At 51.9% G+C, this 57,671-nt stretch carries 57 protein-coding genes and 1 tRNA gene (2 of these 58 cut by a window edge); 20 read left to right on the top strand and 38 right to left on the bottom strand.

Going from position 1 to position 57,671, the window contains the following annotated elements:
* A protein-coding gene (gene pta / locus WCT94_RS04580) for a phosphate acetyltransferase (RefSeq protein WP_319848309.1) crosses the window boundary here: on the top strand, positions 1-755 show its 3' end. It extends 1,384 nt beyond the left edge of the window; only the last 755 of its 2,139 coding nucleotides appear in the window; its start codon lies off the left edge, out of view; the stop codon is at positions 753-755.
* 110 nt (positions 756-865) lie between these two features.
* On the opposite strand, the gene yfcD is transcribed toward pta, so the two are convergent.
* Together yfcD and yfcE are read right to left on the bottom strand one after the other, a co-directional pair.
* The gene (yfcD, locus tag WCT94_RS04575) at positions 866-1,516 is read right to left on the bottom strand and encodes an NUDIX hydrolase YfcD (protein WP_336868207.1); all 651 of its coding nucleotides are present in this window, start codon (positions 1,514-1,516) and stop codon (positions 866-868) included.
* Between the two features lie 121 nt (positions 1,517-1,637).
* Positions 1,638-2,189: a phosphodiesterase gene (gene yfcE / locus WCT94_RS04570; protein ID WP_336868206.1), complete on the bottom strand. Its 552-nt coding sequence runs from the start codon at positions 2,187-2,189 to the stop codon at positions 1,638-1,640.
* A gap of 248 nt (positions 2,190-2,437) precedes the next feature.
* Here yfcE and yfcG point away from each other — a divergent pair, with 248 nt between their 5' ends.
* The 3 genes from yfcG (at position 2,438) to WCT94_RS04555 (ending at position 4,486) form a co-directional block, all read left to right on the top strand.
* Positions 2,438-3,064 (top strand): GSH-dependent disulfide bond oxidoreductase, encoded by a 627-nt coding sequence (gene yfcG / locus WCT94_RS04565; RefSeq protein WP_336868205.1) that lies wholly within the window; start codon positions 2,438-2,440, stop codon positions 3,062-3,064.
* Between the two features lie 124 nt (positions 3,065-3,188).
* Complete coding sequence (gene folX / locus WCT94_RS04560) at positions 3,189-3,560, top strand: dihydroneopterin triphosphate 2'-epimerase (protein WP_271873625.1); 372 nt, start codon at positions 3,189-3,191, stop codon at positions 3,558-3,560.
* Between the two features lie 20 nt (positions 3,561-3,580).
* The gene (locus WCT94_RS04555) at positions 3,581-4,486 is read left to right on the top strand and encodes a TIGR01777 family oxidoreductase (RefSeq protein WP_336868203.1); all 906 of its coding nucleotides are present in this window, start codon (positions 3,581-3,583) and stop codon (positions 4,484-4,486) included.
* A 49-nt stretch (positions 4,487-4,535) separates the two neighbouring features.
* Here the strand turns inward: WCT94_RS04555 and hisP are convergent, their stop codons facing one another.
* The 14 genes from hisP to pdxB form a co-directional block, all read right to left on the bottom strand.
* Positions 4,536-5,309 carry a histidine ABC transporter ATP-binding protein HisP gene (gene hisP / locus WCT94_RS04550; protein ID WP_015840979.1) on the bottom strand — a complete coding sequence of 258 codons (774 nt, stop codon included), beginning with the start codon at positions 5,307-5,309 and terminating at the stop codon, positions 4,536-4,538.
* Positions 5,310-5,324: 15 nt separating this feature from the next.
* Positions 5,325-6,041: an ABC transporter permease gene (locus tag WCT94_RS04545; RefSeq protein ID WP_225085265.1), complete on the bottom strand. Its 717-nt coding sequence runs from the start codon at positions 6,039-6,041 to the stop codon at positions 5,325-5,327.
* Complete coding sequence (locus tag WCT94_RS04540) at positions 6,034-6,723, bottom strand: histidine ABC transporter permease HisQ (RefSeq protein ID WP_336868201.1); 690 nt, start codon at positions 6,721-6,723, stop codon at positions 6,034-6,036. Before WCT94_RS04540 ends, WCT94_RS04545 begins: the two co-directional genes overlap by 8 nt.
* 126 nt (positions 6,724-6,849) lie before the next feature.
* Positions 6,850-7,629, bottom strand: coding sequence for a lysine/arginine/ornithine ABC transporter substrate-binding protein (locus WCT94_RS04535; RefSeq protein WP_336868199.1), 780 nt, complete (start codon positions 7,627-7,629; stop codon positions 6,850-6,852).
* Positions 7,630-8,048: 419 nt separating this feature from the next.
* Complete coding sequence (locus WCT94_RS04530; protein ID WP_180741933.1) at positions 8,049-8,621, bottom strand: UbiX family flavin prenyltransferase; 573 nt, start codon at positions 8,619-8,621, stop codon at positions 8,049-8,051.
* A gap of 212 nt (positions 8,622-8,833) precedes the next feature.
* On the bottom strand, positions 8,834-10,351 hold the full coding sequence (purF, locus tag WCT94_RS04525) for an amidophosphoribosyltransferase (RefSeq protein WP_015840985.1): 1,518 nt from the start codon (positions 10,349-10,351) through the stop codon (positions 8,834-8,836).
* Between the two features lie 21 nt (positions 10,352-10,372).
* On the bottom strand, positions 10,373-10,873 hold the full coding sequence (cvpA, locus tag WCT94_RS04520) for a colicin V production protein (RefSeq protein ID WP_180741931.1): 501 nt from the start codon (positions 10,871-10,873) through the stop codon (positions 10,373-10,375).
* A gap of 317 nt (positions 10,874-11,190) precedes the next feature.
* Positions 11,191-11,952 carry a cell division protein DedD gene (dedD, locus tag WCT94_RS04515; protein ID WP_336868195.1) on the bottom strand — a complete coding sequence of 254 codons (762 nt, stop codon included), beginning with the start codon at positions 11,950-11,952 and terminating at the stop codon, positions 11,191-11,193.
* Complete coding sequence (folC, locus tag WCT94_RS04510) at positions 11,942-13,210, bottom strand: bifunctional tetrahydrofolate synthase/dihydrofolate synthase (protein WP_336868194.1); 1,269 nt, start codon at positions 13,208-13,210, stop codon at positions 11,942-11,944. The genes dedD and folC overlap by 11 nt, the downstream gene beginning before the upstream one ends.
* A 105-nt stretch (positions 13,211-13,315) precedes the next feature.
* Positions 13,316-14,233: an acetyl-CoA carboxylase, carboxyltransferase subunit beta gene (gene accD, locus WCT94_RS04505; RefSeq protein ID WP_336868192.1), complete on the bottom strand. Its 918-nt coding sequence runs from the start codon at positions 14,231-14,233 to the stop codon at positions 13,316-13,318.
* Positions 14,234-14,457: 224 nt separating this feature from the next.
* Entirely contained in the window at positions 14,458-15,120 is a 663-nt protein-coding gene (locus tag WCT94_RS04500; protein ID WP_015840991.1) for a DedA family protein, read from the bottom strand.
* Between the two features lie 196 nt (positions 15,121-15,316).
* A complete protein-coding gene (gene truA / locus WCT94_RS04495; protein ID WP_336868190.1) occupies positions 15,317-16,168 on the bottom strand; it encodes a tRNA pseudouridine(38-40) synthase TruA in 852 nt (283 codons plus the stop codon).
* The gene (locus tag WCT94_RS04490) at positions 16,168-17,178 is read right to left on the bottom strand and encodes an aspartate-semialdehyde dehydrogenase (protein WP_336868189.1); all 1,011 of its coding nucleotides are present in this window, start codon (positions 17,176-17,178) and stop codon (positions 16,168-16,170) included. The genes truA and WCT94_RS04490 overlap by 1 nt, the downstream gene beginning before the upstream one ends.
* A gap of 114 nt (positions 17,179-17,292) precedes the next feature.
* Complete coding sequence (gene pdxB / locus WCT94_RS04485; protein WP_336868188.1) at positions 17,293-18,429, bottom strand: 4-phosphoerythronate dehydrogenase PdxB; 1,137 nt, start codon at positions 18,427-18,429, stop codon at positions 17,293-17,295.
* A gap of 190 nt (positions 18,430-18,619) precedes the next feature.
* Here pdxB and WCT94_RS04480 point away from each other — a divergent pair, with 190 nt between their 5' ends.
* Positions 18,620-19,591 carry a DMT family transporter gene (locus WCT94_RS04480; RefSeq protein WP_336868186.1) on the top strand — a complete coding sequence of 324 codons (972 nt, stop codon included), beginning with the start codon at positions 18,620-18,622 and terminating at the stop codon, positions 19,589-19,591.
* A 104-nt stretch (positions 19,592-19,695) separates the two neighbouring features.
* Positions 19,696-20,949: a flagella biosynthesis regulator Flk gene (gene flk / locus WCT94_RS04475; protein ID WP_336868184.1), complete on the top strand. Its 1,254-nt coding sequence runs from the start codon at positions 19,696-19,698 to the stop codon at positions 20,947-20,949.
* A gap of 128 nt (positions 20,950-21,077) precedes the next feature.
* Here flk and fabB read toward each other — a convergent pair whose 3' ends face one another.
* Positions 21,078-22,295 carry a beta-ketoacyl-ACP synthase I gene (fabB, locus tag WCT94_RS04470; protein ID WP_336868182.1) on the bottom strand — a complete coding sequence of 406 codons (1,218 nt, stop codon included), beginning with the start codon at positions 22,293-22,295 and terminating at the stop codon, positions 21,078-21,080.
* Positions 22,296-22,467: 172 nt separating this feature from the next.
* On the opposite strand from fabB, the gene mnmC reads away from it, so the two are divergent.
* Positions 22,468-24,495, top strand: a complete 2,028-nt coding sequence (mnmC, locus tag WCT94_RS04465) for a bifunctional tRNA (5-methylaminomethyl-2-thiouridine)(34)-methyltransferase MnmD/FAD-dependent 5-carboxymethylaminomethyl-2-thiouridine(34) oxidoreductase MnmC (RefSeq protein ID WP_336868181.1) — start codon at positions 22,468-22,470, stop codon at positions 24,493-24,495.
* Between the two features lie 478 nt (positions 24,496-24,973).
* Here mnmC and WCT94_RS04460 read toward each other — a convergent pair whose 3' ends face one another.
* The 6 genes from WCT94_RS04460 to prmB all read right to left on the bottom strand — a co-directional run bounded on the left by WCT94_RS04460 (position 24,974) and on the right by prmB (position 29,654).
* Positions 24,974-25,258, bottom strand: a complete 285-nt coding sequence (locus WCT94_RS04460) for a YfcL family protein (protein WP_336868180.1) — start codon at positions 25,256-25,258, stop codon at positions 24,974-24,976.
* 34 nt (positions 25,259-25,292) lie between these two features.
* Positions 25,293-25,838, bottom strand: coding sequence for an elongation factor P hydroxylase (locus tag WCT94_RS04455; protein ID WP_336868480.1), 546 nt, complete (start codon positions 25,836-25,838; stop codon positions 25,293-25,295).
* 28 nt (positions 25,839-25,866) lie between these two features.
* Entirely contained in the window at positions 25,867-26,667 is an 801-nt protein-coding gene (locus WCT94_RS04450) for a sulfite exporter TauE/SafE family protein (protein ID WP_336868179.1), read from the bottom strand.
* Positions 26,668-26,699: 32 nt separating this feature from the next.
* On the bottom strand, positions 26,700-27,545 hold the full coding sequence (mepA, locus tag WCT94_RS04445; protein WP_336868177.1) for a penicillin-insensitive murein endopeptidase: 846 nt from the start codon (positions 27,543-27,545) through the stop codon (positions 26,700-26,702).
* 7 nt (positions 27,546-27,552) lie between these two features.
* Positions 27,553-28,638, bottom strand: a complete 1,086-nt coding sequence (gene aroC / locus WCT94_RS04440; RefSeq protein WP_320703703.1) for a chorismate synthase — start codon at positions 28,636-28,638, stop codon at positions 27,553-27,555.
* Positions 28,639-28,721: 83 nt separating this feature from the next.
* Positions 28,722-29,654 carry a 50S ribosomal protein L3 N(5)-glutamine methyltransferase gene (gene prmB, locus WCT94_RS04435; RefSeq protein ID WP_336868176.1) on the bottom strand — a complete coding sequence of 311 codons (933 nt, stop codon included), beginning with the start codon at positions 29,652-29,654 and terminating at the stop codon, positions 28,722-28,724.
* Positions 29,655-29,825: 171 nt separating this feature from the next.
* Here prmB and smrB point away from each other — a divergent pair, with 171 nt between their 5' ends.
* Complete coding sequence (gene smrB, locus WCT94_RS04430; RefSeq protein ID WP_319848331.1) at positions 29,826-30,368, top strand: endonuclease SmrB; 543 nt, start codon at positions 29,826-29,828, stop codon at positions 30,366-30,368.
* 87 nt (positions 30,369-30,455) lie between these two features.
* Here the strand turns inward: smrB and sixA are convergent, their stop codons facing one another.
* Entirely contained in the window at positions 30,456-30,938 is a 483-nt protein-coding gene (gene sixA, locus WCT94_RS04425; RefSeq protein WP_336868174.1) for a phosphohistidine phosphatase SixA, read from the bottom strand.
* Between the two features lie 1,090 nt (positions 30,939-32,028).
* Here sixA and WCT94_RS04420 point away from each other — a divergent pair.
* A complete protein-coding gene (locus WCT94_RS04420; RefSeq protein WP_336868173.1) occupies positions 32,029-32,580 on the top strand; it encodes a Csu type fimbrial protein in 552 nt (183 codons plus the stop codon).
* Positions 32,581-32,651: 71 nt separating this feature from the next.
* Here WCT94_RS04420 and WCT94_RS04415 read toward each other — a convergent pair whose 3' ends face one another.
* Complete coding sequence (locus WCT94_RS04415; protein WP_336868488.1) at positions 32,652-32,780, bottom strand: hypothetical protein; 129 nt, start codon at positions 32,778-32,780, stop codon at positions 32,652-32,654.
* On the opposite strand from WCT94_RS04415, the gene WCT94_RS04410 reads away from it, so the two are divergent.
* From WCT94_RS04410 to WCT94_RS04395, 4 genes are read left to right on the top strand one after another with little or no spacing between them, the layout of a single operon-like run.
* Positions 32,750-33,286, top strand: a complete 537-nt coding sequence (locus WCT94_RS04410) for a Csu type fimbrial protein (protein ID WP_336868171.1) — start codon at positions 32,750-32,752, stop codon at positions 33,284-33,286. The two genes, WCT94_RS04415 and WCT94_RS04410, sit on opposite strands and share 31 nt — an antisense overlap.
* Positions 33,287-33,321: 35 nt before the next feature.
* Complete coding sequence (locus WCT94_RS04405) at positions 33,322-34,095, top strand: fimbrial biogenesis chaperone (RefSeq protein ID WP_336868169.1); 774 nt, start codon at positions 33,322-33,324, stop codon at positions 34,093-34,095.
* Between the two features lie 60 nt (positions 34,096-34,155).
* A complete protein-coding gene (locus WCT94_RS04400; RefSeq protein WP_336868167.1) occupies positions 34,156-36,525 on the top strand; it encodes a fimbria/pilus outer membrane usher protein in 2,370 nt (789 codons plus the stop codon).
* A 4-nt stretch (positions 36,526-36,529) separates the two neighbouring features.
* Positions 36,530-37,552 carry a Csu type fimbrial protein gene (locus tag WCT94_RS04395; RefSeq protein WP_336868165.1) on the top strand — a complete coding sequence of 341 codons (1,023 nt, stop codon included), beginning with the start codon at positions 36,530-36,532 and terminating at the stop codon, positions 37,550-37,552.
* Here WCT94_RS04395 and fadJ read toward each other — a convergent pair.
* The 3 genes from fadJ to WCT94_RS04380 all read right to left on the bottom strand — a co-directional run bounded on the left by fadJ (position 37,545) and on the right by WCT94_RS04380 (position 41,591).
* On the bottom strand, positions 37,545-39,728 hold the full coding sequence (gene fadJ / locus WCT94_RS04390) for a fatty acid oxidation complex subunit alpha FadJ (RefSeq protein WP_336868163.1): 2,184 nt from the start codon (positions 39,726-39,728) through the stop codon (positions 37,545-37,547). The genes WCT94_RS04395 and fadJ overlap by 8 nt on opposite strands.
* Positions 39,725-41,038, bottom strand: a complete 1,314-nt coding sequence (gene fadI, locus WCT94_RS04385; RefSeq protein ID WP_319848339.1) for an acetyl-CoA C-acyltransferase FadI — start codon at positions 41,036-41,038, stop codon at positions 39,725-39,727. Before fadI ends, fadJ begins: the two co-directional genes overlap by 4 nt.
* Positions 41,039-41,294: 256 nt before the next feature.
* Positions 41,295-41,591, bottom strand: a complete 297-nt coding sequence (locus WCT94_RS04380) for a YfcZ/YiiS family protein (RefSeq protein ID WP_336868162.1) — start codon at positions 41,589-41,591, stop codon at positions 41,295-41,297.
* A gap of 382 nt (positions 41,592-41,973) precedes the next feature.
* On the opposite strand from WCT94_RS04380, the gene fadL reads away from it, so the two are divergent.
* Entirely contained in the window at positions 41,974-43,284 is a 1,311-nt protein-coding gene (gene fadL / locus WCT94_RS04375; RefSeq protein WP_336868161.1) for a long-chain fatty acid transporter FadL, read from the top strand.
* A gap of 150 nt (positions 43,285-43,434) precedes the next feature.
* On the opposite strand, the gene mqo is transcribed toward fadL, so the two are convergent.
* Together mqo and mlaA are read right to left on the bottom strand one after the other, a co-directional pair.
* Positions 43,435-45,018 carry a malate dehydrogenase (quinone) gene (gene mqo / locus WCT94_RS04370; protein WP_336868159.1) on the bottom strand — a complete coding sequence of 528 codons (1,584 nt, stop codon included), beginning with the start codon at positions 45,016-45,018 and terminating at the stop codon, positions 43,435-43,437.
* 362 nt (positions 45,019-45,380) lie between these two features.
* Positions 45,381-46,142: a phospholipid-binding lipoprotein MlaA gene (gene mlaA / locus WCT94_RS04365; protein ID WP_336868157.1), complete on the bottom strand. Its 762-nt coding sequence runs from the start codon at positions 46,140-46,142 to the stop codon at positions 45,381-45,383.
* A 523-nt stretch (positions 46,143-46,665) separates the two neighbouring features.
* Here mlaA and WCT94_RS04360 point away from each other — a divergent pair.
* Positions 46,666-46,740 (top strand) — tRNA-Arg (locus tag WCT94_RS04360).
* A gap of 83 nt (positions 46,741-46,823) precedes the next feature.
* Here WCT94_RS04360 and WCT94_RS04355 read toward each other — a convergent pair.
* Positions 46,824-47,264, bottom strand: coding sequence for a GNAT family N-acetyltransferase (locus WCT94_RS04355; protein ID WP_336868155.1), 441 nt, complete (start codon positions 47,262-47,264; stop codon positions 46,824-46,826).
* A gap of 470 nt (positions 47,265-47,734) precedes the next feature.
* Here WCT94_RS04355 and WCT94_RS04350 point away from each other — a divergent pair, with 470 nt between their 5' ends.
* The 3 genes from WCT94_RS04350 to WCT94_RS04340 are packed head-to-tail and all read left to right on the top strand — an operon-like array spanning position 47,735 to position 49,981.
* Entirely contained in the window at positions 47,735-48,361 is a 627-nt protein-coding gene (locus WCT94_RS04350) for a hypothetical protein (protein WP_336868154.1), read from the top strand.
* A 22-nt stretch (positions 48,362-48,383) separates the two neighbouring features.
* Positions 48,384-49,181, top strand: a complete 798-nt coding sequence (locus WCT94_RS04345; RefSeq protein WP_336868152.1) for a lysozyme inhibitor LprI family protein — start codon at positions 48,384-48,386, stop codon at positions 49,179-49,181.
* Positions 49,178-49,981: a hypothetical protein gene (locus WCT94_RS04340; protein WP_336868151.1), complete on the top strand. Its 804-nt coding sequence runs from the start codon at positions 49,178-49,180 to the stop codon at positions 49,979-49,981. Before WCT94_RS04345 ends, WCT94_RS04340 begins: the two co-directional genes overlap by 4 nt.
* Before the next feature lie 108 nt (positions 49,982-50,089).
* On the opposite strand, the gene WCT94_RS04335 is transcribed toward WCT94_RS04340, so the two are convergent.
* Positions 50,090-50,587, bottom strand: coding sequence for an Lrp/AsnC family transcriptional regulator (locus WCT94_RS04335; protein WP_336868150.1), 498 nt, complete (start codon positions 50,585-50,587; stop codon positions 50,090-50,092).
* A gap of 82 nt (positions 50,588-50,669) precedes the next feature.
* Between WCT94_RS04335 and WCT94_RS04330 the strand changes: the two genes are divergently transcribed.
* Positions 50,670-51,866: an MFS transporter gene (locus tag WCT94_RS04330; RefSeq protein ID WP_336868148.1), complete on the top strand. Its 1,197-nt coding sequence runs from the start codon at positions 50,670-50,672 to the stop codon at positions 51,864-51,866.
* Positions 51,867-51,971: 105 nt separating this feature from the next.
* Here WCT94_RS04330 and WCT94_RS04325 read toward each other — a convergent pair whose 3' ends face one another.
* The 3 genes from WCT94_RS04325 to WCT94_RS04315 all read right to left on the bottom strand — a co-directional run bounded on the left by WCT94_RS04325 (position 51,972) and on the right by WCT94_RS04315 (position 54,124).
* A complete protein-coding gene (locus WCT94_RS04325) occupies positions 51,972-52,763 on the bottom strand; it encodes an NPP1 family protein (protein WP_319848639.1) in 792 nt (263 codons plus the stop codon).
* Positions 52,764-52,976: 213 nt separating this feature from the next.
* Entirely contained in the window at positions 52,977-53,732 is a 756-nt protein-coding gene (locus WCT94_RS04320) for a hypothetical protein (RefSeq protein WP_336868146.1), read from the bottom strand.
* Between the two features lie 125 nt (positions 53,733-53,857).
* Positions 53,858-54,124 (bottom strand): hypothetical protein, encoded by a 267-nt coding sequence (locus tag WCT94_RS04315; RefSeq protein ID WP_336868145.1) that lies wholly within the window; start codon positions 54,122-54,124, stop codon positions 53,858-53,860.
* A gap of 526 nt (positions 54,125-54,650) precedes the next feature.
* On the opposite strand from WCT94_RS04315, the gene WCT94_RS04310 reads away from it, so the two are divergent.
* The gene (locus WCT94_RS04310; RefSeq protein WP_336868143.1) at positions 54,651-55,190 is read left to right on the top strand and encodes a hypothetical protein; all 540 of its coding nucleotides are present in this window, start codon (positions 54,651-54,653) and stop codon (positions 55,188-55,190) included.
* A 106-nt stretch (positions 55,191-55,296) separates the two neighbouring features.
* Here WCT94_RS04310 and WCT94_RS04305 read toward each other — a convergent pair whose 3' ends face one another.
* The 3 genes from WCT94_RS04305 to WCT94_RS04295 all read right to left on the bottom strand — a co-directional run.
* On the bottom strand, positions 55,297-55,869 hold the full coding sequence (locus WCT94_RS04305; RefSeq protein WP_336868141.1) for an alpha/beta hydrolase: 573 nt from the start codon (positions 55,867-55,869) through the stop codon (positions 55,297-55,299).
* 66 nt (positions 55,870-55,935) lie between these two features.
* Positions 55,936-57,318 carry an ATP-dependent RNA helicase DbpA gene (gene dbpA, locus WCT94_RS04300; RefSeq protein ID WP_336868140.1) on the bottom strand — a complete coding sequence of 461 codons (1,383 nt, stop codon included), beginning with the start codon at positions 57,316-57,318 and terminating at the stop codon, positions 55,936-55,938.
* Between the two features lie 120 nt (positions 57,319-57,438).
* Positions 57,439-57,671: the 3' portion of a molybdate ABC transporter substrate-binding protein gene (locus WCT94_RS04295; RefSeq protein WP_336868139.1), read on the bottom strand. It continues 502 nt past the right edge of the window; the window shows 233 of its 735 coding nt (coding positions 503-735); its start codon lies beyond the right edge, outside the window; it ends in the stop codon at positions 57,439-57,441.

Raw genomic sequence — 57,671 nt, 5'->3', positions numbered from 1 at the left:
TCGTACGTGAGCGCTATGTTGCGCGTCTGGTTGAACTGCGTAAGAGCAAGGGCATGACCGAAGTGGTTGCGCGCGAACAGCTCGAAGACAACGTGGTTCTGGGTACGCTGATGCTGGAACAGGGTGAAGTTGACGGTCTGGTGTCTGGTGCCGTTCACACCACGGCTAACACCATCCGTCCGCCGTTGCAGCTGATCAAAACTGCACCGGGCAGCTCTCTGGTGTCTTCAGTGTTCTTCATGCTGCTGCCTGAGCAGGTTCTGGTTTACGGCGACTGCGCCATCAACCCAGATCCAACCGCAGAGCAATTGGCTGAAATCGCTATCCAGTCCGCTGATTCCGCGACAGCATTCGGCATCGACCCACGCGTTGCAATGATCTCTTACTCCACCGGTAACTCCGGCGCGGGTAGCGATGTAGAGAAAGTGCGTGAAGCAACCCGTCTGGCACAGGAAAAACGCCCGGATCTGGTTATCGATGGTCCACTGCAATACGACGCCGCTATCATGGCTGACGTTGCACAGTCCAAAGCGCCGAACTCACCAGTTGCGGGTAAAGCGACTGTGTTCATCTTCCCTGACCTGAACACCGGTAACACCACGTACAAAGCGGTACAGCGTTCTGCCGACCTGATCTCCATCGGGCCAATGCTGCAAGGCATGCGCAAACCGGTTAACGACCTGTCTCGTGGCGCACTGGTAGACGACATCGTTTACACCGTCGCTCTGACCGCCATTCAGGCTACACAGCTCTAATCATCTTCATGATGACGTAAATGCCAGCCTTCGGGCTGGCATTTTTATTTGGAAGGAGAGCAAGGAAAAATGCCGCAGTGGAGAAAAGGCCGCGGCGAGGCGGGCACAGATTATTTCTGCGAATCCGTTTCCGATGGAGCAACGTTGCTGTCGTTCTCATCATCAACATTGTCATGATTAACGACAGATGTCTCGGCAGCTTCTACTACCTCATTCAGCTTGCGTGAAATCGGCTTGCCATATTCCCGATCGCTGTAGCGCGTCAGCCACAGCGACAGGGCTTTTAGCGAGTCTGGCGTAAATTCATCGCAGCGCGCAGTGATCTCTTGCGGCGTCAGCCAACTCACTTCATCCACTTCTTCTTCCTGTAACGCGAATGGCCCATGGGTGACGCAGCTGAACAGCCCGCCCCACACCCGGCAATTTTCGCCTTCGTAATAGAACAAGCCGTGTTCTGCAAATGGCACGCCAGCAATACCAAGTTCTTCTTCCGCTTCACGACGAGCGGATTCCAGCATTTGCTCACCACTTTGCACCACACCACCTGCGGTCGCGTCCAGCCAGCCTGGATAGAAGTCTTTAATCTTGGTCCGGCGTTGCACCAGAATTTTACCCATTCCATCATGCACAACAATGTAAGTGGCACGATGACGAAGACTCTGCGCACGCATCTGCTGACGACTTGACTGAGCAATTACCTCGTTGTTTTCATTGACGATATCAACCCACTCTGTGCCTGCTGCCTGACTTTGTTCCGCCATCCTCTGAAACCCTTTAGTATTGGCACGTTGCTACGCGCGTCTGTTTTAAATGATCGATTTTGCTGTAAATATTCCCTGCTACCTTGCCGTGATTCAAGGTCAAAAACAGGGTATAGCTAAATTAGTGTCTAATTGAGAGCTGTGCAATAGGCTCGCCGCCGTGTAACGGCAGAACCCGCAACGCGTCTTGTTCAAGCAAGCCATAGCTCGCAGGGAATCCCCCTTTCGGCAAGCTTACTGAGCCGGGATTGAAGAAATAATATTCTCCGCGTCGCTCGGCAACCGGGATATGGGTATGACCATACACCAGCACATCCCCCGCGCGTAACGGCGGCAGATTATCTGGATGATAAAGATGACCGTGCGTCAGGAAAAGGCGATTCTGCGGTAATAGCACATGTTGCCACGGTGCCGTGATCGGAAAGGTCAACAGCATCTGATCCACCTCGCTGTCGCAATTCCCGCGTACGGCGATGATGCGTGACGCATAGGCATTCAGTCGGGCAGCCACTTCCGCAGGCTGATATTTTTCCGGCAGCGGATTGCGCGGACCATGATTGAGAAAATCACCCAATAAAATAAGCCAGTCAGCACGACTCTGCTCAAAAATCGTCAGCACGCGCTCCGTCGCGCTGAGAGAACCGTGTATATCGGACGCAAACATCAACTTCATCGTCATCTCCACAACGTTTATATCCACAATACGCGTACCTTTCACCAGAAGTAGTCTACCAAAGTTGACCAACCGCTTCCGGTAAAGATCGCACAACGATGTGCGCCATCGCTTATTTTTCACCCGTAGAAGTGGTAGGGTAAGGACCCGTTCCCCAATACGCTATTCTGACAGCGCATCGCTCTCTGAAGCGATCAACTGCCATACAGTCCATGATGTTTTTCTGAATTAAAACGGAGACTTGATTCATGATTGACCTGTATTACGCACCAACCCCTAACGGACACAAAATCACTCTGTTTCTGGAAGAAGCAAATATCCCCTATCAGCTCCACCGCGTAAATATCAGCAAAGGTGAACAGTTCAGACCGGAGTTTCTGGCAATCTCGCCTAACAACAAAATTCCCGCGATTGTCGATACGCAGCCCGCGGAAGGCGACACGTCTATCAGCCTGTTTGAATCTGGCGCGATCCTGCTTTATCTGGCGGAAAAGCACGGCGTGCTGTTGAGCTCGTCGCTACGTGAGCGTACGGCCACGCTACAGTGGCTGTTCTGGCAGGTCGCCGGTTTTGGGCCGATGCTGGGACAGAATCACCATTTTAACCACTATGCGCCTCAGCCAGTCCCTTACGCTATTGAACGTTATCAGCAGGAGACACAGCGCCTGTATCGCGTGCTAGATAAACACCTGCAAGACAGTCCGTGGCTCGCAGGGGAGCATTACAGCATCGCCGATATCGCAACCTACCCGTGGGTGGTTTCTTATGCCCGCCAGCGTGTCGATCTTGATGATTATCCGGCGGTAAAAGCATGGTATACGCGTATTAGCGAACGCCCGGCAACACAACGAGCCTATCAACTCGCCGAGCAATAAAATTCTGGCATCATCTCATTCGGCCTTTGGGTATCTTCTGCTATGGTAATCAACATATTGTCGTTAACGATACCCCTGACGCTGCGGTGTTATCGCAGTCACAGAAGCAACCGAGGGCCGAGCAATGCCACATCACTATTCTGACGCCGTTATTCGTATAAAAAATCTGCGTTTGCGCACCTTCATCGGTATCAAAGAAGAGGAAATTACGAATAAGCAGGATGTGATCATCAACGTTGTGATTCACTACCCAGCAGAGCAGGCGCGCAACAGCGAGAATATCGCCGATGCGCTGAATTACCGCACCATCACCAAAAGCATTATTCGCCACGTGGAAGATAACCGCTTCGCTTTGCTGGAAAAATTAACGCAGGATGTGCTCAACATCGCCAGCGATCACGAATGGATCACCTATGCTGAAGTAGAAGTCGATAAACCGTTTGCCCTGCGATACGCCGATTCAGTTTCTATGACCCTGCGTTATCACAAGGCATAAAGATAGGGAGAGGGGGAGCGATGCAACTACTCATAACAGGCGGGACCGGCCTTATTGGCCGCCATCTTATCCAACGATTACAGCTGCTTTCCCATCACATTACGGTACTGACACGCGATCCTGAACGCGCCCGAGGCGTTCTCGGCAATCAGGTGGAATATTGGTCAACGTTGAGTAATATCACCTCACTGAACGACTTTGATGGCGTTATCAATCTAGCCGGCGAGCCTATCGCTGACAAACGGTGGACGCCACAGCAAAAACAGCTGCTGGCAAAGAGTCGCTGGAACATCACCGAGCAGCTCGCCACGCTGATAAAAGCCAGCAGTGAACCACCAACCGTTTTTATCTCAGGTTCTGCTGTCGGGTATTATGGCGATCAGGGTGAAGCGCTGGTTACGGAAGATGAATCTCCGGTCGATGAATTCACGCATCATCTCTGCGCCCGCTGGGAAGCGCTGGCGCAATCCGCCGAAAGCGATAAAACCCGCGTCTGCCTGCTGCGCACTGGCATTGTACTTTCAGCACAGGGCGGCGCGCTGGCAAAAATGCTGCCGATTTTCCGGCTCGGACTTGGCGGACCGATGGGTTCTGGCAAGCAATATATGCCGTGGATTCATATTGATGACATGGTTAACGGTATCATTTACCTGCTAGACCAGCCGATATTGAGTGGCCCCTTCAACATGGTTGCGCCCTATCCGGTTCACAATGAACAATTTTCCGCCACGCTGGCACACGTTCTGGATCGCCCCGGTTTTCTGCGAGCACCCGCTTTTGCGATCAAACTGCTGATGGGAGAAGCTTCGACGCTGGTACTGGGCGGGCAACGTGCCATCCCGCAGCGGTTAGAAGCCGCAGGCTTTGGTTTCCGTTTCTTTGAGCTGGAAGAAGCCCTACAGGACGTCGTCAAAAAACCGGGCTGACTCAGTGCTGAGAGAAACGTATGGGGCTGATCACCATCAGCCCCAAAACCTACTTCAATGCACCTGATAAAAACTGCTGTAAACGCGCACTTTTCGGACTACCGAAAAGCTGATCCGGTGGGCCTTCTTCTTCAATTACCCCCTGATGCAGGAAAATAACGTGGCTGGAAACATGGCGGGCAAACTCCATTTCATGCGTCACCACTACCATCGTTTTTCCTTCCTCCGCAAGCTGCTGCATGATGCGCAACACCTCGCCGACCAGTTCGGGATCGAGCGCTGACGTAGGCTCATCAAATAATAACACTTCCGGTTCCATCGCCAGCGCCCGCGCAATCGACACGCGCTGCTGCTGACCACCAGAGAGATCAGATGGATACTTCTGCTGGGCAGAATCGGTGATCCCGACCTTGTTCAGATAGAATACCGCCCGCTCGCGCGCTTCCGCTTTGCTAAGTCCTAATACCTGAATCGGTGCTTCCATCACGTTTTCCAACGCGGTCATGAAGCTCCACAGGTTGAAATGCTGAAACACCATCGTCAGGCGCGTGCGCAGCATTTGAAGCTGTTTTTTATCAAACACCTTCAGCTGTCCGTCAGTATCACGCACCATGCGAATTTCCTGATCGCTGACGTAAATCGCCCCTTCACAGGGTTTTTCCAGAAAATTAATACAGCGCAGTAAGGTGCTTTTTCCCGAACCGGACGAGCCAATAATTGAAATAACGTCACCCGCTTTCGCCTGTAATGAGATCCCTTTTAGCACCTCATGCTGGCCATAGCGTTTACGCAGTTCCGTCACCATCAGTTTGTTATTCGACATGCTTTTTTCCTGCGCTTAATGAGATGAACGGGTATAAAGATGACGTAACCAGCGCCGTTCCGCCCTTCTGAACAGCCCGATTAACACAAATGAAATCGCCAAATAGATGACCGCAGCAATACCAAATGCATAAAACGGCTGGTAGGTTGCGGCGTTGATATCTCGGGCAATCTTCAGAATATCCGGTACGGTTACGGTGAAGGCCAGCGCCGTCGAATGCAGCATCAGAATCACTTCGTTGCTGTAGGCAGGCAGCGCAATACGCAGCGCTCCCGGCAAAATAATGCAACGATACTGCTTAAAACGGGAGAATCCGTATGCTCTGGCCGCTTCAATTTCCCCATGCGGCACCGCGCGGATAGCGCCTGCAAAAATTTCTGTCGTATACGCACAGGTATTGAGCGCCAGCGCCAAGATGGCACAGTTTAGCCCGCTGCGAAAAAAGGCATTCAGCAGATCGGTGCCGCGCACAATCTCCAGGCTATACACGCCGGAATAGAACACCAGAAGCTGCACATAGAGCGGCGTACCGCGGAACACGTAAGTAAATAACCACACAGGAAAGCTGAATCGGCGTCGCGGCGACACGCGGGCAATCGCCAGCGGCAGCGCCATCAGCCCACCGATAATCACCGACGAAATAAGTAGCCAGAGCGTCATCGCCAGCCCGGTCAGTCGGTAGCCATCGCTCCACAGTAGCGGCTGCCAATATTGTTGCAGGATCTCACTCATAGTTTACTTTCTTGACTCCCTGCGAATAGTGCCTTTCCAGCCACCACAGCACGCCGTTAGAAATGGTGGTAAAAATCAGGTACATCGCCCCAGCGACCAGCGCAAAATAAAACGGTTCATGTGCGCCCTTTCCCGCCAGTTGCGTCGCCTTAATCACATCATTCAGGCCAAGCAGTGACACCAGCGCCGTGGCTTTCAGGATCACCTGCCAGTTATTGCCAATGCCAGGCAGCGCAAAACGCATCATGGAAGGAAACAGAATACGGCGGAACACCTTCATAGGAGAGAAGCCAAATGCCACAGCCGCTTCGATTTGCCCACGCGGCACGGCAAGATAGGCACCGCGAAAGGTTTCCGTAAAATACGCGCCGTAAATAAAGCCCAACGTAATAATCCCGGCGGTCAAAGGATCGATGTCAATCTGCGCCATCCCCATCGACTCCGTCACGCCGTTTAAGACGATTTGCAGACCATAGAAAATCAGCAGCATCAGCACCAGATCGGGAATGCCACGAATCAGCGTGGTATAGCAGGAAAAACACCCTGCCAGCAGCCGGTTGGAAGACAGCTTCGCCGATGCGCCAATCAGGCCGATAACCAGCGCCAACAGTAGCGAACTGGCTGCCAGCTCCAGCGTCATGATGGCACCGTCCAGAATTAGCTGGGAATAGCCATAGAGCATCAATGATATCCGTTGAAATAGCGGTTAATGGCACAGTGCGTCATCATCAGGAATACGACACGGGAGGAACGGTCCCATGTCGTAGGCCCTGCGATTCCGCTACAGAGTGTGAATCGTTAGGAGAAATTAGCCGCCGTAGACGTCAAAATCGAAGTATTTTTTCGCGAAGGTATCGTAGGTACCGTCTTTACGCATCTCTTCAAAGGCTTTATCCAGCGCGGCTTTCAGCTCGGTATCCGCTTTACGCAGACCCATCCCCGTCCCCACACCGAAGAATTTGTCATCTTTCACCGCCGGGCCAGCAAACGCGTAGCCTTTACCCATATCAAGCTTCAGGAAACCTTCGCTTCCCGCCACTTCATCCTGAAAAGCGGCATCGATACGGCCTGCGGTCAGGTCTGCATAAATCAGATCCTGATTTTGGTAAGCCACAACCTCAACGCCTTTTGGCTGCCAGTTCGCGTTAGCAAATGCCTCCTGCGTTGATGCCTGCAACACGCCGACACGCTTGCCGCCCAGAGACACCAGCGTTGGCTCGATGCTCGCGCCCTTCTTCGCAATCAGACGCGCATTGGCAGCATACAGCTTCTCGGTGAAGGCAATTTCCTGCTGGCGTTTTTCGGTGATGGACAGAGAAGAGATGATGGCATCAATTTTTTTAGCTTTAAGGGAAGGAATTAATGCGTCAAAGTCACTTTCCACAAACGTACAGTTAGCCTGAATGCGTTTACACAGCTCTTTCGCCAGATCGATATCAAACCCAACCAGTTCGCCGCTGGCGTTTTTGGACTCAAAGGGGGCATAGGTCGGATCGGTGCCGATTTTAATATTCTTAGGAATCTCCGCCATCGCGCTGCCCGCAGCCAGAATGAGTGCCAACGGCAAAACTTTGATCAGTTTCTTCATATTGCTACCCTTATCATGAGTGATTGATGTCATGTGTCGTCAACGTCGGAACAGATATCGATTTATTGCTTTAAAAATGAACGATGTGAGTGCTATTTGTTTTTTAATGCCGACGATTACCGTTTTCATTAGCAAGCAGTTTTCATGCCACAATGAACGCAGGGACACCGTAAAAGTCTCATAGGCAATTCATGCAGAAACTAATGAATAACTGTTTGATTATGAAATATTTTCCGTAGAATTTTTCGGCGCGTAATAATAAGAATAGATAACATTGCCATGAATACAAAAACTCAAGCGCACCATTTAGGTGCTCTTGCGCGCAAAATTGGTGCAATGTGATAAAAAAGCACAAAAAAAGGGCAGTAATACTTTACTGCCCGGAGAGAAGAAAACGGCACGCGTTAGCGTCTAGCCTGCTACGACGCACCTTGCCAGCGGATAAAGAGATCTTTCGGCAGCTCGATATCAAACTGGTCCAGAATACGATTCACCGTCTGATCGACAATATCCTGCACACTTTCTGGGCGATGATAGAACGCAGGCACAGGCGGCATGATTATCGCCCCCAGCTCAACGGCAGTGGTCATCAGCCGTAAATGCCCTAAATGCAGCGGTGTTTCACGAACCCCCAGCACCAAAGGACGACGCTCCTTCAGCACCACATCGGCCGCGCGGGTTAATAGGTTGTCGCTGTAGCTGTGCACAATGCCGGACAGGGTTTTTATCGAACAGGGTAAAATCACCATCCCCGCCGTTTTAAACGACCCCGAAGAGACGCTGGCAGCGATATCACGCGTGTCATGCACTACATCAGCCAGCGCCTGCACATCACGCAGACTAAAATCGGTTTCTAACGCCAGCGTCTGCCGGGCAGCCTGACTCATGATCAAATGTGTTTCGATACCTTCCAGCGTCTGTAAAACCTGTAGCAGCCGGACGCCGTAAATAACACCGCTGGCGCCGGAAATTCCTACAATGAGTCGCTTCATTCGTACTGCCTCTGGCTGACTGCGTAAGCAAAAACGCGGAAAAATCATCTGCGCAAACTTTGCCGCATTGACTGGCGATAAGCAAGGAGAAGCGCTGAAGCAATGTTTTTATATACAACGATTTTCTATACCACTGTGTTCTATATATAGAAAAGGGGGAAGACACTTTCGCGTCCTCCCCCTTCGATGAAGCCTTAACGTGCAACTAGCCGTTAGCCTTCGTTGTGTAATTCCAGATCTTCAACTTCATTCTGGCTACGCAACGCTTTGGCGTCGTCATTACGCAAGACTTCCAGATAATCCAGATAGCCTTGATCAACATCCTTCGTCACGTAAATCCCGTTGAATACCGAGCATTCAAACTGAGCGATATCCGGGTTATCTTCACGCGCAGCGTCGATCAGATCGTCGAGATCTTGGAAAATAAGCGCATCGGCACCAATAATCTTACAGATCTCATCCACTTCACGACCGTGAGCAATCAGCTCGTTGACGCTCGGCATGTCGATGCCATACACGTTAGGGAAGCGAATTTCCGGTGCCGCCGAGGCCAGATACACACGCTTGGCTCCCGCTTCACGCGCCATCTCCACAATCTGCTCCGACGTTGTACCACGCACGATGGAGTCATCCACCAGCAGCACGTTTTTGTCACGGAATTCAGCACGGTTGGCGTTCAGTTTACGGCGTACCGATTTCTTACGCGCCTGCTGCCCCGGCATGATAAAGGTACGGCCCACATAGCGGTTTTTCACAAACCCCTGACGGTATGGTTTGTTAATGATACGCGCGATTTCCAGCGCGATATCACAAGAGGTCTCAGGAATCGGGATCACGACGTCTATATCGAGATCTTCCCACTGACGCGCAATTTTTTCACCGAGCTTCTGACCCATGCGAACGCGTGCGCTGTAGACCGAGATTTTATCGATGAAAGAGTCTGGGCGAGCGAAGTAGACATATTCGAACAGACACGGGTTGCTCTTTGGATTCTCCGCACACTGGCGGGTAAACAGCTGCCCTTTTTCCGTAATGTAGATCGCTTCTCCCGGCGCCACATCGCGTAAAAATTCAAAGCCCAGCGTATCCAGCGCAACACTTTCTGACGCCACCATGTATTCGCTACGGCCATCTTCCAGATCGCGCTTACCAATCACCAGCGGGCGAATCCCGTTAGGATCGCGGAAAGCCACCATACCGTGACCGATAATCATGCCAACACAGGCGTAGGCACCGCGAATTTGCTGGTGCGTCGCGGCAACGGCCGCAAAAATATTATCGGCTTCCAGCGGGTAATGTTGGAAACGGTCCAGCTCTCTGGCAAAAATATTCAGCAGAATTTCAGAATCAGACGTGGTGTTAACGTGACGGCGCTCCTGCTCGAACAGCTTTTTACGCAGTTCATGGGCGTTAGTCAGGTTACCGTTGTGAGCCAACGTGATACCGAACGGAGAGTTAACATAGAAAGGCTGTGCTTCCGAGGCGCTGGAACTGCCCGCGGTTGGATAACGCACATGACCAAGCCCCATGTTTCCCTGTAAGCGTTGCATGTGCCGCGCTTCAAACACATCTTTCACCAGGCCATTGGCCTTACGCAGGCGAAAACAATTAAAGGCATCGATGGTCACAATACCCGCTGCATCCTGCCCACGGTGTTGCAACACCGTTAACGCGTCATAAATCGACTGGTTGACCGGTGTAAAACCGGCGATACCGACAATACCGCACATGGTGTCTTTTCCTCATCAGCGCTACCGCAGCGGTAAATGCTGCGGCAAGAAACTTGACGTGCTTTGCAGGTAGTCAAAAAACCACCTGATAATATAACTGAACTGCGGGATTAACTGGGACTGCTTCCAGTCATCACTTTGTGAAAAACCGGTGAAAGTATCCAGAAAGAATAGCAGTGCGGAAACGATCAGCACCCCGCGCAGCGCACCAAAACAGATGCCCAGAACGCGATCGGTGCCGGATAATCCGGTACGTTCAACCAGCGAACTAATCGCATAGTTGACGATAGCCCCCACAATCAACGTTGCAACAAACAGAATGGCAATCGCGATACCGTTACGCACCAGCTCATCATCAAAACGGGTGAAGTAGACCGCGAGGTACGCGTAGTAATGGCTGGCGACAAAAAAAGCACATCCCCAGGTTACTAACGACAGCGCTTCACGAACAAACCCCCGGATCAGGCTAACCAGAGCCGAAAAACCGATGATGCCAATAATGACGTAATCAACCCAAACCATGAACGATCCTAATAATGAACGATGCTACCGATAAGCCGCTACGTCATCCTGTTCGCGGCGCATTCTAACAGAAAAAGAAAACGTTTGCGTAGCGTATTTCCGCCGATTTCATCAATAGATAATCAGGCGAAAAAACCAGCAACTCGCTATGCCTGATTCTATTCACTGTCGGCATAACAAAATCAACAACAGGCCACTCAAAACGAGTGCGGGGCGAAGCACCACGCCTATGAGCCCCATCCCCGCAGCCTGCCTCTTCTACTTATTACGCGGCAGACAACAAACAATCCACCCCGTTATTTTCACGTTTAACAGCCTTAACGAACGGAATGTGCACGCACCTGCCCACTGAGTCCGCTGAGCTGTTTCAGCTCACCCAGTGAAGACTCAAGCTTCTGCTTCGACGCATCAGGCCCCACGTAAATACGGGTGATTTCTCCTGAAACCGGCGTTGACGGCACGGTATACGCGCGATAGCCGGAAAGACGCAATTTGGCGACAATCTCGTTCACCTTATCTGCATTTTTCAGCGCACCAAGCTGCACAATGTAGGCCTGTCCGACAGGGGCTTGCTGCGCCGGCTGTGTTTCAGGCTTCACTTCCGGTTTGGGTTCCGGTTTGGGTTCCGGTTTAGGCTCAGGCTTCGGTTTTACTTCCGGTTTCACCTCAGGTTTTGGCTGAGGCTTCGGCGTCACTGGCGCTGGGGTCTGAACCGGCGGACGCTCAACCACAACCGGCGGTGCCGTCATCGCTGGTGTATTCGTGCCAGAATGGGATGATGGCGGTGTCTGCGTTGTGGTTTCAGGTGCTGTCGCTGCCCTCGCCTCAGGCGCTTCGGCTTCCGGGCTGTTCTGCATCGCCGCCTCCGCCCCTTCCGGTGGTTGACTCGGCAGCGACGGGTTCAGAGCAGGCAGCGATTCCATCTCATTGCTATCACCCGGTTTAGGGATCAGCGGAATCGACGCAAACTCGTCCTCATAGTGCTTTTTCTTACCATCCAGCAGTCCGGGTAAGACGATCACACCCAGCGCGACCAGAATGACTGTACCCACCAGGCGATTCTGAAATTTACTCGCCATTCGCCTTCTCCTCATCCAGCGCTTCCATCACATGCGCTACCGTATGAAAAGATCCACACACAATGACGACATCCTGCTCCGCAGCCTCGGACATCGCCTGCTGCCAGGCCGCCACGACATCAGGGAACGATTGGCTGCGCGTCAGGTGCTCGGCAATCTGCTGCGCGGTGGCACCACGCGGCCCTTCCAACGGGGCGCAATACCACTCATCCACCAACGGCGTTAAGTGGGCCAGCGTACCGGCAATATCTTTATCCGACAACATGCCGACGACGGCCCGTATTTTTCCGGTGGTCGGCAACGCGGCCAAACGGTTTGCCAGATACGCCGCCGCATGGGGATTGTGTGCAACATCAAGAATCAATCGCGGTGATTCCTGCACCGTCTGAAAACGACCGGGCAATATCGCGTGCCGTAAACCCTGTCGAATCGCGTCTTCGCTCACATTGAGTGACGAATAGTGCAGCGCAGCCAGCGCCGTGGCAGCATTGGCCAACGGGACATTGGGCAATGGCAGCCGTGATAACTCACGCTGCTTATCCTGCCAGCTCCATGTCTCTCGCTGAACGGAATAGTCCCAGTCGCGACCACGACGGCGCAACAGCGCCCCTTTCTCAGCGGCAACATCGGCAATCGTTCCCGGCATATCCGGCTCGCCGACAACGGCAGGTCTACCCTGTCGGAATATCCCGGCTTTCTCACGACCGATGCTTTCCCGATCGTTACCTAGCCAGTCGGTATGGTCGATAGCAATGCTGGTAACGACGGAGACATCCGCATCCACGATATTGGTGGCATCCAGACGCCCACCAAGCCCCACTTCCAGAATGACGACATCCAGATTCGCCTGCTTAAAGAGTTGCAGCGCCGACAGCGTACCGAATTCAAAATAGGTGAGCGATACCGCACCTCTTCCCGCTTCGATATCCGCAAATGCCTGAGTGTGTTGCGCTTCAGGCAATTCTTTGCCCTGAATACGCACCCGCTCGGTATAGCGAACAAGATGGGGAGAACTGTACACGCCAACCCGCAGCCCGGCGGCCAGCAGAATGGATTCCAGCGTACAGCAGGTGGTTCCTTTGCCGTTCGTCCCCGCGACGGTGAAAACCGTTGGGGCAGGCTGTAGCAAATGGAGATGTTCAGCAACCTGCTTAACGCGCTCCAGACCTAAATCAATGGCCTGAGCATGCAGGTGCTCAAGATAATGAAGCCACGTGACCAAAGGTGACGTGGCTTGAGGTGTTTGAAGTGTATCCATGAGTCCCGTTCACTGGCTTACGGTTCATTGCGGGCAGAGCGTGCGCATTACTACTCGGTCGAGAACGACGTGGTCGAGTACCACACGCCCAGCCCATCATGTCAATTATGCGTCATCCTGTGATGATTCAGACGGCGCATCGCTGCGGATTTCCACGTCATCGTTGCCCGGTTCTGGATGATTCGTCAGTTTGGCAAGAATAGTGGCCAGCTTATAGCGCATTTCCGGACGACGAACGATCATATCGATCGCTCCTTTCTCAATCAGGAATTCGCTGCGCTGGAAGCCCGGCGGCAGCTTTTCACGCACGGTTTGTTCGATAACGCGTGGACCGGCAAAACCGATCAGCGCTTTCGGCTCAGCAATGTTCAGATCGCCCAGCATCGCCAGACTCGCGGAAACACCGCCCATCGTCGGGTCAGTCAGCACGGAGATATAAGGCAAGCCACGCTCACGCATTTTTGCCAACGCCGCACTGGTTTTCGCCATTTGCATCAGCGACATCAGCGCTTCCTGCATACGCGCACCGCCACTGGCAGAGAAGCAGACCAGCGGGCAACCGTCTTCCAATGCCTGCTCAACGGCACGCACAAAACGCGCGCCCACAACAGACGCCATTGAGCCGCCCATGAAAGAGAACTCAAACGATGCCGCCACAACCGGCATGCCGTGTAGCGTGCCTTTCATGACGATCAGCGCATCTTTCTCATCGGACTGTTTCTGCGCAGAAACCAGACGATCTTTATATTTTTTGGAGTCCCGGAATTTCAGGACATCCTTCGGCTCCAGTTCGCTTCCCAGCTCAACAGTGCTTTCTTTATCCAGAAACGCCTGTAGACGGTTACGTGCGGAAAGACGCATATGGTGATCGCACTTCGGGCAGACCCCCAAATTACGCTCCAGCTCGGCACGATAAAGAACCTGACCGCAGCTATCACATTTTGTCCAGACCCCTTCAGGGATGTTCGCTTTACGGGTCGGTGTGATGTTGCTTTTGTTAAGAATTCGTTCAATCCAGCTCATTGATAACCTTTCTGCTTGAACCTGGCAAATGCCAGTCCGCTGTTCATGTTATTCCCTGACAACATTGCCAATGAAAAAATGCCTGAGACGCACGACGATCGCGGTACAAAGGCATCGGCACCCAGGGTGTTCCCAAGAACAGACCATAAATGCTGCCCATTAAACCATAACGTTCCGGTACTGTGGATAAAAAACTGGTCAAACCGGATGTTAAAATACTTCACTTATTTCACATTGCCGCGCGCGGCCGCTCTACGATGACGGACAATCTCAATAACGCCCGGCAGGATAGAGAGGAAAATAATCGCGACAATCAGTAATTTCAAATTTTCCTGCACGACCGGCAAATCGCCAAACAGGTAGCCCGCATAGGTGAATGACAGCACCCACAGCAGCGCACCAATGACATTATAGGCAGCAAAATGCCGATAGCTCATGTGCCCCATTCCGGCGACAAACGGCGCAAATGTTCTCACAATCGGGACAAAGCGCGCCAGAATTATCGTCTTACCGCCGTGACGCTCGTAAAACGCATGCGTTTTATCCAAATAGCTGCGGCGGAAAATCTTCGAGTTCGGGTTGCTAAACAACTTTTCACCGAATAGCCGTCCAATCGTGTAGTTCACTGCATCGCCCGTAATCGCGGCAACAATCATCAGGAACACCATCGTGTGTACATTCAGATCGTTCGACGGCAGCGCCGCCAGCGCCCCTGCAACAAACAGCAGCGAATCGCCCGGCAGAAACGGCGTCACTACCAGCCCAGTCTCACAGAACAAAATCAGGAACAAAATGGCATAAACCCAGACACCATATTGCGCCACCAGTTCCGCCAGATGAACGTCAATGTGCAGAATAAAATCAATAATAAACTGTATAAATTCCATCACAACTTCTTCTCCCCAAAGTGTATACCGATCGCACGCGGTCGATATACGCAAGGCAGCCGGCATTCCCGCGTTGCCTTGCGTATAGCACGCCAAACAGCATCGTCCTTAATACGCACCGCACACGGTCAGATGGCCATCGGTCAACAGGCCGCATGCGATACGACAAAAAACAGGTAAATCACACCAATAAGTGCTAGTCCGCCAAAAAGAGCGGCCCCATCGTAGCCTGTGGCAAGGCAAAACGCGCCGGGTAATCCACCGCCACTAAATACAACCCTTCTGCTCTGGCCGTCGCTGCCGCCAGCGTACGATCCTTGGCGGCCAGCAGCTCTGCAATCCACGACTCCGGGCGATTGCCACAACCGACTTCCATCAGGCTACCAACAATGTTGCGCACCATATGATGAACGAACGCATTGGCCTTAATATCTACCACGATATAGTCACCGTGACGTGTAACCTTTAAATGATTTACATAGCGCCACGGCGTGCGCGACTGGCATTGCACTGCACGAAAAGAGGTGAAATCATTTTCCCCCAACAGGCACTGCCCGGCACGCTCCATCCGCTCCACATCCAGCGGATGATAAAAGTGCGTCATGCCATGTGAGAGCACCGCTGGGCGATAGCGGTGATTATAGATGACATAGCGGTAGCGGCGTGCCGTGGCGCTAAAGCGCGCATGGAAATCCTCGTCCACCGTTTTCACCCAGCGTACGGCGATATCTGGCGGTAAATTCGCATTCACGCCCATCGTCCAGGCCGCGTCTTTCCTGACAGCGTGCGTAGTAAAATGCACAACTTGCCCAGTACCGTGAACCCCAGCATCGGTTCGTCCGGCACAAAACACGTCTATCGGTTCATCCGCGACTTTGCTCAGCGCCTTTTCAAGACAGGCCTGCACGCTGGCAACTTCAGCCTGACGCTGCCAGCCATAATACTGGCTACCGTCATACTCAATACCCAACGCGATTTTCAGCGGGGCGCGTTCGTTTTCCGCAACGGCGTCGGCCTGAATCGCCTCCGCCTGAGTGGTTTCCGACATTACCCAAGATACTCCTGCACCAGACGTTCCGCTGTTTCCACCGCCATCAGCGCACCGCCAAAGCGAGCATTATCAGCAACCGACCAGAACTGCAGCAGCTCAGGAATGCCGTAATCGTTACGCAGACAGCCTACGCTCAGTTGCCCATTGCCGGACGCATCGCCAACCTGCGTGGGGTAATCCTGCTCGTCGCTTACCTGAATATTCCCGGCGTTGAGTAATTCATCACGCGCTTCTTCCGCAGAGAGCGGACGCAGCGATTCAAGATGGACAACCTGCGCATGACCATAGAACACAGGAGACTGAATGCAGGTCACTGAAATCGGTAATCCTTCGTCCTGCAAGACCTTACGCACCTGCTCCACCAGACGCCGTTCTTCACGCACGCTGCCAGCGTCATCCGGCAGTAAAGGCAACAGGTTGAACGCCAGCTGTTTCGGGAAAATCCCTTCTTCTGGCGGAATACCGTTCAGCAAACGGGCACTTTGCCCAGCCAGATCGTCTACCGCCGCTTTGCCGAAGGCAGAAACCGACAGCATATTGACGACATGCAGACGTGAAAGCCCTGCCGCATCGGTCAGCGGTTTAATCGCCGTCAGCAATTGACTGGTCAGGCTGTCTGCCACCGCAACAATGTTACGGTTACGATAATCTGCCAGCGTATGCGTATTGACGCCCGGCACCACCAGCGGGACATCCGGCTCCAGCGCAAACAGGCCGCTGCTGTCGATAACCAGACAGCCTGCGTCCCCAGCTTCTTCCGCATAGCGGGCGCTGACATCCTGACCGGCGACAAAAAACGCCAACTGTGCCTGTGACCAGTCGAAATCCGCCACATCGGTGACCAGACAGGACTGGCCGTTAAAACGTATGGTTTCACCCGCGCTACGTTCGCTGGCCAGCGGATACAGTTCACCCACCGGGAATTCACGTTCCTGCAATAATTCCAGCAACGCCGTGCCTACTGCGCCCGTTGCGCCCAGTAGAGCAATATTCCAGCCGTCAGACATTTGGTTCTCTCCCAAATTTTGAATGAAACACAAATCATAAATGGAACCAACAGACGATCGCGACGCCGCCTGTTGGTGCATGAATAAAAAAAGTGATGCTCGCGAGAAACGCCGTTAGCGTGCGCCCCGCACTGACGCTGTAAATCCCAGCGCATTCAGGCAATCTGCGCTGTCAGCATCGGCGCAGATAACATGGAGTGACGACCATTCGCGTCGTTCCTGATAATGTTTGCGCAGGCGATCGAATTCGCCTTCCTGATGCGCAACGTGGCGCAACAGTGCATCGTCCCGGCGCACATCATACACCAGATGCACCAGACGTTTTAGCAGCGCCTCATCCAGCGGTACGGTCAGAGTCACTTCGGCAAACTCTGGCTCAGGCAAAAGCGACGAAAGCGCCACCTGCTGAGGGGTTCCGATAAACTCGCTCCAGGCTTCAAAAACCTGCGTAGTGCCGCGCGCCTTCCCTTCCAGCGTATAACCGGCGATATGCGCCGTACCAATATCGACTCGCGCCAGCAGATCGGTTGATAACTCGGGCTCAGGCTCCCATACATCAAGAATGACGCTGAGTTTTTTACCCCGCTGCAACGCCTCAAGCAGTGCAGCATTGTCCACCACCGGGCCGCGACAGGCATTAATCAAAATACGTCCGTCCGCAAACGCGTCCAGCACGTTGGCATCAACCAAATGATGGGTACGGTATGGGCCATCGAGATACAGCGGCGTGTGCAGCGTCAGAATGTCGGCATCGCGCACCAGCGTTTCTAGCGGCAGAAAATCGCCTGCATCACCGCGATCGGCACGCGGCGGATCGCACAGCAGTGTTTTCACGCCCCAGGCTTTCAGACGCGCATCCAGGCGTCTGCCAACGTTTCCCACGCCGACAATCCCTACGGTTTTATCACGCAGTTGGAAGCCATCACGCTCGGCCAGCATCAACAAAGAAGAAAACACGTACTCTACCACCGCAATGGCATTGCAGCCGGGCGCAGCAGAGAACGCGATACCGTTGTCGTTAAGCCAGATATCATCAACATGGTCGGTGCCAGCCGTCGCGCTGCCGACGAATTTTACCGCCGTACCAGACAGCAGATCCGCATTCACCTTCGTGACAGAACGCACCATCAGCGCATCGGCGTCTGCCAGCAGATCGCGCGGTAAGGGACGTCCCGGCACAGCCTGCACGTCACCCAGCCTGCTAAAAAGCGCGCGGGCATACGGCATATTCTCATCAACCAGAATCTTCATTGTCTTCTCCGACATCGGTAGCCAGCCAAAAAAAGCGGGGAGATATTTTGCCACCGAATGATGCAGAAACCCAAGGCAATTACGACGCAATGTCGTGCCGTTATCAGCCCGCCTCAAGGAGAGCATTGCAAAGTCGTGGTCATAGCAAGCCAATCGCATACAAGGTTGATAGCCGTCACGTTGCTCTGCTATGTTGTTTGCCGTTGCGGCACTTGCCCTATTTTTATCTCCCAGACTGGCAACCGCTGCGTTTTCCGTCTGGTCTGTTATGAGAAATCCAACGTTGAACGCCCTATTTCCCACCATTGCCGTCCTGATCTGGTCAATTAATGTCATCGTTAACAAGCTCTCCGCGAGCGTCATTGACCCGGCCGCTATCTCATTTTATCGCTGGCTACTGGCATTCCTCGTCATGACGCCGTTCATGCTGCCAACCCTGCGTCAGCATGCAACGGCCATTCGCCAACATGCCTGGAAGCTGCTGGTACTGGGGTTGCTCGGTATGGTGCTATATCAAAGTCTGGCCTACTACGCAGCGCACTCGATCAGCGCCGTGATGATGGGCATTATGGGGTCGCTCATTCCACTCCTCACGGTCCTGCTTAGCATCCCTCTGCTACGCATCGCCCCCACATTAGGTGTGCTGCTCGGCAGCATTCTGTCGCTGGCAGGCATTATCTGGCTGATTGGAGAAGGACATCCAGAACAGATTCTGGCGCAGGGCATCGGCCCCGGTGAATTCATGATGTTTTGCGCGTCGTTGTCCTATGCCCTCTATGGCGTATTAACCAAACGCTGGAGCATCCCGTTGCCCAACTGGGTATCGCTCTATGTGCAAATTGCCTTTGGCGTGGTGGTACTGATTCCAAATTTTCTGCTGACGGACAATGTGCAGCTTACTGCCCAAAACCTGCCGCTGGTGATTTTCGCTGGCATCATGGCCTCAATCATCGCACCTTTTCTTTGGATTCAGGGCGTTATGCGTCTGGGAGCCAGTAAAGCCGCCATCTTCATGAACCTGACGCCCATCTTTACAGCAATGATCGCGATTGGTTTTTTGCACGAGCCTTTGCATCATTATCACCTGATTGGCGGCGGCATCACGCTACTCGGCGTTATCCTCGCCCAACATCTGCGTACCCCGCTGGGGCGCACCTCATGAGACCCGCCTGATATTCGTGCCGTTTTAAGCGACGCATGACTATCGGCCGTCACGGGAGATTGCTATGATTCATCTCAATCATGACGGCAGTGAGGATAATCGATATGCAACCTGTAAGTGGCCCAGGTGCCCCACTGCCCGGCGAACGTCCGGTTACGCCGACAACCACATCCTCGGCCTCATCCGCCTCGAACACCACGGGTTCAGCTAACGGCGATCGGCCGCTCACGCTGGCGCAGCGCACCACACTGGAAAATCTGGTGCTTAAAGTTGCTGCACTGACAACATCAAAGGCCGCGGAAGTCTGGACAACGGTAAAACAGGGGTTAGGTTTGGCAGAAAATAGCGAACTGCAATCCCGCCACTACCAGCCTGCCGAGCAGATACTCCAGACACGTTTAACACAGGCACAAGATAGCGGCGGGCGTCAGCAACTGCTTCAGCGCCTGACGGAGATGCTGTCTCAGGGAAATAATCGTCAGGCAGTCAGCGATTTCATCCAGCAACGGTTCGGCAGCACCACGCTAAGCGCATTGAATAAAACGCAGCTACAGCAGGTTGTGACGCTGCTGCAAAATGGGCAAATCCCGCAGTCAACGGCACCGGTCAGCGCGACGCAAACCGCTCAGGCTGCCAACTCGCCCGATCGTCCCCTCAATCCTGCTGAACAGCGCGGCCTGAATCAGTTAGTCACCCGATTGGCGACCATGACAGGGGAACAGCCTGCAAGAGTGCTGAGTAATCTGATGATGATGCAGAATCTTAACGAGGGCGACGCCATCCCGTTAAAACACCTGCCGTTGCTCACGCAGTTCCTGCAAGCGCAGGTTGAGCTGCAACAAACACAAACGCTGCTACGCGCCACCTCACCGGTATCGCAGGGGACACCGACAAATTCGGGAACCGCAGGCGCAGCACCAGAACCGCTGACTGCCAACACGGCTAATACGACAAACGCGAATCAGTCATCTACAGCGAACGTATCATCACAGCCGCTACCGACACAGAACGCGCTGCTTTCCCCGAACCTCGCCCCGTTGCAGGCTTTGCTACAGCAGCCCATGAGCGCGCAGGAACAGCACCTATTGATGGATTACACGCAGAATCGCTTCAATATCGGCTTACAAACGCCGCTGACGCCGATGCAGGTCAGCGATCTGCTGACCTTCCTGTTCACACAGCGTATTCAGCGTGCGCAGGAAACGGATTGGACTACGACATCACAGCTGCTGCATCCGCTGTTTAACCCTCTGATCGCCTCACTGCCGCTCAGTTGGCAATCCCTGTTCCATAAGCCGATGTTTCTGGTGATTGTCAGCACCTGCGTGGCTGCATTTCTGCTCTGGGTTCTGATCTAACCGCCAAGCACGTTAAAGGCAGGCTGATCGCTCATCACTCTCTCAACAAAATCATCGCCAACAAAAAACCCCGCGGCTTGCGCCAGCGGGGTTTTATTTATTTGAGATAATGCCGAAGAATAATTCGGTTATTTATCGAGCTTTCTCATGACCAGCGTCGCATTGGTGCCGCCGAAACCGAAGCTGTTAGACATCACCGTGGTCAGTTTACGTTCCATCGGCGTAGTCACGATGTTCAGGCCGGCAGCCTGCTCATCCAGATTTTCCACGTTAATGCTTGGTGCAACAAAGCCGTGTTCCAGCATCAGCAACGAGTAAATGGCTTCCTGAACGCCAGCGGCACCCAAAGAGTGACCGGTCATCGCTTTCGTCGCGGAGATCGCCGGCGAGTTGTCGCCAAACACTTCACGAATTGCGCCCAGCTCCTTCACATCGCCAACTGGCGTAGAGGTACCGTGAGAGTTCAGGTAATCAATTGGCGTATCGACACCGTGCATCGCCATCTTCATACAGCGAACGGCACCTTCACCCGATGGGGCAACCATATCTGCACCGTCAGACGTCGCGCCGTAGCCGACGATTTCTGCGTAGATATGCGCGCCGCGCGCCAGCGCGTGTTCCAGCTCTTCGACAACAACCATACCGCCGCCGCCTGCAATCACGAAACCATCGCGATCGGCATCATAGGTGCGGGAGGCTTTTTCTGGTGTTTCATTGTATTTGGTCGACAGTGCGCCCATCGCGTCGAATTCACAGGCCAGTTCCCAGCACAGCTCTTCAGCACCGCCAGCGAATACGATGTCCTGTTTGCCCATCTGGATTTGCTCAACCGCATTACCGATACAGTGCGCAGAAGTCGCACAGGCAGAGCTGATGGAGTAGTTCACGCCGTGGATTTTGAACGGCGTTGCCAGACAGGCAGATACCGCTGAACCCATGGACTTGGTCACGACATAAGGGCCAACGGCTTTTAGGCCACGCGGGCTACGCATCGCGTCAGCACCAAACACCTGGTAGCGTGCAGAGCCGCCGGAACCGGCAATCAGACCAACGCGTGGGTTATTCTGATAGACCTCATTGGACAGCCCGGAATCCTGAATCGCCTGCTCCATGGATAAGTAGGCATAAATCGATGCATCACTCATAAAACGCACAATTTTGCGATCGATGAGGCCAGTGGTGTCCAGTTTGACATTCCCCCAGACGTGACTACGCATACCGGAATCTTTCAGCTCTTGAGAGAAAGTAATACCCGAGCGGCCTTCCCGCAATGATGCCAGAACTTCCTGCTGGTTATTACCGATGCTTGATACGATCCCCAGGCCAGTAATCACTGCACGTTTCATTTAATACCTCTTCTTCCACTTATAGAGTTTGGGATTTCGCTTCGCACTTTAGCGTACAGTTGTAAGCTGAACAAGTCCGATCAGCCGAACTATCGCGAAATTATTGCTAAATTTGCGCCACGATATTCCGCTCGTTAAAATCTCGCCATCACTTGAATAATGAGCTTTTGTCGTGACGAACCTTCCCATCCAACATGCGTCGTTAAGTTGGAACGCTCAGGGTACACCTGTATCGCAACAGTTTGATGACGTCTATTTTTCGAATCAGGATGGGTTGGCTGAAACCCGTTATGTGTTTTTAAAGGGCAATCAGTTTCCTGAGCGTTTTGCCACGCATCCGCGCACGGCCTGCGTGGTAGCAGAAACCGGCTTTGGGACTGGCTTGAATTTTCTTACGTTGTGGCAAGCCTTTGCCAGCTTCCGTCAACAGCAGCCACAGGCAACATTGCGCCACCTGCATTTCATCAGCTTCGAAAAATTCCCTCTACGCCAGCACGATTTGGCTGCCGCACACGCCCAGTGGCCGGAGCTGGCAGCATTCGCCGATGAACTGCGTGAACAATGGCCGCTCCCGCTGCCGGGTTGCCACCGTTTGATACTGGCACAGGGGGCTATCACGCTCGATTTGTGGTTCGGTGACGTCAATACTTTATTACCTGAGCTGGATGACACCCAGAATCATCAGGTCGATGCCTGGTTTCTGGACGGCTTCGCACCGTCCAAGAATCCGGATATGTGGACAGATAACCTGTTTCAGGCGATGGCTCGTTTGTGCCGTAAAGAAGGCACATTTGCCACCTTTACCGCTGCGGGCTTTGTACGTCGAGGTCTGCAACAGGCAGGATTTCAGGTCAGAAAAATCAAAGGATTCGGGCAGAAACGCGAGATGCTGAGCGGCATCCTTCCCGACACGCTTCCCGCTATTTCGCCCACACCGTGGTATGCCCGCCCTGAGGCCAGCACGACTGACGATATTGCGATTATCGGCGGCGGCATCGCCAGCGTGCTAACAGCCCTTGCTCTGCAACGGCGTGGGGCAAACGTCACGCTCTACTGCGCGGAGGCTCAGCCGGCCACGGGCGCTTCCGGCAATCGTCAGGGGGCGCTGTATCCTCTGCTGAATAACCGGCACGATGCGGTATCCCGTTTTTTCTCCCTCGCGTTTGATTTTGCCCGCCGCAGCTACACGGCACTGGCGCAGCAGGGTCTGGCGTTTGAGCACCAGTGGTGTGGCGTCAGCCAGCTTGCCTGGGATGAAAAAAGTGCGCGTAAGATCGAACAGATTCAGCAAGCAGAGTGGCCGGAAGGGCTGGTCGTTAGTGTGGATGCGCAACAGTTGGAAAAGCAAAGCGGCCTGAATCCCGGCGCAAACGGCATCACCTACCCCGACGGCGGCTGGCTGTGTCCGGCGGAGCTGACGGCTTCTGCGCTGAAGCTGGCAGAGCAAAACGGCCTGTCGGTACAGATGAGTACCACCGTTTCCACACTGGAGAAAACGGACGACGGCTGGGCACTCACCCTCAGTACCGGCCAGCGGGTACATCATGCAGTCGTGGTACTGGCAAACGGTTATCACATTACCGACTGGCCGCAGACATCCCATTTGCCCGCCTACGCCGTGCGCGGACAGGTCAGCCATATTCCCACTAACCCCGTGTTGGGGCAGCTTAAACAGGTTCTGTGCTACGACGGCTATCTGACACCGGTCAGCCCGCGCCATCAAACGCACTGTATCGGGGCAAGCTATGTACGGGGAGAAACCCGCTGCGATTATCGGGAAGAAGAGCAGCAAGAGAACCGCCAACGGCTGCTGAATTGCTTGCCTGACGCAGAGTGGGTCAAGACGATCGATGTCAGCGATGCGCAAGCGCGTCAGGGGGTCCGCAGTGCGCTGCGCGATCATCTGCCGCTATTAGGAGCTGTGCCGGACTATGAACAAACGCTGGCAGAGTATGAAGAACGATTGCATCCCCAACACCGCGCCGACACGGTACCCAGCGCGCCCTACTGGCGAGATCTGTTTATCATCGGTGCGTTAGGTTCACGCGGGCTGTGCTCTGCTCCACTCGCAGCCGAAGTCCTGGCCTCACAGATATATGGTGAACCGCTACCGCTGGATCGCGATACGCTCGCCGCGCTCAATCCGAATCGTTTCTGGATAAGAAAACTGCTGAAAGGCAAACCCGTAACTCAGGATTAATAAACTATCTCTTCACAGACAAACGGCCTCTTGTGCACAAATGCCACGACTTGTAATAGTTTTTGCCAGAATCCGGCTTAAAAAATTATGCAGCGGTGAGCTTGACCGCCGAGTGAGCGGCAGGACGCCGCGAAAGCCAGTGCCGCGTCGGACAAAACGTCAACGACGTTTTGAACAGCACTTTTGCTGGCCCGAAGGGCGAGCCCCATTTATGGGCGAGTAAACGCGTCACTGGCGGTTCGATTAGCGGTCACGAACACCGATGGCACCGCGAAGCGGCATAATTTAGCCGGGAGCCTGGGTTCGCAGGGCGGCGGCGACTGAGCGCCATGCGTCGGGCGCGTATACGGTATCGCATATGAATAGCAGCGGTGTGGCGCACGAAACTGTCTCTGAGTCGGCATAGGAATGTAACTGAGAGACAGTGAGTAGGGAACGTCATAACGAGTTCGGCTAAACTCATTCTAAACAATTCAAGCTAGTGGGTGCTATTCTGCGCCTGTTGGAACAAACGCTCCCACATTCCGTTGACCAGTACCTGATCCGGCGGTGACAGTTCACCGTTTTTGATGGCGTTATTAATACTGTCGCTAACGCGCACGTGCAGGGCTTCAAGCGTGTTTTCCCCGTTTTCTTCCGCTTCTGCCACCGACACCGTCAGATGACCGCGCAAATAGCCACCGGCAAACAGTTCATCGTCGCTGGCATGCTCTACCATGTCATCAATCAGCGCCAGAATGCGCGTTTCAAATTCTGCGATCATTTCTTATCCTCAAATTTTTTGCAGTTCCCGCTCATCACAGATCGGCTGGATACGGGAAGCTCGCCGCCGTCAGCGGAGGCGTATTGTAAAACGATTGCAACGCACGAATAAAGCTCGCTGGACGCGCTGGAATACCCTCTTCCATATACTGCATCACCTGCGCATGCACACGCCGTTGGAAATCAATGCGATCTGGCTCGCAATCGCCGTTCAGGTTGTCACAGCTGACGTTAAAAGGAAAACCGGCCGCAACACAGAACAGCCAGTCGAAAGCCTGGGGTTTGATCTCCACCACCTCGAACTGGCTTTGCGTCGCCGCATCGCGGCCATCCGGGCAGTACCAGTAGCCGAAATCAACCTGCAAGCGCCGCTGGGCGCCGGCAATACACCAGTGGGAAATCTCGTGCAGCGCGCTGGCATAAAAACCATGCGCAAACACAATCCGGTGATACGGAATGTCATCATCCGCTGGCAAATAAATCGGCTCATCGTCGCCTTTTACCAGACGGGTATTGTATTCATCGCCAAAGCAATCATTAAAAATATCAATCAGTTGCTGATAATGGTGCGTCGTTGTCATGTTATCTGTTGTTATCATAAAATTGTTATCATAAAAACTGTCCCAGCCAGACAGCAATTTCGTGCCCGTGGCTGTCATAAATCAGCTTGCCGCTCATGGTGGCGGAAACCAGCACCAGCATAGGACGAATCAGTTTTTGCCCTTTCGTCATCACCATTCTAGCGCCCAGCCGCGCGCCGAGGATCTGCCCGATCAGCATGACACCACCGACCACCCAGACCACCTGACCGCCGAGCATGAAGAACAGCAGTCCACCGAAATTAGAGGTAAAGTTCAGGATTTTGGCATTCGCCGTCGCTTTTGCCAGATTGAAACCATAAAGGGTGACAAACGCTAACGCATAAAACGACCCCGCGCCGGGGCCAAAGAAGCCGTCATAAAAACCGACGCAGCCGCCTGCCAGAATCGCAAACGGCAGTGGCGACAGACGACGCTGCCGATCTTCATCGCCGACTTTTGGCGTTAATAAAAAGTAGAGGCCGATGCCAATGATCAGCACCGGCAGCAGTTGGCGCAGAAAATCGGCGTGAATTTGCTGGATCAGCCAGGCACCAAAGGTCGAACCGACAAACGTCAGCGCAATCGCCAGTTTCTGCTCGCCCAGATTCACCGCACGACGGCGAATGAAATAGAGGCTGGCGGAAAAGGATCCACCGACGGCCTGAAGTTTATTCGTTGCCAGCGCCTGCGCGGGGGATAGGCCCGCCGCCAGCAGGGCCGGAATCGTCAATAAACCGCCGCCGCCCGCAATCGAATCAATAAATCCTGCCAACGCCCCGACAAAAAACAGCACGGCCAGCGTTTCTGGCCCAAGAACTAACCAGTCCATAATTATTTTTTATCTCGCGACATAGTTATCCGTTATCTCGCAGCAAAATGTCTGTCGAGCAGTGCCTGACAAGAAGGAGGCAACGGCGGCGGCGTGGTTTTTTCTGGTGCTTCACTACTCGGCTGCTTCGGCTGGAACCAGCTGGTTAACTCGGCACCGCACCCGTCACCGAGCGGCGGATCGCTTTGCTCCTGACATTCCAGACTGTCTGCCGGGCAGCGCAAACGCACGTGCATGTGCGCACGGTGCGCAAACCAAGGGCGAACTTTGCGCAGCCAGTCACGATCGTGGCCCGCTTCTACGCACAGTTGTTTTTTAATCGCCGGATTGACGAAGATGCGTGTCACGTCGCTATCCAGCGCGGCGGTTTTGATCAGGGTAGTGATTTCTGGTCGCCAGACGCGCGGATTAACGTTAAGTCCGCTGGCGTTCACCAAATCGATAGGCTGTGGCTTCAGCAGTTGCTGCTCGCTCCAGCGCTGTCTGGGCAGTTGCAGCCAGATATCCACATCCAGCCCGGACTGGTGACTGGCGTGGCCGCTGCTGAAACGTCCACCGACAGGCATTCCCATATCCCCCACCAGCACATTACCCGAGGTCGTGCGCTTCACCTCGTTGCTCAGGCGGTGAATAAACGCCAGCAGATCGGGGTGACCGAAATAGCGGCGCTGATCGACACGCATCACCTGATAATCCAGCGACTGCAACGGCAGCGGCTGGGCACCGATGATACAGCCATTGGAAAAACTCCCAATTGACTGCGGCGTACCCGCAACCGGATGCGTTATCTCCTGCCAGGGCGTTTTCGCCCACGCGGCGTTCGACCACAGCGGCGCGCTCAGCGCCAGCGCGAGAACCCCGATTAACCCTTGTTTCATTATTTTTTTACCAGCGAGGAACCTGACTGTTCACATCTCCACACTGTGCGCGTTGGCGCAGCAGGTGATCCATTAACACAATCGCCATCATGGCTTCGGCAATCGGCACTGCTCGAATACCGACACAGGGATCGTGACGGCCGCGCGTGACCATTTCCGTCGCTTCGCCCTGACGGTTGATCGTTTTTCCCGGCACCATAATGCTAGAAGTCGGTTTCAACGCCAGATGCGCAACGATATGCTGACCGCTACTGATTCCGCCCAAAATGCCGCCAGCGTGGTTGCTTTGGAAACCGTCCGGTGTGATTTCGTCTCGGTTTTCACTGCCGCGTTTGGTGACAACCGCAAAGCCATCGCCAATTTCGACGCCTTTCACGGCGTTGATGCTCATCAGTGCATGGGCCAGATCGGCATCCAAACGATCGAAGACCGGCTCACCTAATCCGGCGGGTACGGATTCCGCTACGACACTCACCTTCGCACCAATGGAATCGCCCTCTTTTTTGAGAGCGCGCATCAGTTCATCCAAGGCTTCCAGCTTGTCGACATCCGGACAGAAGAACGGATTTTGCTCAACCTGTTCCCAATCTTTCAGCTCGCAGGTGACATCGCCAATCTGCGACAAATAGCCGCGTACTTTCACACCATATTGTTGTTGCAGGTATTTCTTCGCAATCGCGCCAGCGGCAACGCGCATCGCGGTTTCGCGCGCGGAAGAGCGGCCACCGCCGCGGTAATCGCGCAGGCCATATTTTTGCTCATAGGTGTAATCCGCATGACCAGGGCGAAAAACATCTTTAATCGCGCTGTAGTCCTGAGAACGCTGATCGGTGTTTTCAATCAGCAGACCAATGCTGGTCCCTGTCGTCACACCTTCAAAAACGCCGGACAGGATCTTGACCTGATCGGGCTCGCGGCGCTGCGTCGTATAGCGGGATGTTCCCGGACGGCGGCGATCCAAATCGTGTTGCAAATCCGCTTCCGTCAGCGGGATCCCCGGCGGTACGCCATCAACAATACACCCCAGAGCAATACCGTGGGATTCACCAAATGTAGTGACGCGGAAAAATTGCCCAATACTGTTGCCTGCCATCACAACTCCTTCGCATGTGTTCTGTTTCTGTCCCACCGCGCAGCCAGATGCACGATAGGACTAATGAATATCGTTATGACCGCTTAGTCGCGGTAAGCGCTAAAATGCGCTTTGCAATCGACCAGCTGTGATTGCGTTAACATAAACACGCCGTCACCGCCGTTATCAAACTCCAGCCAGGTGAACGGGATGTCTGGGTATTGATCGATCAGGTGCACCATGCTGTTGCCCACTTCGCAAATCAGCACGCCGTCGTCGCTAAGATAGTCTGGCGCACAGGCCAGAATACGCCGCACCAGATCCAGACCGTCGTTGCCCGCCGCCAGCCCCAGTTCAGGCTCGAAACGGAACTCTTGCGGCAGATCGGACATATCTTCTTCATCCACATACGGTGGATTGGTCACGATCAGATCATAGCGAATCGCCGGTAAATCGCGGAACAGGTCGGACCGGATTGGCGTCACGCGGTATTCCAGACCGTGCTGCTGAATATTCTGCTCGGTTACCGCCAGCGCATCACTGGAGATATCCACGGCGTCAACTTCCGCTTCGGGGAATGCCTGTGCGCAGGCAATAGCAATACAACCGCTGCCCGTGCACAGATCCAGAATATGGTTTGGCGCTGCTGGCAACTGCTCATCAAAATAGTTATTGATCAGCTCACCAATAGGAGAACGCGGCACCAGCACGCGTTCGTCAACGTAGAATTCCAGGCCGCAGAACCAGGCCTTGTTGGTCAGATAAGCAACCGGGATACGCTCATTGACGCGGCGAATCACGCGTTCAACAATGCGCTGCCGCTCGCTGGTGATCAAACGAGACGTGTACATATCTTCAGGAATATCGAGCGGCAAATACAGGCTAGGCAATACCAGCTGTATAGCTTCATCCCAGGGATTATCCGTCCCGTGACCGTAATAGACGTTGGCTGCGTTAAACCGGCTGACAGCCCAGCGCAACATATCCTGAATGGTATGAAGTTCACTGACGGCCTCATCGACGAAAATTTTGTCCAAGGGTGTCCTCCGCAGACAGTTCTGAACGGGAAATTGGCGCTTAGTTTGCCATGAAGCCCGCGACAAATCAGCAGATATAACCGACTGAACGTGCCCCGATACAGACTTTTATTTAGCGACAGCGAGGAGACAAGGTAAACTGATCGAATGTTGACGCAAGATGAATGAAATATGAGTAATAAATATTCGCTGAATGACGACGAATTGCAGCTTTTTCGCACGTCAATCACTGGCACAAAAAAGTTGCGTCAGGATACCTATACCCACAAACCGCTGCGCAGAAAATCAGGCGAATTGCCCGCCAAGCGGGTATTGCAGGAGCAGGTTGATGCCAGTTTTTATTTTTCGGATGAATTTCAGCCCCAGTTGGACGCTGAAGGCCCGACGCGCTACGTCCGCCCCGGAGCCAGCCACTATGAATTGAAAAAACTCCGCCGGGGAGATTATTCGCCGGAACTGTTTTTGGATCTGCACGGCCTGACGCAGCTTCAGGCGAAACAGGAGCTAGGTGCACTGCTGGCAGCCTGTCGGCGGGAGCACGTTTACTGCGCCTGCGTGATGCACGGGCACGGCAAACATATACTGAAACAGCAAACGCCGCTCTGGCTGGCGCAGCACCCTGACGTGCTGGCTTTTCATCAGGCACCGAAAGAGTTTGGTGGAAATGCCGCGCTGCTGGTGTTGGTAGCGCTGGAGGCACCTTCGCTTGAGTAGCCCCGTCCTTCGTCAACGAAGGACAAGGCGTGTAAACTCGTTACACACCTTATACCGAATGAATTCAGGCGTTCGGGATTCGTCGTATTAGGGCTTTGCGGCCAGCTGTGCCGGACTGACTTGCCAGTGCAGCACGCCATTGCCGGATTCCGCTTCCACCTGCACACAGGCGACAGCGGACGTGGCGAACATCGGAGCCGTTTCATTTCGGCATAATTCGGCAACCAGATAGCCCACCAGCGGCAAATGCGAAACCACCAGAACCGCCCCTACGCCTTCTCTCGCCAGCGTTTGCAGATAATAACCAACAAGCTGGGCATCACCGCCGGGCGTCAGTTCATTCAAGCAATCCGCTTCTTCCGGCAGCGGCAGCACGTTCTTCACCACGTCGAGCGTTTGCTGGGCGCGTAAATAAGGGCTCACCAAAACGCGCTCAATATCGATATTTTGCTCGTTCAGCCAACACGCCATCTGGCGAGACTCATCACGACCACCGTCGCTCAATGGCCGAACGGCATCACTCGCTGCATCAAGTACCGCATCACCATGACGCATTATCAACACTTGCATATTACACCGCTATGTTAATGAAATATATGGTATATCCTCATAAACCTGCCGGTATGAGGATTGGCTTTCCTGCAATTCGGGCATGCCCGCAACGTAAGCCATATAAGGTTTGCTGTAGGTTACCTGAGTTTCTCGCTATGTAAACTCGCCTGAGATCAGGTTTTGGTAGAAAACGTCATCCTCACCGCTTCCTCCCACAGACAACAGACCGGAATCAGCCGAAAACACGACCGAATACGGTTGTAAAATTAACCACCCCAATGACGCGTTTTTAGCCGATCCGTCACCAAAGAGTCAATAATTGTTATGAATCGACAACGCCAGAAGGTGCGATCCACTCTTTCCTCTTCGAAGTAATCAACTGATAAATAAAACATTTAAAGAAATTTGATATAACCTCCCACATCCGCAACAGATAACCATAATTTTATAAAGGTCATTATAATTGATTACAATAAAATCAAAAATATGATATAAAAATCAAAAAATAACAAAAAATCAGCACAAAAAACTGATAAAATCATAAATTTCGATTATTTAAACTTTTTTAACACATATCAATTTCGCGATATTGTTAAACAACCACTCTACTTCTATCTTTATCTTAAATAGCGTTTTTTACTATTCGTTTTATATAAACAAGGTCATTACACAGAATATAACGCCATATAATAAAAATAGATTGATCTTCTATTTATGGACGAATGCGCAATTCAGGATAAAGCCCGAAGAACCTCTCTGTTATTTTATATGCCCGCCATTATTCACACCATGGAAGAGAATATTAGCAATACGTTTCTTTATAGATTTATTTTCACCATACGGAAGGTACTGAAAGTAGTAGCGATATATATTTCAGCGGTGCGACATTTTTGTGTCAGTCGGTTAGGTAATCAGGAAAGGAAATATCTCTTCTGCATTTCCCGAGTAGCCGAAACCATGCCATATAAATACCCGTACTGATTAAAACGACTCGTTATGATTTTTTTTCGTAATAGTTACTCGTGACGAGCAGTTTTCACGGAGAGCACTGCACTTTCGTGAAGACACTTTCGATGAAAATAAGTGAGAGACATATAAAGGAATCGTTATGAATTCTAAGCGAATAACATTACCTATTCTGGCGACACTATTCACCACATTCGGCCTATCTCCCACCGCCAACAGCGTGACAATCAGTGGTCAGATCCCCGTATCACTCACGATTACCTCCGCCTGTACCATTAACAACGGCGCTGCTGGTCAAAGCGGTACATGGGGTACGATCAGTTTTGGCTCCCACTCCGATTTAACGGCAAACATTGATAGCCAAGTGACTAGCGCTGGGGGCAATGGAATTACTGTCACATGCTCTGTTGGCACCCCTGCCACACTGAACATCGGCGCGGGGCTGAACGACAGTGGAGCACTACGCAGACTCGCCCCTGGGACAGGAGCGTATAACGTTCCTTACCGTTTATATAGCGACAGCAACCGTAGCGCCGAGCTTACGGCCACAGGGACAACGGGTATTGCCATTGCCGCAACAGGCAACCCACAATTAGTTCCGGTCTATGCACGAATTCTACCATCAGACCAAACGGTTTTGTCCCCCTCTGCGGGTTCTTATACCGATACCGTCGCTGCCACTATCGTATGGTGAAGATTTACAGGCCGACATGCCCACATGTCGGCCTTTAGGGTCATTGATCCGCAAGAAAAGGAGCCGTTATGTCACCACACCTTATACGCCACATCGTGCTTACTGCCCGCGCCCTGACGTTGGGTGTGCCCCGTGTCGCCATTCAGGCTAAGTAAACACGGGTATTGCGATGCGCTTTCTATCGGCATTGGTTTTGTCACTTCTGCTGTCCGGTTCCATCATCCCCACGGTGGCGATGGCGCTTACCGTTAACAGCACATTCGATGTCACGGCAACGATACAAAGAGGCTGTGTTTTTGGCACCAGCACGGCAAATAGCCAGCCCAATATGGGCACGCTTGACTTCGGAACGCGCAGCGCCACGGCAACCAACGTGGATATCGCCAGCACCAGCGGCGGCGGCTCGATTGTTGCCACCTGTACACCAGGCACGAGCGCCATCATTGAACTGGGCTACGGCGCCAATGGCGGCAGTAGTACACAACGTTTTCTGAAAAATGCAGCGGGAACGCGCCTGCTGGCCTACCAGCTTTACCGCGATGCTGCGCGCACGCAGGTATGGGGAACGGGAAGTCTGGCGCTCAGTATTGTCTCCTTTCCCGCTACAACCCAGACCTACACCGTTTACGCCCGTTATTTTGGCGGCACCCCTCTGCCTCCAGCAGGGGTTTATACCGATAACGTGACCGTCAGCCTGACTTATTAAAAACAAAACAGGGTGAACACAGGATGAAGAGGAAAATGACGTTTCTTGTTCGGGCAATGATATTTTTACTAAGCGGACTCGGCTCATCGTGCTTTGCCGCCAATTCTATCCTCGTTTGGCCGATCTATCAGGTCATTGAAGCCGATGAGAACAGCTCAGCGCTGTGGCTGGAAAACAAAGGCAATGCGCCCGTCGGTTTGCAAATCCGCATCATGTCCTGGAAGCAAATGGACTTTCAGGATCGTTATGCAGAACAAAATAACGTGATTGCGACACCGCCGTTTATGACGCTGGAGCCAGGTAAGCGCAATATGGTACGCCTGATTCGCGTCAACTCGGCTCCCGCTAATACCGAACAGGCTTACCGCATTATTATTGATGAAATTTCCGTTCCCTATCAACAAGATGCACCGAAGATGGGGTTACAATTCCAGATGCGCTATCTGCTGCCTCTGTTCCTCGATGGTGAAGGCGTCTGGACGCATAGTCGCCCGGAAAAACGACGCGCCAACGCCGAACCTACGCTACCCGTGCTCAGTTGGCGAATCAGTGCGGTTGGGGGGAAAAACTACCTCTATGTCCGCAACCGTGGCGTGGTACATGCCCGGCTGAGTAACGTCTATTGGTCAGCCGACCAGAGCGGGAAAGGAAGCAAGATAAAGGTAACCGACGGCTTTTTAGGCTATGTGCTACCGGGACAAGAGATGCGCTGGCCATTGCCGGCGGGCATATCCACACCGAGCGCAACGATGCAGCTCTTCACCGATCTGATCGATATCACCGATCCCATACTGATTAAACGCGAATGATGGTTCGGTTGATGACAGAGGCGGGTCGAGTGGCCGTGCGGCCATGGTGAGGTCTGGCATATGAAGCGTAAAACAGGTGCCTTTCTCCTGCTCATGTCCACTCCGTTTGCGCTGTTTTATTCTGCGACAAGTCTCGCGGAAGAGTATACCGATCTTCCTGCGCCCCCCAGCGCCATGCCCTCGCTCAGCGAATCCGTTTATTATTTAACGCTTTCCGTTAATGGACAGAGCGATAACATGGTGGTCCCTGTCACGTATCGTGCCGGGAGCTATTATGTGGATGCAGCAACACTGCGTCAGAATCACATTCGCCTGTCGGAGCAAAGCGTGGGGCTGGTTAATATCAGCGCCCTGCCAGAGGTCTCCGTCGATTACGATCAGGCCATACAGCAGCTAAAGCTAACCGTGCCTATGCACTGGCTACCCGAGCAATCCGTTGAAGGTGGGGGGCAGGATCTGGCACGTTTCCCCGCCCGCAGTAGCCCCGGCCTGCTATTCAACTACAACCTTTATTACACTTCGCCCCGCGGCAGTTCGGATTCGCTCAGCAGTTGGATGGAACAGCGCTTTTTCAGCCCCTACGGGACCTTATCCAATACGGGGATCTACTATTTCACCTCAGGCAACAGCGCTTCTCAACAAGATGGCTATCAGCGCTTTGATACCTATTGGCGCTATAACGATAACGAACGCATGATCACCTATCAGGTTGGCGACCTGATTAGCAACTCCCTGACCTGGAGCAACTCGGTGCGTATGGGCGGCCTGCGTGTCGCCCGCAATTTCGGCCTTCGCCCGGATATCGTGACCTATCCGATGCTGCAATACACGGGTACAGCCGCCGTACCCAGTACACTTGATCTGTTCATCAACGGTTATAAAGCCAACAGCACCAGCCTGAACGCAGGCCCGTTCACCCTCACCAATACGCCTTATCTGAACGGCGCGGGGGAAGCGACCGTCATTACCACGGACGCGCAGGGGCGACAAATTTCCACCACAATTCCCTTTTACGTCTCCAACGCTTTGCTGAGAGAGGGATTGAGTGATTTCGATCTGTCCGTTGGCGTTCTGCGTCAGGACTACGGCGTACAGAATAATTCCTACACTGACGACCCTGCTGTCAGCGGCATCTATCGCTACGGATTGACCAATAAACTGACGGTATCGGCACATGGCGAAGCTATACAGGATCTGTATCTGCTCGGTGCAGGGGTGGATTTTACCGTCGGCCGCTGGGGCACGCTGAGTTCCTCCTACAGTCAGAGCGAAAAGGAAGCCACCGGACACCAATACACCACGGGCTATTCTTACTACAGCTCTGCATTTGGCTTAAGTGTTCAACACGCTAAACGCAGTGAAAAGTACCGCGATTTAACCGCCGTGCTCACGGAAGGCCGTCTCAGTCGGGAAAGCTATCAGGCGACGCTCAGCAGCCAGCTGTTTGGTGAAGGCAATGGCTCATTCGGCGTGGGTTATTTCGATATCCGCGCATACGATTCAACCCGAACCCGTCTGCTGAATCTCTCTTTCAGCCGTCAGGTCTGGCAAGGCAGCTCCATTTACCTCGCCTTTAACAAGGCACTGGGAGAAAACGGCTACAGCGCCCAGCTCCAGTTCGTGATGCCTTTTGGTAGAAATGGCAGCATCAATGCCGGCGTTCAGCGCGACAGCAATGGTGATTATTCACCGCGTGTAGGGGTGAACCGCACCGCACCGACAGAAGGCGGATTAGGCTGGAACGCCGCGTATGGCGCAGGCAGAACCCCTTATCACCAAGGCTCACTGAACTGGCGTGGCCCTTATGCCATGCTTGCCGGCGGCACCTATGGCAACGAAGGCAATACCACGCAGTGGGGAGAACTGAGCGGCTCGCTGATCTACATGAACGGGGGGCTTTTCCCCAGCAACCGCATCAACGACGCCTTTATTGTGGTCGATACCGAAGGATACCCCGATGTTCCAGTAAAATATGAAAACCAACTGGTGGGGAAAACCAACAAACACGGCCATTTACTCGTACCGTGGGTCGTGTCCAATTACCCCGCGAAAGTGGAAATCGATACATTACAGTTGCCAGCCAACGTCACCACACCACAGGTAGAATCCCGCGTGTCGGTCAAAGAAGGCAGCGGCACCATCGTGACATTCCCCATTCATGTCGTGCGCTCCGCCAATATCAGGTTGCGCAATACGGAGGGTAACCCGCTCACCATCGGCACCTGGATAACTGACGAAATCAGCGGCGACACCACCATTAGCGGCTACGATGGTCTGGCCTACTTCGCCAATCTGGGCACCACTAATCGCTTACGTTTTAAACAAGAAGACGGACGGCTTTGCCGGGTGGAATTCTCACTGCCGGAATCACAGAGCATGATGGCGACCATCGGCCCACTCATCTGCCAGACGACTGACCCAAAAGGATAAAATGATGCTGACCACGATACCGAAAATCCAGCACGTCTTCCCCGCCAATCGGCGATCCGCCCGCTGGCTGCGTCTGGCTTTCCTGCTGATGGCGCTGTATTACGCCCCTTTTGGCTACGCCGCCTGTACCACGCCCCCCAGCAACACGACGTTGGGGCCTTATGGTTCTTCCGTTGTCGGCGTTAACGGTACGCCACAGATCATGGTATCGGGGAGTGGGTTTCGCTGCACAGGGAGTTTGTTGAGCCTAAACAGCACCAATACCATCACCGCCACAATACAGAGTGACAGTAACCCCAGCGGCACCACCATGCGGATGCGCAGAGGAACGAGCACAGACTATGTTCCTTACAACCTGTGTATGGATTCTGGCTGCGGTACGCTCTATAACATCGGTTCAACCTACACCTGGAGCCAAACCACCTTCCTGGGGATATTAGGCCTGTTCAACTCATCGGACGGCTCCATACCGATCTATATCCGTACCAGTATCGGCAACAACATATCCGCCGGCACCTATACGGATACGGTGACGATCAAATGGGACTATCGGCTTTGCTCACTAGGGGCAACGGTATTAGGTGTGACGGTCTGCGTTTACGAGGAGGGATCAACGACCTCAACCCTCAACATTACCATGAACATCACCAATGATTGCCAGATCACCAGCGCGCCAAATATCAGCTTTGGCACGGCGGCGTTTCCCGCCGATTTCGCGGCAGTCAGCAATAGCCTCGGGGTTAGCTGTACGCTGCTGGGCGCGTACACCGTCAAGCTCGTCAGTACGCATCCCGACGATGCCAACTGGCGCAGGATGACAGCCACCGTCGGCGGCACCCCCTACTACCTGCAATATCAACTCTACCGCACCGGGAATATCGCCTGGACTGAAACCAGCGATTACAGTGGGACGGGTACGGGGATTACGCAGAGTATCCCGTACACCGCCCGCATTAACGCCAGTCAGGCCAGCAAGCCGGAAGGGGAGTATAAAGACACCGTCACGATCAACGTCACGATTAACTAGCGCTATCGTCCTCACCGGTTGGCGGATAAAACGTCAGCCGACCTTCCCGCATCGCGAGCAAACGCTCACAGGGCGCGAACCGATCGCCATACTGCTGTTGTAGCACCAGCAGCGTTTTCACAACCGTTTCGACCCCCAGACGATCCATGTAGTGGAATGGCCCGCCGAGGAAAGGTGGGAAACCAATACCAAATACCGCACCGATATCACCATCGCGTGCACATTGGATCACGCCTTCATCCAGACAACGTGCCGCTTCATTCAGCATCATCATTACGGCGCGCTGGCTGATGAGCGCAGGGTCGATATGGGCCTTTGCTGTCACATCCAGCAGCGGATAAATCGAGCTATCGACCTCTCTCCCCGAGTGCCAGAAACGACGCGTTTTATTGTATCGATAGAACCCTTTCCCATTCTTACGCCCTTTGCGCCCGTCTTTCAGGATCGCATCAAACGCGGGCGGGGAGGTGAAGCGTTCGCCTAGCTCTTCACGTAATACCGGCACAATTTTGGTCGCAACATCGATGCCCACTTCATCAAGCAGCGCAAGCGGGCCGACGGGGAAACCAAAACGCACCAGCGCATAATCAATCGATTCAATCGGCTCCCCTTCCAACAGGCAGTAAGCCGCTTCGTTGATATAAGGCGCCAATATGCGGTTCACATAAAAACCGGCGCTGTCCCCTACGACGATCGCGGTTTTCCCCTGCTTTCTCGCCAGGGCAACCGTCGTTGCAACCGTCTCTGCGCTGGTGTGAGCGTGAGGAATCACCTCAACCAGCGGCATTTTGTCCACCGGACTAAAATAGTGCAGGCCAACAACCTGCTGCGGACGACGCGCGCCCTCCGCAATCTGGTGGATTGGCAGCGATGAGGTGTTTGACGCGAATATCGTATGCGGCGCGGCGTGATCTTCAATCTCTGACACCATTTGCCGCTTCAGCGCCAGATCTTCAAAGACGGCCTCAATGACGATATCCGCATGTTCAAACCCACGATAGTCCGTACTGCCGGAAATCAACGTCATCAACCGCTGACGCTCCGTCGGCTTCATCCGTTTACGCTGGACGCGCTTGGTCAGCAGTTGCCAGTTGTATTTCAACGCATGGTTGATGCCCTGCTCATTGATATCTTTAATGCGCACCGGCAACTGCCCGCGCGTCGCCGTCACACTGGCGATCCCTCCCCCCATCAACCCGCCGCCAAGAATGCCGACGTGGTGAATCGGCTTGGCGTCAGAGGCCGCACCGATGGTTTTCTTTAACGCGTTGGAAGCAAAGAACAGGTGGCGCAGCGCGGCAGATTCCGGCGTCATGACCAACTTGCCGAACGCACGTGCCTCCTGGCGGTATCCTTCTTCACGGCCCTTTTCCACTCCCCAGCGCACGACCTGAATAATCTTTTCTGTGGCCGGATAGTTGCCGTGTGTTTTCGCACGGGTTTTGCGCTTCACCATCTTGAAAAGCACATGGCGAATGCCCGGACTGCTCAGCAGACGCGAACGCCAGCCCAGCGGCTCGGCTTTGCGCTTTCCTTTTTTGAGGATCTCTACTGCGGTCTCCAGCAGGATATCGTGCGGGACGGCTTCATCCACCAGCCCCTGACGTAGCGCCTGATTCGCACGGAGATGGCGACCGGTCAGAATGAGATCCAGTGCGCTATCCAGGCCAATCAGCCGTGGCAAGCGCTGCGTTCCGCCCGAACCGGGAAGGAGCCCAAGCTGCACTTCTGGTAGCCCCAGTACCGTCTTTTCATCCAGCGAGCAAACGCGATAGTCGCAGGCTAATGCCAGCTCCAGCCCACCGCCCAGACAGGCACCGTGGATCGCAGCCACCACGGGAAACGGCAGCGCAGCAATCTGATCGAACGTTTCCTGCCCTTGCTTCGCCAAATTTTCTGCCTGTTCAGCGCTGCTGCACTGGTTCAACATGGTGATATCGGCACCGGCGATAAACGAGTCAGGTTTAGCAGAAATCAAAATCAGCCCCCTGAGCGTCGCATGCTGTCGCGCCTGCTCGAAGACCGAAAGAATCTGCTGCGCAAATTCACTTTTTAGCGTGTTCACCTTCTCACCGGGCACATCAATGCCGATCACACCGATATTGTCTGGCCGAATAGTGAGGGAAAAGGCAGAGGGGCTTTCTGTTACTGTAGAGAAAGGCTGTTGATCGTTCATGGCGTCACCTCCAGTACCATTGCCGCACCCAGCCCGCCAGCCGCGCAAGCGGTGGTTAATCCCAGCCCGCCGCCGCGACGGCGCAGTTCATTCAGCGTTTGGGTAATCATCCTCGCCCCGGTGGCCGCAAAGGGGTGTCCATAGGCGATTGAGCCCCCCAGCACATTGAACTTAGCTCGATCCACCTCACCCAGCGCGGCGTTTCTACCCAGTTGATTGCGGGCAAACTCATCGCTGGCAAACAGTTTGAGGTTAGCCAGCGTCTGGGCAGCAAAGGCTTCGTGCATATCAATGAGCGTCAAATCAGCCAACGCCACGCCAGCCCTTGCCAACGCGAGCGGAGAGGCATAGGCCGGCCCCAGCAACATATCACGCTGCACGCCGATGGCGCTGAACGCATAGCTGCGCAGGTAACCTAGCGGCGTAAGCCCCAGACTTTTGGCCTTGGATTCACTCATCATCAACACGGCCGCCGCACCATCCGTCAGCGGCGTACTGTTGGCTGCCGTGACCGAACCGTGCCGACGGTCAAACGCCGGGCGTAAACGGGAATACTGCTCCAGCGCGGAATCATGGCGCACATTGTTATCTTCACTCAGCGCCTTCTCATAAGGAGGAACGTAAGCCGTCATCACTTCATCGCGTAGCACGCCAGATTCCCAGGCCTGTGCCGCCAGCCTGTGCGAACGGTGTGCCAGCTCATCCTGCTCTTCACGCGTGATACCATAGGTTTTTGCCATCTGCTCCGCGGTATCGCCCATGCGCAATCCGGTGGAATATTCCGCCACAGCGGGTGCAACCGGCAGCAGGTCTTTCGGGCGCAGACCGCTTAACAGTTTCAACTTCTGGCCCAGCGTTCTGGCTTTGTTCATATCCACCAACGTTCTGGCCAGCGCTTTGCTGACACCAATAGGCAGTACGGAAGAGGAATCCGCGCCACCGGCAATACCGACTTCCACCGTCCCCGCCATAATACTTTCTGCCACGTTGGCAACCGCCTGAAAACTGGTCGCGCAGGCGCGCGACACGCTGTAGGCATCGGTATGTACACTCATTCCGGTGCCTAGCACGATCTCTCTGGCAATATTCGGCGCTTCAGGCATTTGGACCACCTGTCCAAACACCAATAGCTCGATCAACTCAGGATCGATGCCGGTGCGAACCAATAATTCGCTGGTGACGAGCTTCCCTAATTCGAGGGCGGGTACGCCATGATAGGCCGTTGCCTGCCGGGCAAATGGGGTGCGTAATCCGCTCACGAACGCAATGCGATCGCCACGACGGGTTATCAGAGGTAATACCTCACTCATAAACGCTCCTGTTAACCGAAAATACTTCCGTTAACCAAAAATAAAGTACGCGCACAACAGGTCAGACCTGATTTCATTGTTAACCAGATGGTTACATTACGCAAAGTCACGCAACGCAAAAGTGTGAAGAACATGCGGGTAGCAGCGAGCAAAGATGAAGAAACTACAAAAATAGAGGTAAAGAAGAAGTGAGGTAATACGTCAGGAGGAAGAAGTGGCGAACAGGAGCCACAGAGAGCTCCTGCCGCAACAAAAATTAACGCAGGCCGAGCTGGAAAATCATCGTTTCAGCCTGGCAGCTGAACGTAAAATCGATATCCAGCTTAACGCCACCGTCCACGTCTTCCAACGTGCTGACGATGTCGCAGGGATCAGACTCTACTGCACGCGCTTTTGCCGTCAGAGCGACCAGCGCCGCTTCCGCGTCAGAACGATCGCCGAAAATCTTGCTGTAAGACGCTGTGCAATCGGTGTTATCCATGATTGTGCCGACATCGACACAGCAGCAGGCTGCGGTTTCTTCAGCACTGCATTTGTTGATTACGTTCGTCATGCTACTTTCCTCTTAAGACGCGGGAGATTATGATCCAGTTCAAATATTTGTATCTTCCTTATATTTTACTCCCTCATCCCAAATCAGTACCAGCACTTCATGCCAGCCAGTAATTTTAGTGATATCAATCACATTAATGTGTTATACGGCAGTAAAAACCGAGTAATACTTCTTCACACAAATTAACCAAAACGTTAAGCAGATCTAAGTTTTGCATCATTTTGGAAATATTTTTAATACACCGAAGCAACATTATCGTATTCCCAACTTATACTTTGGTAACTGGTCTGATTTGTCAGGCTGAGTGCGCCCCCTACAATGCGCGTCCCTTGTTACCCCGTGTAACAACGTTAAATAACAAGCATATAAAGAGGTTTTGGTCATGAGCCAGAAAAACCTGTTCAAACAATCCACACTTGCTGTTGCAGTGGCACTGTTCTCAGCAAATGTGTCAGCAGCTGGTTTCCAGCTAAATGAATACTCGTCATCGGGTCTGGGACGTGCGTTTTCTGGTGAAGGTGCCGTAGCCGATAATGCGACCTCCGGTAGCCGTAACCCGGCAACCATGACCATGTTTGACCGCCCGTCCTTCTCCGGTGGTATCACCTATATCAACCCGGATATTGATGTTCAGGGGAAAAACTCCCTGACTGGGCAAAACACCAGCGCTAAAAACATCGCACCACATGCCTGGGTGCCGAATCTGCATTTCATCATGCCGCTGAATGACCAGTGGGCGGTTGGCGCTTCTGCCACCACTAACTATGGTCTGGCGACGGAATTCAATGATAACTATGCCGCGGGTTCCATTGGTGGACAGACCGATCTGTTGACATCAAACCTGAACCTGAGCGCCGCCTACCGTCTGAACCAACATTTCAGCTTTGGTTTAGGGGTTAACGCCGTTTATGCCGATGCAAAAATTGTCCGTCGAGCAGGTGAACTGGCGAATATTCCTCCTGCGGCTGGCGGAGTACAGGGGGTCGTTGCTGGCCCGTCTTCTGAGATGGCTCGTCTGGAAGGTAAAGAGTGGGGTTACGGCTGGAACGCCGGTATCCTGTATGAAGTCGATGAAAACAATCGCTTCGGCCTGACTTATCGTTCCAAAGTCGATATCGACTTTAACGGTGATTACAGCAACAACCTCCCAACAGCAGCAACAGCATTGAACGGTACTGGTGGTGCGAAGATTCCTGGTAAGCTGACGCTGAACCTGCCAGAAATGTGGGAAGCCTCTGCCTACCACCGCGTCGCGCCGAAATGGGCGGTGCACTACAGCCTGACCTATACCAGCTGGAGCCAGTTCCAGGAACTGAAAGCAACAGGCAGCAATGGCAACACGTTGTTCCATAAAGATGAAAGCTTCCGTGATGCTTACCGTATCGCACTCGGCACCACCTACTATCATGATGATAACTGGACGTTCCGCGGCGGTATCGCGTTTGATGACAGCCCAGTCCCGGCCGACAAACGTTCTATCTCCATCCCAGATCAGGACCGTTTCTGGTTGAGCGCAGGTACCACCTATGCGTTTAATAAAGACGCGTCTGTTGATGTCGGCGTGTCCTATATGCACGGCAAACAAGTCGATATCAGCGAACCACTCTCTGATAGAGCAGGTTCTCCACGCTACAACTTCAGCTCCAAAGGTAAAGCCTGGCTGTACGGCGTGAACTTTAACTACGCGTTCTAAATAAGAACAAACGCTCTTATTTCTACCGCGTAGAACGTGATAAGCAGGTAAGGCGACTTACCTGCTTTTTTATTGCCTGTATTTACGCGACACAGATACAAAAAAAGGCCGCTTTCGCGGCCTTATATCGTGCTTTCTGGCTAATACCGATTACTCCGGTTTAACCTCAATATAATCCAGACCCAGCGTGCTGCTGGTATAGCTGCGGATTTTATTGGTCATTTCAATATTCCCGTCCAGCTTCTGACCATAAGATGGAACGATCTCTTTCAGTTTGCCCTGCCATTCTGGCGTCGCAACTTTATCTTTAAACACCTTTTCCAGCAGGCTCAGCATAATCGGCGCAGCGGTAGAGGCCCCCGGAGAGGCACCCAGCAGCGCAGCAATCGAGCCATCCTGAGAGCTGACGATTTCCGTCCCCAGCTTCAGTACGCCGCCTTTCTCATCATCTTTCTTGATAACCTGAACGCGCTGGCCAGCAATCGCCAGTCTCCAGTCTTCTTTCTTCGCGTTAGGGAAGTATTCCTGCAGAAAGGCGAAACGATCGTCGTCATCCATCATGACCTGACCGACCAGATACTTCACCAGATCGAAATTATCCAGACCCACGTGCGTCATCGGCATCACGTTGGAGAAGGTCACGGAACCAATCAGATCCCACAGCGAGCCGTTTTTCAGGAACTTGCTGGAGAAGGTAGCAAACGGCCCGAACAGCAGGACTGGCTTACCATCAAAAATACGCGTGTCCAGATGAGGAACAGACATCGGCGGCGCGCCCACGGAAGCTTTACCGTAAACTTTTGCCATGTGGCGCTTCACGATTTCCGGATTTTCTGTCACCAGGAACTCACCACCAACCGGGAAGCCACCGTACAGATCGGCCTCAGGAATACCGGTTTTCTGTAGCAGCGGCAGTGCCGCGCCGCCCGCACCGATAAAGACGAACTTCGCCTTAATCACGCTCTCTTTCTCGCCGTTTTTCAGATCGGCGTAAGTCACGCTCCAGGTGTTGTCCGCGTTACGTTTGATATCACGCACTTCTGAATTCAGGTGCAGCGCAAAGTTGGATTTGGTTTTCATCGCACCAACCAGCTGACGTGTGATTTCACCGTAATTCACGTCAGTACCGATAGGCATGCGAGTCGCCGCAATCTTCTGAGCCGGATCGCGACCTTCCATCACCAGCGGCGCCCACTCTTTGATCGTATTAGGATCGTCAGAGAACTCCATGCCACGGTACAGCGTGCTGTGCTGCATCGCATCATAGCGGTGTTTCAGGAAGGCAGTGTTCTCGTCGCCCCAGACAAAGCTGATGTGCGGCACGCTATTGATGAAAGAGTGCGGATTATTCAGCACGCCGTTTTTCACCTGATAGGACCAAAACTGGCGCGAGACTTCAAAGGCCTCAGTAATTTCCAGCGCTTTGCTGATATTGATTGGGCCGTCTGGATTATCCGGCGTGTAGTTGAGTTCCATGAAGGCCGAGTGACCCGTACCGGCATTATTCCAGCCGTTAGAGCTCTCTTCCGCCACGTTATCCATACGCTCAACCATATCGATAGACCAGTCTGGTTGCAGCTCCTGTAAATACACGCCCAGCGTAGAGCTCATAATGCCCCCGCCGATCAGTACCACATCCGTTGTCTTCTCTGTCGTTTTAGCATCTTCAGCCATCGCCAGTGGGGCGCTAACCACCACGCTCAGGCAGAAGAACATAGCAAGTAGTTTTTTCATGCTTATATCTCTATTTTTATAAGTGCAGGTAAATAGAATTCCAGGCATTCATTAACACACGACCGCACCACCATCAGTCAAAGGCATCATTTTTATGACCTTTTTGTTAATCACCTTGCTAACAAAAAAATCAGCGTACTGACACATTTCAGCCGTGATGGGCATTCGTAGCGGTTAACGACGTTGCATTATTGTTATCTGACGGAAGGAAATAAATTTTAGTAAGTAAATAAATGGACAACAAAGTAATAACTTTTAAGAAACAAACCACAGAATCAGTAGGGTAAAAATAAGTTTACCAGTGTTTTATAAAAGCAAAAGGCACCCGCAGGTGCCTGTGAAATGAGCGATGTGACGCGACACTATTTCGCTGAGTCGATCTCGTCGAGCGAGTCTTCGATCGCTGCCGCATTCGGGTTCTTCTGCGGGGTGATTTGCCCATCGCTAGCAAGGAAATCATGCCGTTGGAAGTAGGCTTCACGCATCATCAGGTAAGGATCGGAAGAGTTACGCAGTAAACCGTCGGAATCCAACAGCTGCGCTCGCGTTTCTATCCCTTCGATAGCCCACTTGCCTGCGGACATCCAAAACGTCAGATAGCTCAGCATCGGATACAGCGTATCCACTACGCCACCGCCGTCTTCACGGGGCGTCACGCTACCGTAGCCGGGTACCACGACATAAGGCCCGTAACCCACGCCATAGTTACCCAATGTGCTACCAAAGCGGCGAGACTCTTCTTTCGCCAGCTTAGGATTCGCCATTGACGCAACGTCAATCAGACCGCCCATCCCGAGTATGGTATTCAGGAAGAAACGGTTAAAGTGAATCATCGCTTTATACGGTTTGCCTTCAACGAAGTAGTTCACCATCGTTGCAGGCTCTTCCAGGTTGCTGAAGAAATTCCCCAGTCCATTACGCGCGGGCTTCGGTACATAATCGCGCCAGGCAACAGCCGCAGGACGCACCAGATAAGGATCCAGAACGTCATAGTTAAAGCTGAACATGGTACGGTTAAAGCCTTCAAGCGGATCGGAACGACCTTCTTGATCGCGATCCCCGGAACTGGCGCAGCCGATCAGTAACACGCTGGCAAACACCACCCCACTCAGGCGGTAATTCATATCTGTTCTCCCTGATTTATAGTGTGCTATACCCGCGACCGAAAATGGGTATTCCCAGTATCAGCACCAGCCTGTCAGGCTGAGCGACAAGGACGGGATATCGGCCAACAGTGTAACATTTTATGGCTCCATCGCTACGTTGGCTTACGTATTACTGCATTTTCAGAGGTTTGCCATTTTTCTTATGGGGCAGCTCGCAGCATCGTTGCGACACGCGTTCCAGCGTGGACGACGGCCCAGTATTTCATTGCTCCACTCACAGCATAGCACTGCCAGCCTAAACCAGTGAGCGACGCCGCACCATTCCACGTGTAAAAACTGACTACGCTTATCATCATTATCGCACTCATCAGCCATGCACAAATTCGGCAACGGCAACGGCAACGGGTATTCATCCCACGTAAAGCGACGCAAAACGAGGAAAAAGAACGCCCGTCAGCACGCTGATTGCTGACACTTTGAGCAAACGCGCCGTTAAGTGCTTATTCTCAGAGCGAAAATGCGTATAATAGCTCGGCTTCATGTCTCCATAGTTAAATGGATATAACGAGCCCCTCCTAAGGGCTAGTTGCAGGTTCGATTCCTGCTGGGGACACCATTCACGCAAAATATCACTCCCCAGCGCCCTGATTAACGACTATTGCGCCCTCTCCCTTTACTCCCTATCAGCGCAGACGGCCTCTACTCTTCATCACCAAGCATTTTTCTAAACGATGCCTGATTCTTTATTTTTTTGAAACCAATGTGTTCGTAAAAGCGGTGGGCTTCTATTCTGCTTTCGCCTGAGTTCAACCGTATGCCTGCGGCACCAGTGGCGTTAGCCCAATGCGCAGCCTGTTCCATCAGCGCTTTTCCAATGCCTTTTCTTTGTACATCGTGCCTGACGGCCAGCGCCAAAATATTCACCAGCCTCGGTCCATACGAACTAATATACTCAGCGACATGAACGTAGCCGACGACCGCCTCTTCTATTTCAGCGACAAATAGCTGGTTAGTTGGTGACGAAAGTAAATAACGCAGATGTTGTTCTGCCTCTTCAAGCGGATAATCATAGTGCAGCGCGTCTTTATTCAAAAAATGAATAGCTGAAATATCTTCTAATGCAGCCTGTCGAATATTCATGGCCTTTTCCCATAAAAGGACATCCTTTTTTCATCCCGATAACGATACTACCGCTTGTCACGGTAATCAGGCTGATTGCTCACTCGCTGTAGCTTCTATCACATAAATAGAGGGTAATATTATTACACGACCCGTGTGGGCTCTAAGGCCACATTAATTTTATCTAACAATACGGGGGTATATGGAATGGCGCCATATCACGCTTCGTCCGGCTACGCCGGAGGACGGACGATTTCTGTTTGAACGTCGCCAGGCAACAATGGATGAGCATTTTCAAAGCGCTAGTGTTATTGCTGATGATTCGGCGCACTGGCAGCGAATCCGATACCATTATAACGACGCCTATAATGAAACGCCGCCCTAAGCGTCAACAACGGCTTGAATTACAAAGAAATATATACTTACAATCATGAATAACCTTATAATATCAAGAGGATTTATTCACTATTTGTAAGGAATGCATGTTTATTATGAAACGGAGTTATATAAAAAGCGTCGTTTTGCCTTTTCTTTTCCTTCCTCTCGCCAACGGAGCATATGCGCAAGACTTCTCCACTTTTGTGACAGATTTCACCAATGTGTTGCAAAAAAGTAAATTATCACAAAAAGACTATAACCAATTTATTGAACTCACTAACTCCTATTTTATTCCAGCCAACTATGGTGTAAGCATAGCGAAAAAAGATAAAGTCAGTTACAAAAACAACGAAATAATGCCAAGACTTGAATCTGACTCCAGCTTTATCTTCAACGGTTCCAATGGAAAAACAGCTTTTATTTCATTTCTACAAGAAATAAAAAACTTACCGCCATCAGAAAAATATTTTGAAAAATCCTACACGGATGCAGGATCGGTCTTCGTCATGAATTATTATATGTTGTCATCAGGTACCATTAATATCCAGATGGACATCGTTTCTCCTCCTGGCCTCAAAGGAATTGTCATCAATCTACTTAACGAAAGGGAACCTGAACTTAAACAAGAAGCAGGAGAAGCCACTTATATCTACCAATTCAAAAAAATAAATGAGACCTATAAAATGGTCGGTGCTAACTCATATCCATCTTCAGATAAACGAATCTGCATGTCCTGCTAACATGATTTCAATGGAATTGAAAATGATAAAAACCATAATAAAAACCATATTATTGATAATATTTTCATCACACTATGTTAATGCAAATAATCTTGTGTGTCGTAGTCCTCTCGTCATTCAGTCGTTAATCAAAGAAGATCAACAGAAAGCACAACCCATCAGAGACCGGGTATCTTTAGAGACAATTAAAAGAATTGAATTTGAATATGACATTATTATCACAAAACTTAAAACAAAAAATAACCTAAGCTGCTTTGGCAAAGCCAAGATAAAAATCCCATCCGATGTATTAGAATTTTTAAAATACTATCCTATTCTGGAAAATGGAGATCCTAAAGCAAAAAGCATTTATCTTCTCAATATCCCCCCCCACAAAAAAGGCGATGAATACATCGCATTAGACCGTGTTTATTATAATGTTCATATTGCTGATAATCAGCAAGAAACCAATATTATGTATCCACACGATGAGCCAGTCTCACGTACACTTTATGGCCTGGCCTGGTTACAAGAAAATGCGGCAAGGCTGGAAGAACAATCACCACGTTTTAAATATATTAAAGCTATTGTCGAATTCAGAGAAGCTGATAGTGCGCTAAATGCTTACTGGAGTAACCTGCCCGATTATATTAAAGGGCAACTAAAAGAGGATGCACGACAGTGGATAAAAAACAAAAATAAAAAATGCGGTGCACTAGAAACTATCGCGAATAACAACCGCTCAATGGAAGATCAAGCAACAATTTATACCTGCCAACAGCAGATGACCAGGGAAAGGCTGGTGCAGCTTGGGTTGACTGAAAACAAGGACAAGAAATGAAAAAGCGCCTCTGTGTCATGATTGGCATTATCCTTACTTGTACATCAGCATATGCGAAGGAAGACTTTCAATGCAGCGATCTCAACGCAGTGGAAGTCGTTAAAAAAACGTTTACCGACCGTGCGAAAGCACTGTTCTATAATTCCCCTTCTCAATCTGTTGATGCTGTGAGCGTGATTTATTCTAAATTATCCACTCAACCACGCTGGGGAAAAGCATTCTCGTGTAGCCTGCGGGTTGAAATCCCCATAAGTCAGGAGCTCATCGACATCATTCTTAATAAAGACGATCTTTTATACACAAAAGATGAAATGGATAAAATTAGCAATAACCTTTTTACTAAAACAGGGGAAAGTAAAGATAATCGGCTCAGAGATAACAAGATCATCATTCCGTCATTTGCCTACGATCTCAGTATTCTCGGTAATGAAAAGGAAATAAAAGTAGAAAAGAAATCCTATGATGCCCTATCCAGAGCGATTTATGGCGTAGCCTGGCTCAGTGAAAACGCCGAAAGAATCACACAAGCAGCGCAAGATAAAACGCTTGAAAATGAAAAAGAACAATATAGTTTCTTTTTCACCGACGTATATGGAATATTGGAAGACGCACCTGAAGACATAAAGAGTAAATTCCATGCATCTCAAGAAACATGGATTAAAGAAAGAAATAAAAAATGCGGTAATGTCGAATCCTTAGAGACGAATAATCTTTCCATTAAAGAGCAGATTTACGCTTATCGCTGCCATAATGCAACGATGAGTGAACAAGTATCAAGTTTAGATCCAAGCGAAGAGTAATAGTCACGCCGATGTAGCTTCAGGCTATTGCCTGCTATCTTGGCAATGGCCTGAATATAAATCCCTCGTCCAGTTTACCCAACCTGGACGAGCCAAATCTCCGGCGAATCAGCTATCGCTCGGCTGTACAGGCCGCTCAAGATAGGTAGACAGTACAATATAGGAACGTGTTGAGCTGACGCCAGGCACCGCGTAAAGCTGAAACAGGAGCTTTTCCAGCGACTGCGCATCTTCCGTGCGGATCTTGAGAATCAGAGCCGCATCGCCAGCAACCGAATGCACCTCTTCAACATCGGAATTATGCGTGATCTCCATCAGCTCTGATGAAACGCCCCAACCGCTGGTGTCAACGTGCACAAACGCCAGAAGGTTCTTTTTTATCGCGATAGGATCGAGCAACGCAGCCGTTTTCCGTATCACACCATCACGCCGAAGCCGTTTCACCCGCTCATGCGCAGCAGGGGCCGAAAGCGCAACTTTTTCCCCCAGTTCGGCATAGCTCAGCGTGGCATCGTCAACCAGTTCCCTTAATAATCTTCGGTCAGTAGCATCAATATCCCGTGTAGGAATGACTTTTGGCTTAATGTCATCTTTATTTATTTTCATTCTATCATTCCTTATTTAAAACTAATTCTGTTTGGTTAATAGTGTTTTCTTCGAATCATATTAAGCAAAAAGCGAAATTTCAATGTCACAACATCAGCATGCCGAATGTCATGCCAATTCACGCACGCTTCGTGTTCCTGGCGCGGCCTATGTCCTGACGTTCTGTATCGGCGTGATTGGATCAAATTCGTTACTCATGGGCCCCATCGCTCCCGAGATCGCCACATCATTTAAGAGTATCGCGCAGTCAGTCATGCTGGCCTCAGCCGCATTTGGTCTGGGAACAGCGCTAAGCGCCCTGTTTCTGGCACAATACATCGATCGATTCGGTGCCTTTAAGATGTTGAAGAACGCGATGATCCTGCTGGTCGTCGCCTTGGTTTCCAGCGCTTGTGCCGCTTCTGTTGAATGGCTGATAGCCAGCCAGCTCATTGCGGGCATCGCATCCGGCGTGGCGATTCCCGCGATTTACACCACCGCAGCAGCTATCGCTCCCAAAGGCCTGGAAAGTAAAACAACGGGCGTCGTTCTTACCGGCTGGACGCTGAGCCTTGTCGCCGGTGTTTCACTCGCGTCGATTCTGGCAGAGCAATTTCACTGGCGCGTCGTTTATCTCGGAATTGGTGTACTTGCTGTTTTGGCTATCGTCATCCTTTCCCGTTTGAATAATCGGGATGAAAACACCATGCGAGTTTCGTCATCACCGCTGGCGGCACTAAGCGTGCCAGGAGTGAAACCGTTACTGGCTGCCTGTGGCGGGTTCATGACTGCCTTTTATGGGGTTTATGGCTATCTGGGGGATTATCTCTATAATGAACTGCATCAGCCGCTCAGTGCTAACGGCCTGATTGCGCTTTGCTACGGTATCGGTTTTGGTTCGGCGGCTTTTCTGGATGCCATGATAAGTAAAGTGAATCCCAGAGTGGCCATGCCAGCCTCGTTCCTTACGGTAGCGACGGTGTACCTCATTTTTTCCCTGTCAGGAACTAGCTTGCCTGTTGTGTGCGTACTAATGCTTTTTCTAGGCACCGCGAATCATCTGTGCGTCAATTTGCTGATTACCGGGTTAAACACAACCGATGTCTCAAAACGCGGCGCAATCATGGGGCTGAACAGTGCCGTGACCTATTTGGCCGTCTTTGTGGGGAATACGCTTTTTGGCGCCCTCTATCTGCATTGGGGATATGCAACGGTACTCTACGCGGCGGTGGGTTTTGTGGTGATGTCTATCCTGTTCACATTACCACTGCAAACGCCAGCAAGCGCTGAACGGCATTAGTACACTCCCATTTCTCACCGGTGAAGAAGTGATTTCTCGGGGGGTTTTATACTCTCAGCCATTCGAGTAAGAGAGGTAGGCTTAGCCATACCTCTCTTATCATGATTATTTCGACGCCGTTATACTGGCATCTGTAAATTCCGGGTAACCGGCTGGTCGACCATTATTCAGGTTATTCAGAAAATTATTGTCTTTAAGAGGAATAGAGGCTGAACCGTAGTCAAACGCGTTTAATCGGTTACGCAACTCTTGATTATTGATGCCATCACCATACATTGAATACCAGCTGATAATATCCGGCGTGACAAATTTCTTATACGGATTTTCCGCTTGCTCATTCGCTTTAGAAAAACGGAAGGCATGGGTTAATACGCCATCTTTGTGATAAACAAATTTCAGATGACCGTCCTGTTTATCAATACCCGATGCATCTTTGGTCGTTAATTTACCATGTGCGCTGTAGCTACCATGTGTCACAACACCATTCTTAGTCCAGATGGCGACATGCTCCCAATCATGGCGGTGGCCTGAATTGACACCACTTAAGACCTGATCTTTTAAAAAATAGAGCGCATAGAAACTACCACAATAGCGAGAACCACCGGAATTAACACAGGCATATCGGTGCAAGGTATTTGACGAGTCGAGAAAATTACTCCATCGGCACCCGCCCGTTATATTTCCTGATGGTTTCAGCCCGCCGTTCTGCACACCGTTACGGCTGACTCCCGCACTAGGAAGACAACCATCCGTATCAAAATCAAATACCGGTGCAATGGCCCGCGCATCAATGCCTGATGGCAAGGTCTGATTCAGTTTAGGGAAATTATCTGCATGTGAAGAAAAGGTCGCGAACAATATTGAGCATGCCAGAATTGTTTTCTTTCCTGAAAGCATATCAACTCCTTTAGCAAAAAATAGTCCTTTGAAAACCAATACCATCACCAGCCATAAAAGTTGACCATGATGGGAGTGTAGGAAATAACACTTTTAACAAGAAAGAAAAGGAAATAAAAATCATTTATTTCCAACAATGAACAAAAATATATTTAGCCTGCAAAATAATGCAGGGAATTATAGATAACATCAGCAAAGCCCTACCCAGGGCTTTTATTCTCCGACCACATCATAACGCTGCGTTGCCGCATCAAAGCGGTATTCCAGCAGAATATCGCCTCCGCCATGGGAATAGCAGTTCAGCGTGATGCTACGATTATCTCCGCCATTTTCAATATTCATATAAACCGGGGTCATGAAGAAGCCAAACTGACATTGCTGAAAATCAGGTTCAAGAAGCTGATCGACATTGCCATTCTTCTTGTTAATCGCTTTAATTCCCTCAACGACCATTCCCGCATCGCTGTTTTGATACACCCCAACGAAGCTGTGAGTCGCTGTTTGCCCCCAGAAAGGAATATCGACTTGCCCTTCGACCTTTGCAGGCTGCACGCTGTCATCAAAGGATGCCACGCGCCGTAAGCTAACATCATAACGAGCTTTCCCGTTCGACCACTCGCCGCGGAGCTCCTCTCCCATTTCCGTCAATGTAAACGGGCAATGTGCCATATCGATGTCAGACTTAACGCCCTGAACGATATACTTATCATAATCCTGTGGGGTATGGATTTCGCAGATCTCAAGCGACGTTCCCGAGAGTCGCCCATACAGAGGGATCGGTGCTCTGTACTTATCATAAAAGTAGCTTCCCAGAAGGTTCTTATCCTGGTCAGTGCTGTATTTCTGCAATGAAAAATGTACCGGATAAGGCCCGATTTGGCCTTCGTAATTACTCACGACATACCAGCCAGCATGCGCTGTTGCCGTCCACAATCCACAGGCTATTAAGGTTGATACCACTAATCTCATACATTCACCTTGTCTACCCGTCATACTTCAAGCTGCTCGTGCGTGGGCTTATCTGCAACTCGCATTGTATTGGTTATCTGTAAATCATGGAGCCAAACCGTTCAAAAATGGCCTGGCCTACCTGGCTAATCATGGTGGCAGCAGGGGCAGATTTCCACCTCAGACACCGTCATAGCTGTTGTTCCCTCGCAATCCCATTCCACACGCACGGGGAGCGATTCTGGTCCTGAATGGTGCAAATATTTATTGACCGGGCTTTCCGTCATACCGGTAATCACCTCCGTGGCGATGAGTTCATCACCGACAAAAACGCGGGCTGTCGCCTGCGACGCTTCACGGGTTTCACCAGATTGCCGATACAAATAGTTAACCGTCAGTTTAATGCTGGGCATAGCGCTTCTTAAGGCAGGGAAAAGACGAAGAAAACAGTGTATCGCGTTCCCCCACACTTGTAGAGCACATACGATTCAAACGATATCGCTGCATTACGCTAATACCATGATAGTTTTATATTTTTTTAAAATGGAGATATTTGGTCACATAAGATCGCACGATTGGTAATCAAAAAGTTAAATCTTATACCTTTTGAATATTAATGAAGCAAAAAAAACAGCCGATACCCTTTGCGATAGGGTGTTTTTTAATGCAATTGCATTTTGCATAAATAGTGTTTGGCACAAATACTGTTTTACATTAACCGTGTTCTGAATGAACCACTTCGTTAACGTCATATTGTTGAATAACAGAAAATTATACTCAGCAGATTGATGCCTCTTCCAAAGAAGACAATCCCCCTGCCTGTGTTGATAGCCTGAATGTCAACGGTTGCGGTATTTCGTACGTGGTTTTAACACACTGAAGTAACTCACTGGTAAAAACCATTACCAGCATTAAATAGATATAAGAAGGAGTTATACTGTGGTGATTCCAGATATTCAACTCGTCAATGCAACTACCCCGGCAACTATGCCTCCGATTGGTGCGGCGGCTAACCCCACTGTCGTGGCCGCTATCAGCGCGGGGAATAAAACTGACACATCAGCAAACTCCGACTCACAAAATATGCAAGGTTCTAATGAGAGTACTAAAGTTACCCTATCTTCTCAAAAGAAACGCGCGTCTGAGGAGAAGGAAACTCCACAGCCTGAACAGATCAAAGCACGTCAAAAAGCCGCAGCCGAATACTCTAAGGCGATGACGGGTATTCCTTTATACAACGGCAAGCTCGTTTCCGTTGTTAAGTACCCAGATGGTAATTCTGAAATGTTCGATGCCTTTACCGGACAGCGCATCACACAAGAAGACTTGGCACTCATGGGCGCACTTCATAGTTCCGGTGGTGAACAGGTACTACATTTTGAGAGCAAAACGTCATATAGCAATTTGTCTGCGGCCGAAGTTTATCAGCAGATTCAGGAAATGCTGCATGGTTCAGGCGATCAGGAAGAGCTGTCTTAATGAAGATATGCATGCCAAGACAAATAAGCTCACTGCCCTGGCATTAAAGGAAAATATAACGTTATTTTAATAATGGAACACGGCTACTCAATAGAACATCAGCCTATTAACGACTAGCAATGAGTGCCTCTGAAAACTCAGCTAATCTTGTCAGGCCGTATTCCCATGGACCAAATCCCGCTTCTGCATTAATATGCCCAGCCTCACCGACATCAACCAGTTCGCTGTCCCATGCATGCGCCCAGTATTGGGCGCGAGTAAAGCTCATCAATGGATCGTTATGGCTGGCCACTGTTAGCGCCGGAACCAGCAGCGGCGTAGCCTGAATACGATCGTCAATCTCAAAGCGCATGGGCTCGGCAGGCGCCACCAGCATCACACCAGCAATCCCTTCCTGGCCTTGTTGCACCACATGACAGGAAGCCAGTGCGCCAAAGCTATGGCCGATCAGAATCACAGGCTGTTTACAGACGCTAAGCTCACGGCGGATCGCCAACACCCAGCGGTCCAGATCGGCCTGATACCATTCCCGCTGGCGTATACGGTGCCAGTGAGGAAAACGCCGTTCCCAATGACTTTGCCAGTGCTCGTCATCGCTGTCTCGCAACCCCGGCACCAGTACCATCGTTAGCTGCTGGCTCACTTCCGTCAGCCGCCGATCGATTTCTGTTGTCTGCACGCCCTTAACACTCCTGTCTGTTACCCAGCGACCTCATCCTACCCTGTCTGGTATATCAGCCACCGATTACTTTAACAATCTGGCCTTACAGCTTTTTCCTTTGATTTTACCTTTCTGGAGCTGCTGCAACGCGCGTTTAGCGCTGGCTTTACGGATAGCGACATACGCATGTAGCGGAAACATATCAATCTTCCCGACCTCTGCTGCCGTTAATCCCGCATCGCCAGTTAATGCGCCGAGGATATCGCCGGGGCGGATTTTCGCTTTTCTGCCCCCATCAATACACAGCGTCATCATCTCAGGCTCCAGCGCAACCTCACCACTACGGCCAAGGCTATCCGCCGATGCCCATTTAATTCGCATACCGAGATAGTCTTCAATCAGATTAGCGCGGTTCATTTCCTGTGGCGTACACAGGCTGACTGCCAGACCCTGCATACCCGCACGGCCCGTTCTGCCAATACGATGAACGTGGACTTCAGGATCGAAAGCCAGCTCAAAATTCACGACCAGCTCCAGCTCTTTGATATCGAGACCGCGGGCCGCCACATCGGTTGCCACCAGCACACGACAGCTGCGGTTAGCAAAACGCACCAGAACCTGATCGCGATCGCGCTGTTCCAGATCGCCATGCAGCGCCAATACGCTAATCCCCCGCATATCCAGCGCGTCAAACACGCTCTGACAGTCACGCTTCGTGTTACAGAACACCACACAAGACGAAGGCTGATGATGACCCAGAATAGCAATCAACAGCGGCAGGCGCTGTTCTTTTGTCGTCTCGTAGAAACGTTGCTCGATAGCCGACTCTTCCACATCGTCTGCAATCTCAAAACGCTGCGGCTGACGCTGAACGCGCGCGCTGATCTGTTCGATCTCTTCCGGGTACGTGGCGGAGAATAGCAGGGTTTGACGATCGGACGGCGTATAGGAAATCACATCATCAATCGCGTCAGTAAAGCCCATGTCCAGCATGCGATCGGCTTCATCCAGCACCAGCACTTTCAGGCTATCCAGAGACAGGGACTGCTTGCGTAAATGATCCTGAATACGCCCTGGCGTCCCGACAACAATATGCGGAGCGTGAACCAGAGAATCGAGCTGCTGCCCCATCGGCTGACCGCCGCATAGCGTCAGGATCTTAATGTTTTGCGCAAAACGGGCCAGACGACGCAGCTCTTTGCTGACCTGATCGGCCAGTTCACGCGTCGGGCACAGCACCAGCGCCTGCGTGGTAAAGTCGCTCACGACAATGCGATCCAGCAACCCAATGCCGAATGCTGCTGTTTTACCGCTACCGGTTTTCGCCTTGGCACGCACGTCTGCACCGCTCAGAACCGCTGGCAACGTCGCCGCCTGAACCGGCGTCATTTCGGTATATCCCAGTTCATTAAGATTGGATAACTGCTCTGCTGGCAGCGCGAGGGAAGAAAAAGAGGTTGTACTCACAGTGATTACTCTACCAAGGACGAGATAACGAAAGATGACGCCGAGCCAAAGAGCGGCGCAAATATGCCGCAATCATAGCAGAGTTCGTCATCGTTGACCGATTTACCTCTCGTTCCACGGCTAAAACCGCGAGGCGAATCCTTTGTTCACCAGAAAACTCTGCCCTTCCGGCGATAAAAGATAGTTCGCCAGCAGCCGCGCCTCACGCCGGGCCGGTTTCATAATGCCTAGCATGTATTCGGCATCAATACGGTACGGATCGGGCAGGTGAACCACGTGCAGGTCAGGTTGATTGAGCAGTAACGGTAGATAGCTGGCATAGCTAATGTGCATATCGCTCTGCCCGCTCCGAA

This window comes from Pectobacterium sp. 1950-15 (assembly GCF_037136835.1).
In the GTDB taxonomy this organism is placed as follows: Bacteria; Pseudomonadota; Gammaproteobacteria; order Enterobacterales; family Enterobacteriaceae; genus Pectobacterium.
The sequence above is the reverse complement of the archived record's forward strand: the minus strand, read 5'-3'. Positions and strand labels throughout refer to the sequence as shown.

Excerpts from the sequence above, each read along its gene's own strand:
- yfcD (WP_336868207.1), bottom strand. The coding sequence starts at position 1,516 with ATGGCGGAACAAAGTCAGGCAGCAGGCACAGAGTGGGTTGATATCGTC.
- yfcE (WP_336868206.1), bottom strand. The coding sequence starts at position 2,189 with ATGAAGTTGATGTTTGCGTCCGATATACACGGTTCTCTCAGCGCGACG.
- yfcG (WP_336868205.1), top strand. The coding sequence starts at position 2,438 with ATGATTGACCTGTATTACGCACCAACCCCTAACGGACACAAAATCACT.
- folX (WP_271873625.1), top strand. The coding sequence starts at position 3,189 with ATGCCACATCACTATTCTGACGCCGTTATTCGTATAAAAAATCTGCGT.
- WCT94_RS04555 (WP_336868203.1), top strand. The coding sequence starts at position 3,581 with ATGCAACTACTCATAACAGGCGGGACCGGCCTTATTGGCCGCCATCTT.
- hisP (WP_015840979.1), bottom strand. The coding sequence starts at position 5,309 with ATGTCGAATAACAAACTGATGGTGACGGAACTGCGTAAACGCTATGGC.
- WCT94_RS04545 (WP_225085265.1), bottom strand. The coding sequence starts at position 6,041 with ATGAGTGAGATCCTGCAACAATATTGGCAGCCGCTACTGTGGAGCGAT.
- WCT94_RS04540 (WP_336868201.1), bottom strand. The coding sequence starts at position 6,723 with ATGCTCTATGGCTATTCCCAGCTAATTCTGGACGGTGCCATCATGACG.
- WCT94_RS04535 (WP_336868199.1), bottom strand. The coding sequence starts at position 7,629 with ATGAAGAAACTGATCAAAGTTTTGCCGTTGGCACTCATTCTGGCTGCG.
- WCT94_RS04530 (WP_180741933.1), bottom strand. The coding sequence starts at position 8,621 with ATGAAGCGACTCATTGTAGGAATTTCCGGCGCCAGCGGTGTTATTTAC.
- purF (WP_015840985.1), bottom strand. The coding sequence starts at position 10,351 with ATGTGCGGTATTGTCGGTATCGCCGGTTTTACACCGGTCAACCAGTCG.
- cvpA (WP_180741931.1), bottom strand. The coding sequence starts at position 10,873 with ATGGTTTGGGTTGATTACGTCATTATTGGCATCATCGGTTTTTCGGCT.
- dedD (WP_336868195.1), bottom strand. The coding sequence starts at position 11,952 with ATGGCGAGTAAATTTCAGAATCGCCTGGTGGGTACAGTCATTCTGGTC.
- folC (WP_336868194.1), bottom strand. The coding sequence starts at position 13,210 with ATGGATACACTTCAAACACCTCAAGCCACGTCACCTTTGGTCACGTGG.
- accD (WP_336868192.1), bottom strand. The coding sequence starts at position 14,233 with ATGAGCTGGATTGAACGAATTCTTAACAAAAGCAACATCACACCGACC.
- WCT94_RS04500 (WP_015840991.1), bottom strand. The coding sequence starts at position 15,120 with ATGGAATTTATACAGTTTATTATTGATTTTATTCTGCACATTGACGTT.
- truA (WP_336868190.1), bottom strand. The coding sequence starts at position 16,168 with ATGTCGGAAACCACTCAGGCGGAGGCGATTCAGGCCGACGCCGTTGCG.
- WCT94_RS04490 (WP_336868189.1), bottom strand. The coding sequence starts at position 17,178 with ATGTCTGACGGCTGGAATATTGCTCTACTGGGCGCAACGGGCGCAGTA.
- pdxB (WP_336868188.1), bottom strand. The coding sequence starts at position 18,429 with ATGAAGATTCTGGTTGATGAGAATATGCCGTATGCCCGCGCGCTTTTT.
- WCT94_RS04480 (WP_336868186.1), top strand. The coding sequence starts at position 18,620 with ATGTTGTTTGCCGTTGCGGCACTTGCCCTATTTTTATCTCCCAGACTG.
- flk (WP_336868184.1), top strand. The coding sequence starts at position 19,696 with ATGCAACCTGTAAGTGGCCCAGGTGCCCCACTGCCCGGCGAACGTCCG.
- fabB (WP_336868182.1), bottom strand. The coding sequence starts at position 22,295 with ATGAAACGTGCAGTGATTACTGGCCTGGGGATCGTATCAAGCATCGGT.
- WCT94_RS04460 (WP_336868180.1), bottom strand. The coding sequence starts at position 25,258 with ATGATCGCAGAATTTGAAACGCGCATTCTGGCGCTGATTGATGACATG.
- WCT94_RS04455 (WP_336868480.1), bottom strand. The coding sequence starts at position 25,838 with ATGACAACGACGCACCATTATCAGCAACTGATTGATATTTTTAATGAT.
- WCT94_RS04450 (WP_336868179.1), bottom strand. The coding sequence starts at position 26,667 with ATGGACTGGTTAGTTCTTGGGCCAGAAACGCTGGCCGTGCTGTTTTTT.
- mepA (WP_336868177.1), bottom strand. The coding sequence starts at position 27,545 with ATGAAACAAGGGTTAATCGGGGTTCTCGCGCTGGCGCTGAGCGCGCCG.
- aroC (WP_320703703.1), bottom strand. The coding sequence starts at position 28,638 with ATGGCAGGCAACAGTATTGGGCAATTTTTCCGCGTCACTACATTTGGT.
- smrB (WP_319848331.1), top strand. The coding sequence starts at position 29,826 with ATGAGTAATAAATATTCGCTGAATGACGACGAATTGCAGCTTTTTCGC.
- sixA (WP_336868174.1), bottom strand. The coding sequence starts at position 30,938 with ATGCAAGTGTTGATAATGCGTCATGGTGATGCGGTACTTGATGCAGCG.
- WCT94_RS04420 (WP_336868173.1), top strand. The coding sequence starts at position 32,029 with ATGAATTCTAAGCGAATAACATTACCTATTCTGGCGACACTATTCACC.
- WCT94_RS04410 (WP_336868171.1), top strand. The coding sequence starts at position 32,750 with ATGCGCTTTCTATCGGCATTGGTTTTGTCACTTCTGCTGTCCGGTTCC.
- WCT94_RS04405 (WP_336868169.1), top strand. The coding sequence starts at position 33,322 with ATGACGTTTCTTGTTCGGGCAATGATATTTTTACTAAGCGGACTCGGC.
- WCT94_RS04400 (WP_336868167.1), top strand. The coding sequence starts at position 34,156 with ATGAAGCGTAAAACAGGTGCCTTTCTCCTGCTCATGTCCACTCCGTTT.
- WCT94_RS04395 (WP_336868165.1), top strand. The coding sequence starts at position 36,530 with ATGCTGACCACGATACCGAAAATCCAGCACGTCTTCCCCGCCAATCGG.
- fadJ (WP_336868163.1), bottom strand. The coding sequence starts at position 39,728 with ATGAACGATCAACAGCCTTTCTCTACAGTAACAGAAAGCCCCTCTGCC.
- fadI (WP_319848339.1), bottom strand. The coding sequence starts at position 41,038 with ATGAGTGAGGTATTACCTCTGATAACCCGTCGTGGCGATCGCATTGCG.
- WCT94_RS04380 (WP_336868162.1), bottom strand. The coding sequence starts at position 41,591 with ATGACGAACGTAATCAACAAATGCAGTGCTGAAGAAACCGCAGCCTGC.
- fadL (WP_336868161.1), top strand. The coding sequence starts at position 41,974 with ATGAGCCAGAAAAACCTGTTCAAACAATCCACACTTGCTGTTGCAGTG.
- mqo (WP_336868159.1), bottom strand. The coding sequence starts at position 45,018 with ATGAAAAAACTACTTGCTATGTTCTTCTGCCTGAGCGTGGTGGTTAGC.
- mlaA (WP_336868157.1), bottom strand. The coding sequence starts at position 46,142 with ATGAATTACCGCCTGAGTGGGGTGGTGTTTGCCAGCGTGTTACTGATC.
- WCT94_RS04355 (WP_336868155.1), bottom strand. The coding sequence starts at position 47,264 with ATGAATATTCGACAGGCTGCATTAGAAGATATTTCAGCTATTCATTTT.
- WCT94_RS04350 (WP_336868154.1), top strand. The coding sequence starts at position 47,735 with ATGAAACGGAGTTATATAAAAAGCGTCGTTTTGCCTTTTCTTTTCCTT.
- WCT94_RS04345 (WP_336868152.1), top strand. The coding sequence starts at position 48,384 with ATGATAAAAACCATAATAAAAACCATATTATTGATAATATTTTCATCA.
- WCT94_RS04340 (WP_336868151.1), top strand. The coding sequence starts at position 49,178 with ATGAAAAAGCGCCTCTGTGTCATGATTGGCATTATCCTTACTTGTACA.
- WCT94_RS04335 (WP_336868150.1), bottom strand. The coding sequence starts at position 50,587 with ATGAAAATAAATAAAGATGACATTAAGCCAAAAGTCATTCCTACACGG.
- WCT94_RS04330 (WP_336868148.1), top strand. The coding sequence starts at position 50,670 with ATGTCACAACATCAGCATGCCGAATGTCATGCCAATTCACGCACGCTT.
- WCT94_RS04325 (WP_319848639.1), bottom strand. The coding sequence starts at position 52,763 with ATGCTTTCAGGAAAGAAAACAATTCTGGCATGCTCAATATTGTTCGCG.
- WCT94_RS04320 (WP_336868146.1), bottom strand. The coding sequence starts at position 53,732 with ATGAGATTAGTGGTATCAACCTTAATAGCCTGTGGATTGTGGACGGCA.
- WCT94_RS04315 (WP_336868145.1), bottom strand. The coding sequence starts at position 54,124 with ATGCCCAGCATTAAACTGACGGTTAACTATTTGTATCGGCAATCTGGT.